The sequence below is a fragment of the Methanomicrobia archaeon genome (genome assembly GCA_011049045.1).
GTDB lineage: Archaea > Halobacteriota > Syntropharchaeia > Alkanophagales > Methanospirareceae > JACGMN01.
The window spans coordinates 1-57,671 of record DSCO01000028.1 but is presented as its reverse complement, the minus strand read 5'-3'; the positions used below and the strand labels follow the sequence as shown (position 1 = coordinate 57,671).

The following is a 57,671-nucleotide window of genomic DNA, read 5'->3' as shown; positions in this document are numbered from 1 at the left end:
TTCAATACTAATAAAGCGTTTAAAAGGTAGTTTTCTTACCAACTCATATTTAAAATCGTAGATTACTGGATACATGAGCAATTCCCCCTCCTCTTTCAACGCTATATCGGTTATGGCAGTCAAATTAAAAGGGATACCGGCAACCGCAGCACCAACAGCGGCACTTGTTTTGACAAATCGACGCCTGGTGAGCGCACGCTTTCCGATTCCAAAATCACTTTTGTACGCTTCTTCGTCATCGTTTCCGCCATCCCCTTCCCTTTCCCCCTCCTCAAATCTTCCCTGCATTCTCTTTGCCTCCACCAATCTTGATCCCTCTGCAAAGCCTATACGTCCATGCATCATAAAAATCTTTCTATTTATATTCTTTATTGAGTAATTATTGACATAATAATATCACGATATGCGCCATTTTTATTAAGATTGCTCACATATTATATGATCGTGGGGAGGGCACTATGATGTTGGGTATAGATGTGGGGGGCGCGAATACGAAAGCAGCGACTTCCGATGGGTCGTTTGTACGGCTGATTTGTGCTCCTCTCTATAGAAACAAGGCAATGCTCCCCGGCGTGTTGGCGGATGTGAAAAGGGGATTGGAGGCAGAAGGGAACGAGATAAAAGTAGTAGGGGCAGTGATGACGGGTGAGCTATGTGGCGGTTTCAATACAAAAAGAGCCGGTGTTCTCTACATAGCAAAGGCAGTCTCCGATATTTTCGAGACCCCTCTGTTTTTCAACAATGATTGCGCTTTTAAGAGCAGTTCATCCGTGGCTAAAGGCCCTTTCTCCTTCGCAGCGACCAACTGGCTGGCGTCTGCGCAGTTCCTGTCCGAAGAATACAAAAATGCGATATTCGTTGACATCGGGAGTACCACTACCGACGTGATACCAATCGTAGGGGGAAAAATAAAAGCGAAAAGGACCGATTTTGAGCGATTAAAATCAGGAGAGTTGATATATTCAGGTGTGTTAAGAACCAGTGTTGCTGCGTTGCTTACTAGAATTGCGATAGGGGGAGTGGAATATAGATTGTCATCCGAATATTTTGCTACCACTGCCGATGTTTACATCGTGCTCGGTTATACAGGAAATGATATTTACTCCCATCAAATAACCGCTGGCTATTCCCCTTCTATTCGTGTGATTAGAGGAACGCATGAGGAGAAAGGAGAAGACCTGAGGATAAATGCGATGCGAAGGTTGGCAAGAGTTGTGTGCTGTGATCTCGAAGAGATAGGGGCGGAAGGTGCCGTTACTATCGCGAAGCAGGTGTATGAGAAACAGGTGGAGGAGTTGGTTGACTCTCTGAAGAGAGTAAAAGAAAAGTATGGGTTGGAAACAGTGGTTTCGGGAGGAATAGGGGATTTCATCGTGAAAAAAGCCGTGGAATTTTTAAGAGCCTCTTTAATACCGCTTTCTTCCAGCTACGGGGTCGATATATCTGCCGTGTTTCCGGCGTACGCCGTGGCCAAGCTGCTGGAAGCTTCTTCTTCAACTTAAGCCTCATCATTTTTCTTCCCGCGTGCTCACTGTTCTCCTAACAGATGAACGAGAAGACGAAGCACTTCGTGGCGCGCAGGTTCAAGGCGTACTATATCGCGGCCGCGGCAAAGATCAGGCCGCCACGGGAGTTCTGGCAGCGCGAGTGGGGCTTCGTGCTCTTCGATCAGCACTATCCTGATAAGATGGTGATGCGCCGGCATACTGCGCTCGCCACTGAGACCGATTTCCAGAGCTATCTCCGCGAGTACGCGCCCGCGCACGCCTATTACTCGACCGCGGTGTACAACGATCCCACGGCAGAGATGGCGAAGAAGGGCTGGCTCGGCGCTGACCTCATCTTCGATCTCGATGCTGACCATATCGTGAGCGAGGCAGACCTTTCGCACTATACCTACGAGGAACTCCTCGCGCTCGTGAAGGCAGAGACGATGAAGCTGCTCGACTTCTTAACGAACGATTTCGGATTCGCCGATACAGAACTAGAGCTGGCCTTCTCCGGCTCGCGCGGCTATCATATCCATATCGCCACCGAATCAGTAAGAGGGCTTGGCAGTCGCGAGCGGCGCGAGATCGTGGATTACGTGATGGCCACCGGGCTTGAGATCAAGAGCTTCATGGTCGCGGATACGACGGAGCAGGAACACACTGCTGAGCAGCCGCGGAAGGCCGATATGAAACTGATACCCGAAGGCTGGGGCAGACGCGTTCATGACGGATTGCTCGACTTCCTCCACGAGCTTGCCGCAATGGAGGATGAGCAAGCGCTGCAAGAGATACGCACGGTCGGCGGACTGGACCGTAAGAAGGCGCAAACAATCCTCCGCATTGCGAATGATGAGACCGTGATGCACCGAATCGAGAAGGGTCAGATTCCACAGTTCGCCAAGCCGATCTGGACCGCCTTGACCGAGACGGTGGCGAAGGTTGTCAGGGTCAAATCGGCGGATCGCGTGGACGAGCCGGTGACGGCGGACATTAAGCGGCTCATTCGCCTGCCTGGCTCGCTCCATGGCAAATCCAGTCTGCGCGCGAATCCACTGACCGTCGAGACCTTCGAGGATTTCGATCCGCTCGCCGATGCCGTCGTCTTCACCAGCAAACCGGTGGAAATTTGCCCGCTGCGTGATTCCACAATCACCCTGCGCGGTGAGCGTTATACCATTGCGAAAGCCGAAATCGAGTCCTTCCCAGAGTTCGCGGCGATCTATTTCCTCTGCCGTGGCGCTGCGGAACTCGCGTGATCACCCGCAATCGAAACTGATATGTCTACGTACCTCGTCTCTTTTACCTGTAATAGGTGGCATGGACATCGAGCAGCTCTGGGGGATCCTGCATAAGGAAAGAAGCATGGCGACACTTCAGGAATTGCCCGATGGATTCTGCGAGGACGTCGGGCGCTACATCGGGCAGTTGGCGGCTGAGAAGTGCGCGGTGGACGAGCGTCGAGCTGAACTCGTGGAGGATGAGATTCGCAACGCGCGCATGAAGGTCGAGGATATCGTGCGGCGGCGCATCGGCAAGATCGTGAAGCTCGCCAGCTCCGGCTCCAGAACTCTTCCGCGGGGAATGCTGGCCGCGGAGGAGGAGATCTTCACGGGCGTCAAACGTCACGTGGATGAGGGTAAGGAGCGCTTGTTAGCCCTGATGCTCGATCAGCGAGGAAGCGCCGCGTCAGCAGCGCAGAGCGAGCTGAAACGGTCTGTTCAGGAAAACGTACCGAAAGCGCAGCATAGCGTGCGGAAGGCCGAGAGCGGATCGAATGAAGAAGAAAAAGAGCAGCCGCAGCATCCGGGAAAGCGAGAAGAGCAGCCAAAATCGTCCTGGAACCTTTTCAGGTCCACCAAGCCCACCCCGGCCAGGGAACGCGGCGAGGAGTTGCACATCGTTCGGATCCTGGATGATCTCCCGCCCTTCATGGGGATTGACGGGAGAATTTATAAACTCAAAAGAGAAGATGTTATACTGTTGCCGAAGACCAACGCTGAGATCCTTTGCAAGCGCGGTGTTGCAGAGCGTTTCGAAGGTGAAATCGCGCCTGGTGGAGGTGAGCACGACGAAAAATGAAAATGCCAAAGCAAATGCGGATCTACTGCCCGTTCTGCGACAAGCATACCGTTCACAGCGTGGAGAAGGTAAAGAAGGGACGTGCCTCTTCACTCAACTGGATCGTCCGCCAGAAGAAGCGCAGATCCGGTATTGGGAATATGGGTAAGTTCTCAAAGGTTCCCGGCGGCGATAAACCGACCAAGAAGGTCTTCCTCAGGTACCGCTGCTCAGAGTGTAAGAAAGCGCATCAACGGAGCGGCTTTCGCGTTGCTAAGCTTGAATTGGTGGAGTGAGTGGTCAAGATGGAGAAGCGAACAAAGAGCAAATTCCTGCGGGTTAAGTGTAACGACTGCGAGCATGAGCAGATCGTCTTTGATCATGCCGCGACGCGGGTGAAATGCGACGTCTGTGGCAGCACCCTGGTTGAGCCGGCAGGCGGCAAGGCGGAGATCAAAGGCAAGATCATCGAGGTCTTTACGTAATGGTACGTGACGAGTGGCCGGAGAAGGGTGACTTGGTCATTTGCACCGTGCAGCAGCTCGAGAGTTTTGGCGCCTTTGTCACCCTCGATGAGTACGGCAACAAAGAAGGGCTCATCCACATCGGTCAGGTTTCCTCCGGCTGGGTGAAGCATCTCCGGGATCATGTGCGAGAAGGGCAGAAGATCGTCTGCAAAGTACTCTTTGTGGATACGCGGCGCGGGCACATTGATCTCTCCTTAAAGGCGGTCAAAGACGCGCAGAAGCGGGAGCGGATAAAGGAGTGGAAGAACGAGAAGAAAGCCAAGAAGTGGCTTACCCTTGCGCTTACCACGCCCACCGCGGCCGTTAAAGCAGGAAAGGAGGAGCGGGAGGCGATCGAGGTAACGCTTCTGGATGCCTATGGCAGCTTGTACGACGCCTTTGAGGATGTCGTCCGCGAGGGTAAAAGCGTCCTCATCGAGCTCGGCATCGCCCCGGAGTATGTCGATGCGATCGATGAAGTCGCCCATGCGAACGTGAAACTACCCTCTGTTCAGATCAGCGGCTATCTTGAGCTCAAGTCACCATTACCGAACGGAGTGGAAGTGATCAAGGAAGCGTTGCTCACGGCTGAGGCGCTGATCAGGGCGCAGTTATCGGCAAAAGCTCCGGATGAGACCACTGAGGGCACCAGCGTTGAATGCTTCTACATTGGCGCCCCCCGGTACAGGATTCGGGTCACGGCGCCGAATTACAAGGAGGCAGAGAGCATCTTGAGCGAGGCGGCCACGACTGCTATCTCTTTTGTCAAGCAGCAGGGGGGGTCTGGTAAGTTCTTCCGCAACCTCACATAGCATACGCAGAGAAAAGAGGTAAAGCTTTTAATGGCCTCAAGAATAAGGAGATGTGCGGTGTGTGGCGAATATACCTTGCAGGAGGTCTGCCCGAAGTGTGGCAGTGGGACGAATCGAGCGAAACCTCCGCGGTTCTCGCCTCAAGATCCTTATGGCAAATACAGGCGGATGATGAAATATGGACGAGATAGAGCTACATGAGCTGAAAGAGGTAAAATTGAACGAGCCGGTGATGCTCGAAGGGCTTCCTGGCGTCGGTAACGTGGGTAAATTGGTCGCTGAGCATATCATTCACGAACTCAAGGCCGAGAAGATTCTCGAGCTCTACTCCTGGCATTTCCCGCCTCAGGTACTGGTCGAGAGCGATGGGACCGTTCGTTTGTGTAAGAATGAGCTCTATGCCTGCCACTCGAAGGAGCACGACCTGTTGATCCTCACCGGTGATCAACAGAGCGTTACTAACGAGGGGCATTATCTCATTGCAGAGACGCTGCTCGATATCGCAGAGCGGTTTGGGGTCTCCCGGATTTATACGCTCGGCGGCTACGGTATCGGGCACCTCGTGGAGCGGCAGAAGGTGCTGGGCGCTGCGAATACCGTTGCGCTCGTCGAGGAGATGAAGCAGTACGGCGTCGAGTTCAGGGAGGAAGAGCCCGGTGGTAGTATCGTCGGCGCCTCCGGTCTCCTGCTCGGGCTCGGTAAATTGCGCGAGATCCCCGCAGTCTGCTTGTTGGGTCTCACGTCTGGCTATCTCGTTGATCCGAAGAGCGCGCAGGCTGTCCTTGACATACTGGTGCGTGCGCTGCATCTTGAGCTGGACACGCAGGCCTTGAAAGATCGTGCCGAGGAGATGGAAAAGGTCGTCGATCGCTTGAAAGAGATGGAGCAAGCGCAGATGCCACGGGTGCGCGAGGAAGAGCTCGGCTACATCCGCTAACTGCTCTCTGCTCGGTGCACTTACTGTAACGGTCCGTAGAGCGGGAGAAAGGAGAAAGAAAGAAACCGGGGTGCTCTGCCCGCGGTCCTGACTGGCTGCGGATTTTATCGCTCTAGGCGGATTCTGAGGTGATCACCTTCAGGGACGTCGGCATTTTGACCACATCGCCGATCTTGAGGCCCACCACGTACTCCAGTTCCTTCTCCTTCGCGATATCTACTATCCGCTGCGTGATCACGCCGTCGAAGACCACGCTGTTCGTATCATCGCTCGTCTCCTTCAATTCCTTCGCGAGATCTCGTACCGTGGTCTCCTTGAGCACGTTCTTGTCCTTATCCAAAAGTCGAGCCTTAAAGGTGCCTTCAAGCTCGTCGAGATGTGATTGGAACGGGTTTGGCAGCTTTTCGCGCTCCTCTTTCAGCTCTTTCGGGCGCTTTCGCGGAATGACGCGCTGTGCCTCCCGTTCCGACTCCTTCTTACCGTACTCCTGCTGCTCGACCGGCGTTTTGTTGTGCAGGGCTTTCGTTATCTCCTTGTAGCTCATGTCCTCGACGCTTCGCCCCTCGGGCGTTGCGGCGATATAATCCACGTCAGCGACCTGTAAAAGCTCCTTCAAGATGAGGTCGCCGCCGCGATCACCGTCAACGAATGCGGTCACGGTCTTTCGCTTGCTCAACTTCGCGATCACCGGCGAGATGTTCGTGCCTTCCACCGCTATGGTGTTCTTGATCCCGTATTTCAGCAGATTCAGAACGTCCGCTCGCCCTTCTACAATAAGAATAGCATCTGAGCTTTCCACATTCGGGCCCGCCGGCAATCCCTTGTAGTTCGTGATCTCCTCCATTCGTACGGCCTGCTTCACCTCGCTCACCATCAATTCGCTCTCAATACCCTTCTCGACCGCCTCGTGCAGGAGCTGCTTCGCGCGCTCCGTTATTCTCTTCCGCTTCGTTGCTCGAATGTCCTCGATCTTCTGTACGGCCACCTTCGCTATACACGGCCCGACACGATCGATCGTCTCCAGAGACGCAGCCAGAATCGCGGTCTCCACTTTATCGAGACCTGAAGGGATGAGGATCTCGCCACTGGACTTTCCACCTTTCGACTCCACATTCACCTCGATGCGCCCGATTCGGCTGCTCTTCTGCAGGTCACGCAGATCCAGCTCTTCACCTAATAAACCTTCCGTTTGACCAAATATTGCACCCACCACATCGGATTTCTCCACGAAACCCTCCGCTGTGATGTTAGCATGAATGACGTATTTCGTGGTATCTACATCATGCATTTTAGGCTCCTCCTTTGAAGTATCATCTATCTCCGTGAGTCTTTGACGTTGCCATCGCTCTTTCTTTTCTGGCAATCGGATTCTACTCACTATATATTCTTATCTCTGATAAATAATAAATCTTGGATAACACCTCAAACGCGGGTAAATAATCGATTTGACACCAATTCGGCCAGTTACGAACCGGTAACGAACGCCGGGCTCATCCTGATTTTTGTTTATCGTGCTTTTGCCGTCTCGTAGACACCCTCAGAGGCGACCACGAGGGGAAGCAGTGAGCGAGCGAGCGGCATACGGATTACCCCGTTGCCATCACCGTCCGAGCGTTCTCCTTTGTCAGCACGTCTTCGACGCGCCATGCCGCGATGGGCGCAGCTACCCACTGACCAGTAACTCCCCCGCCTCTCGCTCATACACGTCCCGCAGATAAGCCGTCGTTCCCCTGATGATCCGGGTGATCGCATAGATGAAAAAAATGGCGTACAAACTGCACGCAATGAAGAACAAAAGGAGAATAGAGCTCAGCTCGCTTTGCAAACGATCGAGATCCCCCGCTGTTTGCGTGTACAAAAACCGCTCGCCTGCTACCGTATATTTCTCGGACGCTTCAGCCAGATAACGCTCTGCGGTTTCATAGCTCGCTACAAACGTATCGTAGTTATACGGATTTACCAGAAGATACCAATCCCCAATTCTGGCCAGGTCGTTCTCTTTGCTCGTTGCTATGCTCGTTTCCACTCTAATGCGAAGATCGGTCGCATCACTCACCAGATCATCGTGCTTGTCCATGAGCAACGAGCTTTCATAAACGTTCGCCAGTCGCTTCTCTCTATCGTTGAGCAGCCCGTAAAGTACAGCCGCATATTGATACGAAAGCGCAGCATCGAGCACGTTTTCTTCATCGGTTAAACCTCCGATGTCATCGGTTGCCAGTGCATGCTCCACGGCTTTCTTTAAGGTCCACCCCCGCAATTCGAGCAGCTTCGCTTCATCACGCAACACCTCCTCGGTCGTCTTGCCCGCATCCGCTGCAAGAGTCGTTGCATAACCCGCTAGAGCTGCGTTGTTCAGATTTGAGTTCGATTCTATCGTAGCTGTTGCGACCGATGCTGCTGATAAGCTCTCCAGCGCGCTTCTATAGTTCGCCGCTTCGGTGAATACAATACCACTATTTAACGACGAGAGTAGCGAGAGCGTTCCTGTCATCAAAACGGGTATTTTACTCCAGTCCTCCGCACTTATCTCGTGGCGCTCCACATCCTCAAGCAGCTCTATCCCCTGTGCTATGATCGATTCAGAAGACGGATAAGCGAGATAGAGGGGGGTTCCGCGGAATGACTGAAGTCCTTCTATTATCTTGGTGGTATTGATTGGAACGATCTTTGCCGTTACCGCTATACGCTTTGCTGCGATCTCGTACGCACCGACACTATACGTCCATGCATAGTCCTCGGGCACAGCCTCTAATCCCGGCTCTATCGTGATGGTAACGGTTCTTGATTCACCGGGCGGGATTTCCAGGAAATCCAGCTCTTCTGTTAGCCAGTTCCCGTATGCACCGGTCTTCGAAAAGCGCACATTCCGCACCGGTTTGTAAAGATAGGTCTCGGTTAACGTGATGCTCGTGCTTTTCTGTCCATACCCACGCTCCTGTAACTCGATGGATCCGAAATCAATGGCGGTCGGTGTGATCGTGAAGTCAACAGGCCATGTTATCACTATGGTGATCTCTGCTGTTCCACGACCAGCAGCTCCCGCGTCTACGTACACGCGCCCCCGGTAGGTCCCTTCTGGGGCATCATACGGTGCACTAACACGGAGTCGAATGTTCTTACTGCTCTTTCCCGCTACCTCGTTCGGGGACTCGACGATGGTGATACTGATCCCGCCGCGGGGGGATTCTGTAATACTGCTGCTCACCCGCATGGTCTCGTCACCCTCATTTCGCACGCGTACATAGATATCCCGCTCGTATCTCGAAACAGTTCCCTTTGGCTTATCAAACGCTAGTGCCAGCTCTTCATCGTACAGTGTGCCAAGCCTCGCGGGCAATAGCATATACACCTTGAGGTAGATCGAGCTCGGACTTATGGTCGTATGGCGGGTGGGGGTAGACAGGGCGAAGGTCCATGAATAGTCGTTCCGAACCAGCGTTCCCGGTGTGAGCTGAAAGGTGACGTCAGCATATCCATCTTTTGGGACCGTTATGTTCGAAGGGCCTGTCACCGTCACCCAGTCATTTCCGCTCCGAACGAGGTTTACCGGAACGTCTTTGTACCCATAGAGTTCACGGAATCGAACGATCTCCACGGGTTTTTGGGTAGGACTAACCCGCCCAAAATCGATTGACGCGGGAGTAACTTCGATCCGCGCAGAGTAGGTTACTGTTATCCTGACGGTGACTTTTTTCCCCCCGATATCCAGTGTAACTGTGTGCGTCTCATCTTCACCAGATGGTGATGGTAATGCCACAATGGTGAACCGAACGGTGGTGGTTGAATCAGCATCACAGGTAAAAGACGAAGGCCCGGTGATGGTTATACGGGACGGTGGCGTAGGAGAGATATCTATAGTGCCACTTACTGTTGTATTTTCGTAATTAGTAATGGTTAAAGACAGCGTTGCAGTATTATCTGCGAACTGACCGAATGATAAGCCTACATCTCTATGAGTAGGACTCACTGCTATGTCTAAAGCACTGACTGGCTGCAGCAATAGCAACAAAAAGGTGCACGAAAAAGCCACCATTGTTGTCTTAATCAATAAGCGCTTCACCCAACCTCGTATCATGCACATCACCATCCCACCGTTCAAAATTACGCCATAAAAATACGGTGAATAAGGAGAGAATAAGAAGATATAGTGCTACACCTTTAAGTGTCTCGAGCATCAACCGCTGATAAACTGTTCTTATCTCCGATTCAATACCGCCAAGATTCTCCAGCTCCCTATCCCGGTGTTTCTCATAGAGTGTCTGCGCTTGCTCCAATGAATCCTTCGCCTTCAGTATCTCGATGAACGCAGCACCAAAGAAACCGGACGAAGGACTTTGTGCAAGGGCAAGATGCGACCGCGATGCATCGAGGTAGCCTGCAGCTCGCTCCATGTCGCGTTTGTATATCCATTCGTCTCTCCGTGACTCAAACTCCATCCTGCTCGCATCGCTTAGGGTATACACGCCGCCCTTTCTATATGCGCTCGCGCTGAGCTGTTCATACTCGATCTTCACCCGTGTCTCTTCTTCGATCCTTGAAAGCGCCTCAAAGAATTCCCCTTCGCCGCGATAAAAGCGCTCCAGCGCGAGCGCTGCAAGCAGGGATATCTCATATTCTTTTGCGCTTTCGTAACGGTCAAGCATGCTGATGGACGAATTTACTCGTTCCGCGAGCACAAGTGCAGCCCGGTGGTCTGACGGCTCTGCGCTTTTACTTGACTCGGTGAGCTCTTCAAAGTCCTCAATAATGCCGAGGAGGAGCTCCACCCACTCCCGGGTAATGGCTGTCACCGCCGCGCCTTCCATGCCCTGGAGCACCGCCTGGGTCTGGGTCTTTGCCAGATACAGCTCTTCATAAGCACTAAAAACGCCTGCGTCCGCATCCACTGCCAGGAGCTCTGCGAGCAGCTCTCGCTTCAGCGCGTCTGAGCCGGCTGCAGGTGTTGTGGTAAAAACGAGCACGGGGAAGGGAATCAGAATTAGTGCCAGGGTCAGCAAAATAACTACACGATGCGCATCCATCAATAAGTATAAAGGCGTAAAGTGCTATAAATGTTTAAAAAGACGTTATGACCATTCTCTTTATCGGGTTAGGGCCCGCCGGGGCGGCCATTCGTGATGCTTTGCTGGATTATAGAGCGGTGAAACGAGCCCGACCCCTGGTGCTCACGGCCGACCCGGAGAACGGTAATCGAACAGTAGAGGCCCTGAAGACCGTGAAGGGCATTGATTTCGCACTCCTCTTTTCCAGCCTCGGGGGGAGCGACCAGACGTCTCGTATCGCAGAGTTCTTGACCGGGCTCAACATACCGTGCTTTCTCGTGGGCATTGTCCCCGCGAAGCGGCGAGAAAAAAGCGAGAAATTAGCAGCCGCGTATCAATCGCTGGAACAGCTCGAAAAGCACGTGCGTACTGTTCTCATCGTTGATAATGAGCGGATTGCACACCTGCCAAATTACGAAGACTTCTACCCGGGCTACAACCGGTATATCGCCTCCTGCATCGCGGATCTCCTCGCAGGAATAGCAGCGCCGGGATCCGCTTCCGCATCAGAAAGCAGTTCAGCTTTGCAGTTGAGCGAGATGCCCAAGCTGTTATCATTTGATGATGAACCCGGCTATGTGGCCTTGTCACGAGCCTCGGAGCTGACCAAAGGGTTATGGGGCTATATCATCCCCGTTCTACGCCACAAACCGCTGGATCTCAGAACACTGCTTCGCGTCTCCCTCGAGAAGTTCAGCGTTTCTGATATGCCGTTAGGCTGCGAGAAGTGCCTGTCCATCCTGCAGGTCCCTGACTATTTTCTCAGCAGCCGGAGTGTGGATCGTGAGCAGGTAGAGGAAGTCCTGCAAACGCATGCGAAGGAGTATCGCCTGGCGGTATTTCCGGCAAAACGGAACATAGCTTCGATAACCAATTTATTCACCTTTAAGTTTGAGCAACTGGAACGATTACGCGAGATAAGGAGGCTTGCGCATGAGACGGTATAGGCTTATCGCTCCACTTGTATTTCTGGTATTAATTGCGCTCGGTATCTTCATTCTTTTCAATACCGGCTCTGATTTTGCTATAACAATTATACTCCTGTTCATCCCCGTAATGATTGCAGTCTCCTTTCTGGTACGATACCTCGTTACGGTACGCAAGAGAGGCATAACTGAGCGTGTAATGGAGCGCGATGTCATGCGAATCGCCGATCGCTATGGGGAAGAGCGGCGTATATTGTACGATTTTGAGCATAAATACGGGATAAGTAGCAGAGAATTCATGGAAGAGTTGGTTAAGGTAAAAGAAGCTCTGCTTGAGCTGGGATGCGAAGTGAACGGAAGAACAAAGATAGACCGCGTTAAGCTCAGAAAAGTCGTTTTCGCCGATATAGAATGGGTGAAAAAACTCTTCGAGGGTATAAAAGATCGGCACGAGGTGGTGCTGTATTCCCGCATGATGGATAAATGCTCGGAATACCTGAAACATCTAAAAGAGCTTGAAGCTGCAGGCTATCTGAATCTTCACGGTCAGATAGAGCGGCTGGAGTCAAAGCTGCGGCCCGGGGACCGTATCATCGTGGATTCGCTCGAGCTCTCTTTATTTATGAATGACGTTGGCTCGACCGTGGAAGAAGCGCTTCAAATCGCTCTGCAGGACGCACACCGCCTGGAGGCGGTAGGGCGAGAGATAGCAAAGGTGGACACCACCCGGATCAGAACGGATATCAAAATCGTCGAACACAGCATAGAGCATGGGAACTACGAAAATGCAGCACGAGTATTGAAAAGCATGATTGAGCGACTGATAGTTCTCTTGCAAGACGCGTTTGATCAGTACAAGGCAGAGGTTCTTGATCTGACGATCGCCGTTTCTGAGCTGCTCGATACGAGCGAAGATAAAGCGGAGTTGGATGCACTAAAAAGGGGCATAGAGGCCTGCATGTCCCCGTCGGAGATCGCAAAGCTGCGCGAGTATGGTGACGCGCTCATACGAAAATCTGTTGCCACGCTGGGGACGGTGTATCACCGGATTTTTGAGCTGGAGGCGGAAATAGCGGAAGCAAATCCCACAACAGAGGTCTACCCGGTGGAATATTGGTCCAAAAATAAGATGGACGAGGTTGAAGAGCTCAAATGGGGATCAACAACAGAGGTAAAAAGTTTCATTCGTCGATACCGGCTTTTAGCCGCCGATGCGTATTCTCGTCTGCTCTATGATGCTGAACGGCTGAAGCGTATCAAGGAAGAACCACATAGCGCTCCTTCTTACAAAACAACAGAAGACGATCCCCCCGGGGAATAGTTCTGTTCTCGTGCCCCGCCGCGTCGGCAAGACGGAACACCACTCTCTGCGGCGCTCCTCAAAGCAGCCTCCGTTCAGCTCGGGCAGCAGGCCCGCTGCAAAACCGGACGCCAAAATACGAACAAGTGGGGCAAGCCGCTCGTATGCGGGCAGAACGTGGAAAGCGGGAAGAGCTTTAAAGCGTGTCAAACGCGCGGATGATCCCGGGCTCCGGTGGGTGGTACATTAAAATACTCATACGCGCTATAGTAAAAGGGAAGAGGGATTGGATATGGACCCTACGAGCATAGGCATCCTGATTGTTGTTTTATTGCTCATCGTCGAGGTAGTGGTGATGCTTTTGAAGCTCAAGGTGGACAAAATGCTGCTGCTCATACCGCTCATCGGTGTTGTCTTCGCAGTTATCTCCTTTGCGTTGAACGAGTACCGGGATCAGGCTCTTGCTTCGCTATCCGGCTATGCGTCGAATATCGTGATTTATAGCATATTAGCGGTGGGCGTTATCTTTGGCTTATTCGGCGTTGCTGTATGGTTCAAAGGCGAGAAGGAGGCAAGAAAGCTCAGCTCGGCTGCGAAGAGCATTGATAGCGCGGTCGCGGGGATTGAAAGTGACATACGGGGGAGCGGGATGGAGATAGAGCATTTCGAGGAGGAGATGGGCTCCATCAAAGCAAAAGTGGAAGAATACGAAAAGAAAGAGAAGGGGGTATGAGCAGGATAGATGGAAAAGGGAGAAGATACGGTTAATAGGATCGTCATTGGAATTGGCGGACAGGGTAGCGCCATCGTCAATAATATCCTGCGCATGCTGAAGTCCAAAGCTGGGAAAGTGCCCAAGAATGAAGAGTTCCTGATCATCGATACCGACCAGGCTTCTGCAAGTGCGTGCACTGAAGTCGAGGAGCGGAAGAAGATAATCCTCAGTAGACCGGATACCATCTTGATGAAGAACGCCAATCGTTGGCTTCCTGACCCATATCTCTCGGCTGCCGGTGCCGGTTGTGGCCAGCATCGGATCTACGGACGAGCGATGTATAATGTACACCGGGAGCGGATATTCAGTGCGATCGGCACGGCGGCATCGGAATTGAGAAACAGAACGGGTGGCAAGGACTTTTTTATCGTCATGGTGTGCGCATTCGGTGGTGGAACGGGCTCGAGCATGCTGCTCGATGTCGCGATCGATATCCGGGATTGGATTTCAAAACAGTTCGGGTCCGAGCCCGTGATCTTTGGCATGGGTATTCTCCCATCTAGCAAGGAATCCGCGCTCCCGACCGCGAATGCCCTTGGTACCCTGAAAGAGCTTCATTTCCTCATGTCACATACCGAGGACATCGTGGTCGAGGATAAGAATTATTCTAACCCCTTCAAATTGTTCTTCCTTCTGGGCAGGGACCTTCAAGGGCAGAATCGTGATGAAGAGCTGGAACGGGCAATACCGCGCTTCCTCCTCGACCTCGGGTTCCTCCCCGGAGGGGCAGTGGAGACGAAGGGTAAGTGGCTCGACCTCAATGACCTCCAGAACAGAGCACGCGGCTATGAAAACAGATTTGATTCCCTGGGTTACTACGAGTGTGTATTCCCTACCGAGAAATTGTTCTTGCTGTACGACATTGAGGATGAGATACCGGGTGTCCGGCAGCGATTGGTGGAGATAGAGGCGAAGATATCGGACATCCGTGGCAAGATAGATACTGAACGGGGCGAATTGGAGCGATTTGAAGGGCGGATACGGGAGATACAGCGCGAGATCGATAGCCATGAATCGGCGTCGGGGCTCTTTGCTCACCGGAATGCCGGTGCGATGTCGGACGCCCGGGAGAAGCTGGAAAGAGCACGTAAGAAAATAGCCGGCTTGAAGGAGGAGGTCTTCGACCTGGAGCTGCGGGCAAGCGATGCAGAAGAGGAGAAGCGGCTTACCGAGCGGAATTTAGAACGCTTGGAGGCGCTTAAGAGCAAACTACTCAGGGATATCACATCACCGCTGAATACCAGAAGCTACCATCAGATCGAATTATCGGACGAGGAGATACGGAGTTTGAAGAAGAGCAGGGAAGACCTCAAGAATCTCTCGTTCTTCGCGATCATGAAGAAACTCGGCAGAGAGGAGGAGTTCTTCCGGTGGACACATGCGCCCATCAACGAGGGCGATGTCATCTTCAACCCGATGGTGAACTACCGGCATTCTATCGAGAGCACCATGACGTCGCGCTATATAGATATTCTGCACGATTACGGCTTCCTCACCCTCGATGCGCTGGGTAACGTGGTGAACGAGGAGGAGAAGTTCGGGCACTTCATCGCGGTGTTGAGCACCCGGGCGGACAATTTTGATGATGCGCGGCTCGGCGGAGGAGCGTTTAAGACCATGGTGACGGAACGATTTGCAAAGGATGCAGATGTGCTGAAATTGGATACACCTGCACGGTCGCACAGCTTTGCTATCTACACGCTGATGATCGGACTGCAACCCTGGGCGCCGGGACCCGGGCTGCCGCCACGATTGCGAGAACTGGAATGGCTTGAGAAAGCGTACAGTGAAAGTGATTTCATTCGCTTGCAGCGGCATCATTCGCTCTTCTACGGCACCCCGAAACCCTTCTCTATTATCTCCGGATTATCCTATACGCCGGGCGCAGACGATAAAAACAGGGATACGGTAACGACGTACTGGAAGAATTACGAGATACTGGAGAAGGGTGCTATCTGGAATAACGTTCCGATCGTGCTTGCCCGGTGCTTGAAGATCTTCGACGATTTGCTTACCGGCTTGAATACGGCCGAGGACATCAAAAACATGCGCGTCCCTGATCCCGAGAGCTACTCGCTCGCGAATCTCACGATGCTGGTGCACGGGCTTGAAACCGCCAGTAAGAGCATGGAGAACGTGAAGCGATGGACGAAAGAGGCGGAACGCGGGTTTGTTGTCCTGAAGAGCGAGCTTGACGAGTTGATCGTGAGCTTGAAAGGCATGAACGCCGGTGCGCCTCCGGAAGATAAAGCCGGGCGGATGCAGAGGATGATCGATGACGCAGCACGAAATATGGAGATATTACTCGATCGGATCGACGACCTCTCGAACCGGTTCAGTACCGATGTAAAAACAGTCATTGACAACTCGATGGTGTTTCTCGGTAAGATACCTTCTGAGGATACCACGTCGAGCGTCATACGTCAGATCTCAAAAGCGGAAGCGGAGATCGCGAGGATACGGGAGGATAGCCTGCGGGTAGCAAAGGGGATCAAAGAGATGGGTGGCCCACTTGCACTGCTGTTGTCCTCGTTAAAAGACTTGAAAAAGCTAACCGAATCGGGTGAACTGCGTGCAGGGGGTGCATTTGGTGAAGCGCGGAAGGCGAACAACCAGAAGAGTGTGGAGCTTCCCGACCTCTCGCTTGATATGCGGAGGAAAGAAAAATGAGTAAGAACGGATTAGCTATCACAGCACTCGCCGTTTTGTCCTGCATACTTCTGGTTTTGGCTGGTGGAATCGTATCAGCGCAGCAGGACGTGCTGAGGCTGGACGGGGATGCATCGTATGTCCTTAATTTGGAAACGGGAAGTAAGCAGACCTACGTTGATTTTTTGAGGAGCAAACAATACGAAGGTGTCCGGCTGGAATTCAACATCCGCGTGAGCAAGACCGGGAATCCGATTCTCGATACCTATGTTCTGGAATTGCGGACAAATCTCGATAACCCGGAATGGAAGTTTGGTGATGATATTTACCATGCAGCGAATGTGCTCGTGTGGAAGGGTGCGGAAGCGCATGAAGCCCTTGTTCCGACGATTGTGCTCTCCGGCGATGTTCCCAAGCCGATAAAGAAGATCGCCGAGCCCGGGTTCGAGGCCTACGATATTTACGGCATTGGCGAAGGGGAAGTATACGTCGAGCTAACGGTGGGAACGACGCGAGACGGAGCGACGTTAGCGACCATTATACAGAAATTGGAGCCCTCGATGACGTTCTACTCAACAACCGAAAAAATCCAGGATGCTCAGAGCGCGATCGAGCGGAATCTGGAAGAGGCACGAGGTAAGATCGGCGAAACCGCTCTGGAAGCGGATATCCGGCGATTAGCGGAACAGGGGCATCCCGGTTGGGCATCCATCCTCTCTGAACATTATACTGACCTTTCAGTCCAGGCAGAGCCACCGCCGCTCATGCTCTATGCCCTGCTCTCAATGCTCCTCGGGCTGATAGTGGGTGCCGCATTTGTGTATATCTATGTCTCGCGAGGCGCGGGTAAAGGCGTGGACGTGAGTCAGATTTCCGCGGCGTTGAACGATACCTCCGGGCGACTCGAAGAAAAATCCAGCACACTGAATACGTTATCAGTAAAATTCGCGAGGAGCGAAGACGAGGAGAAGCGGAGTGTTGCCCGGGAATTGATCAAGATACGGGCAGGACTGAGTGAGATCTCGAACGAGATACGGACGATCGCTGATAAGATCAAAGGCTCCCGATAACGTTCGCACGGCGTTCTGAGGTCATACTGGGATAGGTGTCTTGTTGCCTCGCGGATAGCGGTGGGTGAGCGCTTGGTCGTGCATACGTTCGTTTGGTCTCGCCGAGCGCGTGAATCTAGCTCACTCAGCGTTGGGCCGCCGCTATTAAACGTCATGTCTGCATGCCTCGCGAGCGGTTCATGGGTTGCCAGCGAATGAGCTAGATAAACCTATAAAACGAATGCAGAACAAATAACAGACGTAAGAGTTGGTAACTAAGGCCATGATGAAACGAATTGCCGTTTTAACCACCGGCGGAGATGCCCCGGGCATGAATGCCGCCATACGGGCGGTAGTTCGGACTGCAGCATATCGTAGCGTGGAGGTACTGGGCGTTTTCCGCGGCTGGAGTGGTTTGATCAACGAGGAGTTAGAACTTATGGACCGTCGCACAGTTTCTGGTATCATCAATCAGGGTGGGACGATATTAAAGACCGCGCGCTGCCGGGAGTTTCACACAGAAGCTGGGCAGAAGCGGGCGTTTGAGACGGTTAAAAAACATGCTATTGACGGTATGGTCATCATCGGTGGAAACGGCAGTTTTGCCGGGGCACACGATTTTTTTAACAGATACAACGTGCGGTGCATCGGTGTCCCTGCGTCCATTGATAATGATATAAACGGCATCGACTTGACCTTTGGTGCTGATACTGCAGTAAATACCGCTTTGCGTGCCATTGACAATATCCGCGATACATCCACCAGCATGGAGCGGATTTTTGTGATAGAAGTAATGGGCAGGAATACCGGTTATATCGCGCTCACTGTAGCTCTGGCGGGCGGTTGCGAGGAGGTCATTATTCCTGAGCGGCCGTACGATCTCGAAGCCATCTGCCGGGACATTGCCCGGGGGAATGCACGCGGCAAAGCCAGCTGGATCATCGTGGTTGCCGAGGGTGCCGCGTCCGCAGCAGAGATTGCCCGTAAAATTACCGAGATGACAGGACGGGAAACGCGGCCGGTAGTTTTAGGGCATATCCAGCGGGGCGGCAGGCCAACGGCATACAGCCGTGATTTGGCCTTGCGGTTGGGCGGTGAAGCAGTAAATCGCCTCTTAGCGGGAGAGTACGATAAGGTCGTAGGGATCAGTGATAATAAGATTGTTACGGTAGATTTTGAGGTAGCCATTCAGCAAAAAGAGCTGGATGTGGAAAGTATCCACAATCTGATTCGTATTCTAACCTAGGGGGAGAGAAAAGGCATGGATGGAAAACCGCGAGAGATCGAGCAGTGGGTTAGGGGCATTATCCTGGCTGATACGGTTGAAACAAAGCAGCGGCTGGCCAAACGGATATTTGATATCGCGTATGAGCGCGGGATTTTTCCCGCCAGTATTAACGAGCTCTATATGGCACGGGGTCGAGGCGAACTGAGCGGTTTTACCGTGCCCGCAATAAATCTGAGGAGCATGACGTATGATCTGGCGTGTGCCCTATTCAGAGTGGCCGGGAGGAATGATTGCGGGGCATTCATCTTCGAGATTGCCCGGTCGGAGATTGGTTATACTGCCCAGCCGCCAATTGAATATGCCGCGGTGGTTCTGGCAGCGGCGATAACCGAAGATTACTCAGGCCCGGTTTTTATTCAGGGTGACCATTTCCAGGTAAAGACGAATATTTTTAAGGAGAACCCCGACAGAGAAGTAACAGGTCTGCAGGCCTTGATCGTCGAAGCGATAGGCGCAGGGTTCTACAATATCGACATCGATTCGTCGACACTGGTGGATTTATCCAAACCGGATGTACAGCACCAGCAGAAGGATAATTATGAAGTATGCGCGAAACTCACACAGTTTATCAGAAGCGTGGAGCCGCGCGGAGTTACCGTTTCTGTTGGCGGAGAAATAGGCGAGGTGGGCCGTCAGAATTCCACGCCTGAAGAGCTTCGTGCATTTATGGCCGGTTATACCGAAAGAATGAACCAGGGCTTAACCGGTATCAGCAAGATCTCGGTGCAAACGGGAACCTCCCATGGCGGGGTGGTCTTACCGGACGGATCGATCGCTCAGGTAAAACTCGATTTTGATACCTTGGAGATCTTAGCCGAGATTGCACGCGAAGAATACGGCCTGGCCGGCGCAGTACAGCACGGCGCATCAACGTTACCGGCAGAGGCATTTCATAAATTCCCGGAATGCGAAACTGCCGAAGTACATTTGGCCACGGAATTCCAGAATATGCTGTATGAATCCAAGCATTTTCCGACTGAACTCAAGGCGAAAATGTACGAATGGCTCAGAACTAATGCGGCACATGAAGCAAAGGTCGGTGAGACAGAGGAGCAGTTTTTGTATAGGACACGTAAAAAAGCATTCGGGCCATTCAAAAAAGAGATTATGAGCTTGCCCAGAGATGTACGTGATGCCATTGCAGCAGAAATAGAGGTTAAATTCGAGTTCATATTTAAGCAGCTCAATGCCGTCAATAATAAAGATTTTGTCAATGAATACGTAACTTTTAAACGGGTTTAATATGATAACATATACCGCAAATATTGTGGTAAACTATTTTTGCTGTCTCTTTATTTAACGCGGTATGGTCGGATGAAGCATAAGCTCGGGACGAAGCGAGCATATAAGCGAGCAAATAAAGCCGTTGGGACTGTAAAACCTGTAGAAATAATCAAGAAAACAATCGAGGATTTTTCATTTCCTTAACTTCAAATAATACTTTCTCTGCGTAGCAATTTCATCCAATTTGGAATGGAGTAATTTTGATTTATTTTTAATTGTTAGTCCTTCAGAATCATTTCTTGCTTTGGCTAATAACTCTTTTATTTCATCGATCTCTAAAACAGTAGCTGCAATACAGTAGTAACTTTTTGAACGTCCTTCATTAAATTCTTGTATCATCTCTCTTAATATTTGTTCTCTTATTTTTTGTGATTCTACAAATTGAGGCACTCCATTTTTTTGAATAAAGGCAATGTCCTCTTCGAGTTTTTGGTAACATTTGAACGAATCAACCCTTTTCCCTGCTGCTCTATGCTTCCTCCATTTTTCACACGTTTTGCTCTCTTCACAATCCCAACAAAATTCAACCTCTTTCTTCTTTATTGCACAAGTGATAAAAGGGCAACCAACGGCCATTCTGCTCTCACTTTTGCAGCCTAAACATCGACTTTTCGTGTTCATGAGATAATTAGGACAAACTCTGCAAGAAAGTCCGCATATTCCAATTTCCGGATATCTAATTTTTATAACCATCTAGGTCGTAGCCTGCGGCACGGGTAAGCAAGGCCTTGAGTCTTATCTATCTAGTGATTACGTGCTTCTCGATCTTCATCGCATAACTCCTTCCGGAGTTCCTGAATTTCGTGTCATTGGTGTGCAGCAGAAACTCGTAGCGCGGTATAGTAAGGGCGCCTTATATCCTGATACCGCTGATTATCTCCTTCAGCGCCTGCGCGGATCGGCGGAGTTGCTCCTGCTCGGTCGGGGGAGAGATCGAGCCGTAGAATTCCTTCCACGCCGCTGCGGTTCACGATTGCCGGAACACCCAGGCAGACATCATGTATGCCATAATAATCGTGGATAAGCGTGGAGACGGGGAGCACGGAATTCTCGTCTCTCAGGATGGCCGCCACGATCCGCACCAGAGCCAGAGCTATCGCGTAATAGGTGGCGCCTTTTGTCTCGATGATCTTATAGCCCGCGTTCTTCACCTCCTCGAACAGGGCACCCAATTCCGTCTTGTAATCGCATTGCATCTCACACTGGGGGCAGTACCGGGGGAAGAGCATCCCGCCTATATTCGCATGGCTCCACACCGGCAGCTCGGTGTCGCCATGCTCGCCGATAATATACGCGTGCACGTTTCGCGGGTCCACGCGGCAGTGCTGGCTGATGAGGAACCGGAACCGTGAGCTGTCCAGGACCGTTCCGGAGCCGATAACCCGCTGCGGTGGAAAACCTGACAGGTTTATCGTGAGATACGTCAGCACATCCATGGGATTGGAAACCACGAGCAGAATGGCATCTCCCTCCTGCTCCACAATGCTGGGGATAATCTGCTTGAAAATCGCTGCGTTTCGCTGCGTCAGGTCTATCCGCGATTCGCCCGGCTTTTGTTTGGCCCCTGCGGTGATCACCACGATGTCCGCATCCTTACAACCTTCGTAGCCCGCGGCATAGATGCGCACCGGCTGCACAAAGCTGGCACCGTGGTTGAGATCCATGCATTCCCCTTCGGCCTTGTTTATATCCCGCCCGATGAGCACGATCTCACGCGCAAGCCCGCTGATCATCAAGGCGAACGCGAAGGTGCTGCCGACGTTTCCCGGGCCCACGATCGCCACTTTCGAACGCGTTGCCTGCATTGTTACCTCGCTCTCTTTCAGAGGTGTGATATCGCCCTAGGAAGGCTTATAGACCTCTGTCTTGCTTTCCCAGCTCTCTCGCCACTCGATCTTCTCAATGCGTATCTTGAAGAGGCAGAAATCCGGAGATCCGGGGCCCTCAGGAAAGAACTTCGACAGATCGAAGGGTGCGATCTCCCACACCCGCTTCTTCTGATCATGATCGCCGATTGGGTGTGCCTCGCCGGTGACGATCGCCACCTTGTCGCCGCCGGGGTGCTCCACAAAGGAGAGGGCGATCCGGGGGTTCGCCCTGATCTGCTCAACCTTATGTGAGCTGCAGTGGGTCGCGACCCAGAGGGCGAGGTCGTCCTCCACGATGGGCGCCACCGGTCGAACCCGCGGCTGGGTGCCGTCACAGGTGGCAAGATGCGCGCCAAAGAAGTTCTTCTTCATGATCTCCACTATCTTTGACTTTTCTGCTTGGTTCATTTTTACTCACCTTCCTCCAAATGGGGGGTTATGAGCGAAAAAGTTCCCGGTAAAACCGCGCCCCCCGTTACTCTCTCTAAAGATCCTCAGATACATAAGCTTTTCACCTTCCTCGCAGCCATCCCTCCACCGGTGCAGAAAAGCGCCGGCGGTCGGATCCATCGGAAAGAATAGATAACAACAGAAGCCGGTTCGCAAAATAAGAATGGGCTCGATGCGATTCGAACGCATGGCCTCCGCCTCGTGAAGGCGGTGTCATAACCAACTAGACCACGAGCCCTACCCCTCTCGCTTCTTTACGTGTAGATACATCAGGAGACAACTTTAAATAATTTTTCTTTTGTGTGTATGCTCTATGGGTATGATAAGGGTGAAGTGGAGCAGGAATCGCGGGGCAGGGCTTTGAGCAAAACATGAAGTTCGAGATGATCAAGGGCGGCATTTGCGCGGTCAAAGGCGTCAGAGCATATGGGCGCAAAGACGGGAAGTTCGGCTTGACACTGATAGCGGGCAAAGGCACCGTTGCAGGCGCATTCACAATCAATAAGCTGCGAGCGGCGCCGACTGAGTTCACTGTGAAGCAGGTCGCTCGCGGTCAGTTGAGCGCGATCATAGCGAATAGCGGCTGTGCCAACTGCTTCACCGGCGAGCAGGGAATGCGGAACGCAGAGAAGATGGCAGAGCTTGCGGCAACGGCATTGCAGGTACCGAAAGCTGAGGTCGCGGTGCTTTCAACCGGCTCGATAGGCACGCAACTCGACATGGCGCTGATCGAGCGGCAGCTCGGAGCGGTCCTCGAAGGTGTGACCGTCGAACCAAACGGGAGCATGGCCGCAGCGCGAGGCATCATGACCACCGACACCTTTCCCAAAGAGGTGGCGGTGCGCATCGAGGATGAGAGCGGCGGATCGGTGGTCATTGGCGGCATTGCCAAAGGTTCGGGTATGATTGCGCCGCACTTGAACACGGCCACTATGCTCGCGGTCCTTTACACCGACGCCGCTGTAGCGACTGAAACGCTGCGGAGCTGTCTCCAGGACGCGGTTGACGATTCGTTCAATATGGTCCTTGTGGACGGCGATATGAGCACGAACGATTCCGTGCTGGTCGTTGCCACCGGCCAGCGCGGGGCGATCGGTATAGAAACCTTCAAAGAGGGGTTAACGGTGGTCTGTCAGGCGCTGGCGAAGCTGATGGCGCGGGACGGTGAGGGCGCGACAAAGTTCGTCGAGGTGACGGTACGTGACGCGCAGTCCGTTGCGGATGCCCGTGAAGCTGCACGAGCGATCCTCAGGTCACCGCTGGTGAAGAGTGCTATCTTTGGCGAACGGCTCGACCTCGTTTGCGGCCGTACCATTGCCGCGCTTGGGGCGGCGTGCCTCACCGGTGAACTTGACCAGCGCAAGCTTACCATCAGTATACAGAGTAACAGCACCGAGGTACTCGCCGTGCAGAACGGCCTGTTCCTGAAGCTCTCGGAGTCCGAAAGATCGATCATGACGGCAAAAGAGCTCTTCCTGACCGTGGATCTCGGAACGGGCGGCGGCGCCGAAGCCACTGCATGGGGCTGCGATTTGTCCTATGACTACGTGAAGATCAACGCCGCGTATTAGGTTACCCGCTCGATGGTGCTGTCCCGGCGCGGAGATTTCGCCGGGCCGCTTCGGCGATCTCCTCATAAAGGCTGTTACCGTGCGCATCCATGCTCACCACGAGCGGCCCGAAGTCTTCCACTCGGAGTTGCCAGACCGCCTCGGCCAGCCCCAGATCTTCCCAGTAGACCGCTTCTACTTCTTTGACTTGCGTAGCAGCTAACACAGCCGCACCGCCGGTCAGGGCGAAGTACACGCAGCCATAGCGCGCCAGTGCCGCTTTCGTCGCGCTGCCCATGCCACCTTTTCCGATGAGCCCGCGGATCTGAAGCTGTTCGACGACCTCGGGCGTAAACGCCTCCATGCGCGTGCTCGTGGTCGGGCCCGCAGCAATGATCTCCCACACGCCACCGCGCAGTCTCACCACCGGCCCGCAGTGGTACAGTATCGCGCCGCGGGGTATCGGGATCTCTGCGTCAGCGCCGCGGCGGGCAAGCGCGATAATGCGCTCGTGCGCCCTGTCGCGTGCCGTGTAGACCTCGCCACTGAGCTGCACGATATCACCGACCCGCAGTCGTTTCACCTCACCGGCATCCACCGGCGTGATCACGCGCTTCATGCACTCGTTCCTCTGTAACGAAAGCGCCATCTACTTCAACCTTTAATAGATTTCGCGCTTCTTAACACTAACCTACCACGAGCGAGCCTCAGATAGCTAGATACATGAACGAGCACGAGAACGCAGCGGCGAACGAGCAGTTGCAGGCGGCGAACAAGCCGAACGAGCTTGCTCTGGAGTACCATACGCGTTACGCCGGCAAGATAGAAATCGGGCTGAAGGCGCCCGTTACCAGTTACGACGAGTTCGCGATCTGGTACACGCCCGGCGTTGCGGTTCCCAGTCGTGCAATCCATGAGCACCGTGAGTATGTGTACGAGTACACGAACAAGGGTAACTTCGTGGCCATCGTTACGGATGGCACGCGCGTGCTGGGCCTGGGCGATGTGGGCCCAGAAGCGGCGCTGCCCGTGATGGAGGGCAAAGCTATGCTCTTCAAATATCTCGGCGGTGTTGATGCGTTCCCCATCTGCCTGGCCACGAGGGACGAAGAAACGATTATCACCGTTGTAAAGGCGCTCGCACCCACCTTTGGCGGTATTAATTTAGAAGATATCGAGAGCCCAAAATGCTATCAACTGCTCGAGCGGTTACAGGAGGAGCTCACGATGCCGGTCTGGCATGATGACCAGCAGGGCACCGCGCTCGTGATCCTCGCGGGTTTGATCAACGCCCTGAAGCTCGTGGGCAAGCGGCGCGACGAGGTGACCATCTCGCTCATCGGCGCGGGCGCGGCGAATATCACGGTCGCGAAGTATCTGCATCTTGCCGGCGCGCGCTGGGAGCATATGATCATGGTGGATAGCAAAGGGATCCTGAACCCGGCGAGAACGGACGTGCGGGCCAATGCGCGGAAGTGGGCGATCTGCCAGCAGACGAACCGCGAGGGGCGAAGCGGCGGCATTCCCGAAGCGATGCGTGACACCGACGTGTGCATCGCGCTCTCGACACCCGGGCCAGGGGTGATCCGGAAGGAGTGGGTCGCGCAGATGGCCGATGAGGCGATCCTCTTCGCCGCCGCGAATCCGGTCCCCGAGATCTGGCCCTGGGAGGCGGAAGAAGCGGGCGCGCGGATCGTCGCCACCGGGCGGTCAGATTTCAAGAACCAGATCAACAATTCGCTGGGGTTTCCCGCGGTCTTCCGGGGCGCTTTGGACGTGCGTGCAACGTGCATCACGGATGAGATGTGCATCGCGGCTGCCGGTGCGATCGCGCGCTATGCGGAAGAGCAGGGGTTGCAGGAGGATGCGATTATTCCGAGCATGGAGGAGCGCGAGATGTACGTTCGTGAGGCCTGTGCGGTCGGGCTGAAGGCGATCGCGCAGGGCGTTGCAGACCGGCAGCTGAGCGCGGCCGCGGTGGAATCAGCGGTACGGGCGCACCTGTATCCCGGGCTGGCGAAAACTTTATAAGATCACATACCTATCTCTAATTGTAGCACCGGCGTCGACTTCGATTACGGGGATACCCAGCAGATGAGAAGTTGACTTCCGCTACACTTCAGAAGAAGGTGATGGGGACACGAACCAAAGGATTGTCGTGTCCGACTGGGAAGCAAAAAACCCAATCTGGCGAGCCAGTAGATCTGATTGGTAACGTCAGGTGTGTGCCATAAAAGTAACCCTGCCAGTAACACTGGTTGATCCTGCCAGAGGCTACTGCTATCAGAGTTCGATTAAGCCATGTTAGTCGAGGGTGCCCCTCCCTCCTCGGAGGGTGGAGTAACCCGGCGGACGGCTCAGTAACACGTGGACAACTTGTCCTGCGGTCCGGGATAACCCCTGGGAAACTGGGGCTAATACCGGATAGAGCACCGATCGCTGGAATGCGCGATGCTCCAAGGCTCCGGCGCCACAGGGTAGGTCTGCGGCCGATTAGGTTGTTGTTAATGTAACGGATTAACAAGCCTACGATCGGTATGGGTTGTGAGAGCAAAAGCCCAGAGATGGGTTCTGAGAGAAGAACCCAGGTCCTACGGGACGCATCAGGCGCGAAAACTTTACACTGTGCGCAAGCACGATAAGGGAACTCTGAGTGCCTCCACAGGAGGCTGTTCAGGTGTCTAAAACGCATCTGAAGGAAGGGCTGGGTAAGACCGGTGCCAGCCGCCGCGGTAACACCGGCAGCCCAAGTGGTGGCCATTATTACTGGGTCTAAAGCGTCCGTAGCCGGCCTGGTAAGTTCCTTGGGAAATTTGACCGCTCAACGATCAAGCTTCCAGGGAATACTGCCGGGCTTGGGACCGGGAGAGGTCAGAGGTACCTCAAGGGTAGGGGTGAAATCCGTTAATCCTTGAGGGACCGCCAGTAGCGAAGGCGTCTGACCAGACCGGATCCGACGGTGAGGGACGAAGGCTAGGGGAGCGAACCGGATTAGATACCCGGGTAGTCCTAGCTGTAAACGATGCGGGCTAGGTGTTGGCATTACTGCGAGTGATGCCAGTGCCGAAGGGAAGCCGTTAAGCCCGCCATCTGGGGAGTACGGTCGCAAGGCTGAAACTTAAAGGAATTGGCGGGGGAGCACTACAACGGGTGGAGCCTGCGGTTCAATTGGATTCAACGCCGGAAATCTCACCGGAGGCGACAGCAAGATGAAGGCCAGGCTGAAGACCTTGCCCGATTAGCTGAGAGGTGGCGCATGGCCGTCGGCAGTTCGTGTCGTGAAACATCCTGTTAAGTCAGGCAACGGGCGAGACCCGTGCCCACAGTTGCCAGCATCTCTTCCGAGAGGATGGGCACTCTGTGGGGACTGCCGCCGCTAAGGTGGAGGAAGAAGCGGGCCACGGTAGGTCAGTATGCCCCGAATCCTCCGGGCTACACGCGTGCTACAATGGATGGTACAATGAGTATCGACCCCGAAAGGGGGAGATAATCTCCTAAAGCCATCCCTAGTTGGGATCGAGGGCTGCAACTCGCCCTCGTGAACATGGAATCCGTAGTAATCGCCCCTCAAAACGGGGCGGTGAATATGTCCCTGCTCCTTGCACACACCGCCCGTCAAGCCAGCCGAGTGGGATTTAGGTGAGGCCATCCTTCTTGGGGTGTTCGAACCTAGGTCTCGTAAGGGGGGCTAAGTCGTAACAAGGTAGCCGTAGAGGAATCTGCGGCTGGATCACCTCCTAATCAATTCATCCTCTCCAATCAGAGCTGAAAGTATCGCCGGATTGTGGGTGAGCTTCTCATAACTTTACTTTATCACATGGTGTATAGCTAGCTGGGAGATGGGCCGGGCTCGTAGATCAGTGGAAGATCGTCGCCTTTGCGAGGCGAAGGCCCTGGGTTCAAATCCCAGCGAGTCCATACATTTACATGTGTGTGGAACTGACGGTGAGGAAATAAATGCACCTAGCAACCTCGGGTGTTGCTAGGGAAGTACCGATGGCGGGGCACGGTCTCCGCCAGATGAGGTGTGTAAACGCACTTGACAACTCTGACATCCAATGGGCTTAGTGAGACTGGTGATCATGCCATTTAGCGGATGGCTCGGCTCAAGCGCTGAAGAAGGGCGTGCCAAGTTGCGATATGCCTCGGGTAGGCACAGGGAGCCTTTGATCCGAGGATGCCCTAATGGGAACTCTTGACTCTTTGAGTCGATCCGTTGGGATCGGGAACGCTCTGAATTGAAACATCTCAGTAGGAGCAGGAAAAGAAATCAATTGAGATGCCGTGAGTAACGGCGAGTAAAAGCGGCAGAGTTCAAACCGAATCCCTTCTTGAAAGAGGAGGGAGATGTGGTGTGGTAAGTACGGGTTAAGAGCCCGCCCTATTGAAGCTGAAGTCCTCTGGAATGAGGCGCCAGAGAGAGTGAGAGCCTCGTAAGCGCAAGATAGAGGGCTTGACCCGTCACTTGAGTACCGTAGGTCGGAATTCCTGCGGGAAGCTGGGGGCTACCAACCTCCAAAACTAAATACGTCTTGAGACCGATAGCGGAGTAGTACCGTGAGGGAAAGCTGAAAAGTACCCCAAGTAAGGAGGTAAAAAGAGCCTGAAACTAAATGGTGACAGAGTGATACGGCTCGGAAGTGATGACGCGATCCGAAGGAGCATCTCGCGAGGGATTAGTACGAGGATCGCTGAACAGGGTCGTATCTTACGTTCTGGAGAACGGGCCAGGGAGTATATCTCAGTGGTGAGGCTAACCGGAAATCGGGAAGCCGTAGGGTAACCAATAGGTTCGCATTCGCAAGAAGAGGAACAGCGTATGAACTGCGCGGAATCACTGGGATATGACCCGAAGCCGGGTGATCTAAGCGTGGGCAGGCTGAAATTCTTCGAAAGGAGAATGGAGGGCCGAACCGGTGATGATTTGCAAATCTCTCGGATGACCTGCGTTTAGTGGTGAAAGGCCAATCAAACCCGGCAATAGCTGGTTCCCCTCGAAACATACCGTAGTATGACCCGATCGGAGATGGATGGCGCTGTAGAGCAACCGATTGGGGGATACGGGGTCGAAAGACCTCGCCCCCCTGTCAAACTCCGAAGGTGCCATCGTCGTAGAGGATCGGAGTCCGGGCTAGGGGGTAAGCTCCTAGTCCGTGAGGGAATGAACCCAGACTGGGGTTAAGGTCCCTAAGCGTCGGCTAAGTGTTAACACTAAAGGGCGTTGCAGACCACAAACAGCTGGGAGGTTAGCTTAGAAGCAGCTATCCTCTAAGGAGTGCGTAACAGCTCACCAGCCGAGGTTTGCAGCACCGAAAATGGATGGGGCTGAAGCCGACCACCGATACCCCAGGGCTCCGCAAGGAGATCCGGTAGAGGGGCGTTCTGTCTGGGTAGAAGCATCTCTGTGAAGGGGTGTGGACCGGGCAGAAACGAGAATCCTGGCATGAGTAGCAGCATAGTTGGGTGTGAATCCCAACCGCCGAAGGGGCTAGGTTTCCTTGGCAATGTTCGTCAACCAAGGGTTAGCCGGTCCTAAGATATGTCCCAATTGGAGCATGTCAAAAGGGAAACAGGTTAATATTCCTGTGCCGTCCAGCCTATGTACTTCGAGTACACCTGACGCTTCTGGGTAGATTGAGCGGTGTCGTCGCACCGTCCAAGCATCGAAGCCCATGGAGAGCCGTAATGGCGAGAAGTGGGTGAATATGTGATGGCGGAAGTCAGTTGAGCCCAGGGGCCCGTGAAAAAGGCGGCTGGATGTCCGTACCGAGAACCGACACAGGTGCCCCTAGCTGAGAAGGCTTAGGCGTGTCGGGTTACTCCAGCTAAGGGAAATCGGCAAAATAGCCCTGTAACTTCGGGATAAGGGGTGCCTGCTTCGTGAGCAGCAGGTCGCAGTGACAAGGGAAGGCTAACTGTCTAATAACAACATAAGCGACCGCAAGTCCGTAAGGATGTGTACGGTCGCTGACTCCTGCCCAGTGTGGGTATCTGAAAGCCCTTTTCAAGGGGACGAAGGACCTATAAACGGCGGGGGTAACTCTGACCCTCTTAAGGTAGCGTAGTACCTAGCCGCTTAATTGGCGGCTTGCACGAAAGAAGGAATGAGCCTTCTACTGTCCCTAGCTGGAACCCGGTGAAAATTCTATCCTGGTGAAAAGGCCAGGGACCCCCAAGGGGAAGCGAAGACCCCGTGGAGTTTTACAGCAGCCTGCCGTTGAGCCACGACTTCGGATGTAGAGCGTAGGTAGGAGGCGCTGAAGTGCTTTCGCTAGGAAGCATGGAGCCACCAATGGAACACTACCCTTTCGGAGTTGTGTCCCTCACTCGCAAGAGAACACCGGTAGGTGGGCTGTTCAGGTGGGGCGCCATACCCTTGAAAAGATATCGAGGGTGCTCTAAAGTTGACTCAGGTGGGTCAGAACTCCACCGTAGAGTGTAAGAGTAAAAGTCAGCCTGACGTGACCTCGCATAGCAGGAGGTCACGAGACGAAAGTCGGATCTAGCGAACTTTTAAGGCTCATTGGTGGGGCCTAAAAACATCAGAAAAACTACCCCGGGGATAACGGAGTTGTCTCCAGCGAGAGTTCACATCGACCTGGAGGTTTGCTACTTCGATGTCGGCTTTCTCCATCCTGGCTGTGCATCTGCAGCCAAGGGTAAGACTGTTCGTCTATTAAAGGAGATCGTGAGCTGGGTTTAGACCGTCGTGAGACAGGTCGGTTGCTATCTACTGGGGGTGCATTGAGGTCTGAGGAGAAGCTGCTTTTAGTACGAGAGGAACAAGGCAGCGGCGCCACTGGTCTACCGGTTGTCCGACCGGGCATTGCCGGGCAGCTACGCGCTCATGGATAAGAGCTGAAAGCATCTAAGCTCGAAGCCATCCCCAAAAAGAGACCTCTTAAGGACACCGCTAGAAGAGCGGTTTGATAGGGCTGGGGTGTGAGACTCGAGGTGAAAACCGAGATTTTTAGCCCGCAGCTACTAACGTCCGCACCGGACTCTCTCGCTGAGCTCAGATGAAATCAGAGTTGCAAGTGCGTTTGCCCTTCCTTTTCCTCACCTTCTCCTTCTTTTTGCACGAGCACGTGACCACGGTTAGTGAAACCCAGGCACACAACCTATTTTAGCTCTCAGCGCTATCAACAAGAGAGAGGTGGGCCAGGGTGGCGGAGCGGCTACGCGGCTGACTGCAGATCAGCTACACCCCAGTTCGAATCTGGGCCCTGGCTTCCCGGCATTCCCACCGTGGTATGGTATCCGTGGGTCGTGGCGCCGGTCCGCATACTGCTCGGGGCACTGCTGCTTTTGCTCAAATACGGCTCTTAACAGCTAGTAACGCTCAGAGTAGCGTGCAATCGAGGGTTTTAATAGGGCGGAGCGAGAGTGCGTGCGCGCGTTGGAGTGGAAGAGGCGGTTATTAAAGTTTACGCAACGAAGCCCGGTCAGAATTTGACCTGCTATACGTCCTCAGAACTGGATGCGACCGAGGGTTTTAATAGGGTGGAGCGACAATGGATCTGCAAGAGTCTTCAGCTTTTTTTGTGGTCGCGCAGTGGAGTGGAAGAAGATGGGTATAAAGGTTTACACAACGAACGTTTGTCCGAATTGTAAGCTCGTCAGGGAGTTCCTGGCAGCCGAGGGCGAGCAGGTTGAAGAGGTGGATATCACGACAGCGGAGGCGCTGACCGAGCTGCGGATGACGGGCGTCTTCACGATGATCACCCCCGTCGTGCAGATCGGGTCGCGGTTTCTCACCGCAGAGGTCTTGTTTGACGGTGAGGTATTACGGAAGGATATGCTGAAAGCAGCGTTAAAGAATGAGGGATGAGCATGAACCGACTTTTTGGTATCGAGAATGGCTCGGTCCAGACCACGCTGGACGGGATGCGATTACGTTTTCCCAAGGTACGAACCAGCGATGGACATATTGTTGAGTGGGATCGGGAAGCGATCGTGAAGCAGCTTCTCCGTGAGACCACGTTGGGTGCGAAATTCTACGGTAAGCCCTCGATAGACGAGGAGACGGCGCGTGGAATCGCGAGGGAGGCGGAGCTACGGATCAAGGTGATGGGCATCGCGCAGCTCTCTGGCGCGCTCGTGCGCGAGATCGTGAACCAGATCTTGCTGGAAGAGTACAAGGAGCAGGAATGGCGAAACGTCTGCACCCGGGTTGGTACGCCGGTCTACGACGCGCATTTGATCGACGTTGGCGAGGGCTTCGAGGCAAACGAGAACGCTAATCTGCAGGAGAACGCGGAGACCTCGCACAAGAAGAAGGCGGACAAGATCTGCAAGGAGCAGTATCTCTTGTTGTTGCCGCCGAAGCTCGCTGATCTGCACCTCAGCGGCGATCTGCACATCCACGATCTCGAATATTTCGGCACGCGCGGGTTCTGTCAGGACTGGGACCTGCGGTACTTCTTCTATTACGGCCTGATGCCGGATGGCTCGGGCACGAAGGCATCGGTCGCCGGCCCCGCGAAGAAGCCTGAAGTGGCGATCCTGCACGCGGTCAAGATATTAGGGAGCGCGCAGACGAACTTCGCGGGCGGCCAGGGCTTCTTCAATTTCCTCACCTTCATCGCGCCCTACCTGGAGGGCTTATCGTACGATGAGATCGAGCAGTTGATGCAGATGTTCGTCTACGAGATGACGCAGATGCAGGTGGCACGCGGCGGGCAGCTGGTCTTCTCATCGGTACAGCTCACACCCGGTGTGCCGAAGATCTGGAAAGATAAGCCCGTGGTGTACAAGGGTAACGTCTGGGACGGCGAACGGGCGCCGTTGCGAACCTACGGTGAATACGAGCGCGAGGTGCGGCTGGCCTTCGAGGCGCTGATGAACGTGATGCTGCAGGGCGATTACTGGGGCAAGCCGTTCAACTTCCCGAAGCCCGAGATCGCGATCGAGCCGTTCTTCCTGACCGAGGACGAGCCGTTCAATACCGCGCATCCGGAGTTGCCCACGTATTCGGAGCTCTATGACCTGGCGTTCCAGCTGACCGCGAAGTACGGGTCACCGTATTTCGATAATAAGATCCCGGAGTATCGCGGCGCGGGCGAAGGCGTGTCCTGTTACCAGTGCTGCGCGTACAGCTTCAAGACCTCGCCGGACGATGTGGACTTCAAGGACAAGATGTACTTCAGGAACGGCGCGCACTTCACCATGGGCGGCTGGCAGGTGATCACGCTTAACTGCCCACGGGCCGCTTATCGGGCTGATCACGACGACGAGCGGCTGTTTGCGGAGCTGAAGCGCCTGATGGACCGCGCGGTCGAGGTGCTGAAGATCAAGAAGCGGTGGATGCAACAGATCATCGAGAGCGGACGGATGCCGTTCGCAACGCAGCGGCCGAAGGATCCGCACACGGGCGAGAAGGGCACGATGGCCGTTCATCTCGACGAGCTCGTGTATATCATCGGTGTGGCGGGCATCAACGAGATGGTGCAGTACCATTACGGGAAGCAGCTCCACGAGGACGAAGGCGCGTTACGGCTCGCCGTGCACGCGATGACCGTGATGGAGTTGTACGCGAAGGCGCTCTCGCAGCGCGAGGGCATGACGATCAGCTTCTCACGCACGCCCGCGGAGACCGTAGTGCAGCGGTTCGCCGTGGCCGATCTCTTGAACCAGGAGTTCAGGGAGAACGCGTTGAGCGTGGTGAAAGGCGACAGCGAGACCGCACTGGCGCGGATCCACGAGACGCGTGATCTGCCTATTTACTACACCAACGGGACGCACGTACCCCCCGCCGCGAAGATCTCACTGGCTGAGCGGATCGAAATCGAGCACCGGTTCTTCCCCATCGTGGACGGCGGGAACATCATGCACATCTTCCTCGGCGAAGGGTATCCCGATCCACGCGGCGTTAAGAGTCTGGCGATGAAGATCGCAAAGAACACGCAGACGGGCTACTTCGCCTTCACCAAGGATCTGACGGTCTGTAAGGCCTGCGCGCATGTCTCGATGGGGCTGCGAGAGCTGTGTGAGCACTGCAACTCGGACAACCTCGATTACATATCAAGGATAACGGGCTACCTGCAGGCGGTGAGCGGCTGGAACGCGGGCAAGCGCCAGGAATTAAAGGATCGGATGCGCTACGGCGGGGACGAGGTGCGGTAACCGGGGTTGTAGACACGTAAAGCCCGCTGTACAGTCCGAACGTGCGTAAAGCGAGAAGAACGTGCGTGCAGGTTACGACTAGACGGCGGGTCTCAGCCATTGCGATTACCGCTTGATACGCCTTCCAAATGGTGAACGATTCTCTTAAAAAGACTCGTTACTTTAAGTATGCGACGTCGCAATCTGTAACTAGTTTCCGTTTATTCTCTAGCACAATCAAATTATTGAGGCCGCATAATGACCGCCAAAGAGGGATGCTTCATCGTTATCGAAGGCCTGGACGGCGCGGGCCTGTCCACGCAGTCCGTACTCCTGGCGGCGTATCTGCGGAGTACCGGCAACGACGTTCTGCTTACCAAGGAGCCCACGGCCGCGCCGATCGGCAAGCTTATCAAGGCGGCGTTAAATCGCAACCCCGAGTTGTCCTTGTTCACGCTGCAGCTGCTCTTCGCTGCGGACCGTGCGGAGCATTTGAAGCGGGAGATCGAGCCCGCGCTTGAAGCCCATAAAATCGTCATCTCCGATCGCTATATACTCTCATCGCTCGCCTTCGGCTCCGTGGACAACGACCTCGAATTCTTGCTCGCGCTCAACGCGCGGTTCAGACGGCCGGATCTCACGGTGATTATCGACACGCCGCCCGCAGTATGTCTAGACCGGATCGAGCGGAACCGGGAGAATATCGAGCTCTTTGAGGAGGAGCAGCGGCTGGTGCAGGTCAGAGCGCGTTATCTTGAGCTGCGAGAGTGCTTTGAACACACCGTCATCGTAAACGGCGATCATCCGAAGGACGAGGTTGCGAAGGAGATCCAAACGGTGGTTAAGCATACGCTCTTTCACGCCTGAATAGGCACCCTACGGTTTTATTAGGTGGGCAGTAGCAGAATTATCTATCGCTCGGGAGCGCACAGAAGCGCAAAGGAGGAACGCAGAGACGGCAATGCGCACCTCGGTGCACGCCTTCCACTCGTACGCGGCTACGTGGATCATCCTCTCTATCGTGAAATACCGGGTTGTTGGCTGAGGCGAGCACTATCTTACGGCTTATCTATCGTTACAGCCCGAGCTGTTCCATCCACCACAATAGCGCGGTCAAAGCTGCAGCCACGGGAATCACGAGGATCCAGGGGTTTACCTTGAAGAGTGTTGGCAGGGTGAGCTCGCCGAAGTCGCCTTTGCGCAAAATCGTCTGCTGCAGTTTTGGATAGAGCGCGGCAAAGACGCCCGCGCCGATCAGCATCCCGATGACGCCGCCAAAGAGCGCGTCGAGCGCGCCCTGGCCGACCGCACCCGCGACCGTCCCCGGGCAGTAGCCAAGGATCCCGAAGCCGATGCCGAAGAGCAGACCCCCGATGACCGAAGCACCAAACGATCCCGGCTTGGGATGGAGCTGGGCCAGGCCCAGGCTGCGGAGCAGGTGCACACCCAGCATCCCGGTGATCGAGGCCGCGAGCATGATCTTGACCACGGTGAAATCGGTGAGCAACAACTGCCCGATGATCACATTATAGTCCGTCACGCCACCTTTCTGGAGCAGGAAGCCGAATATGACCCCGATGAGCAGTCCAAGCACCAGTTGCAGGTTCTTCTGCTCATGCACTCGTGTTAACATGCGTTCGCCCTCCTAACCGATGACCTGAAAGATGAGCATCGCCGCGGCGATACCGCCGATGAAGAAGCAGATCGCCGCGAGCCAACTACTGACCGCTAACTGGAGTGTGCCGCTGATCCCGTGGCCGCTGGTGCAGCCACCCGCCCAGCGCGCGCCGAGCCCCATGAAGAACCCACCGATGAGCGCCACGAGCCACCGGAGTGCCGGACTGGTACCAAAGGCAGCGGCCCATGTGCTCGGCACCCAGAGCAGTTGAAAGGTGCCCGAGAGCTGCGCGGAGATGAATGCGCCGATCACAACACCCACAACGAGCATCCACTCCCAATCCACGACGGGCGCGAACTTCTGGTAATACGGCTTCTCCAGCACCTTCTTGCCGCGGATGACCCGCTCAAGCATCCCGCTCGTGCGTGCATATGCGGTTGAGCAGCCGATCGGCCGGTCGGAGAGCACGAAGGCGAACCAGCTCAGGACACCGATGCCGATACCCGCCATATAGGGCGACCAGCGTGCCATCGTGAGCCAATCCATAGCTCATCCCTCCCCCTTATCTTGTGGTTTGGGGCTGAAGGATCGCGGCCCGTGAGGCACGGAGCAGACCGGGCATTCGAGGCCGTAGCCTGCCGCGTTGTAGCCGGTCATGCCGCCGGCAACGTTGAAAACCTCCGTGAACCCATGCTGCTTCAGAATGCTCACGCCCAGACTCGAGCGATGGCCGGTATTGCAGATGACGATCGTTGGCGCATTCGGATCAAGTTCGGTGTACCGGGTTCGGAGATCAGCAAAGGGGATGTTGAGCGCACCGTTAATATGATACGCCGCGAACTCGCTCGGCGACCGCACGTCAACAAGTACCATCTTCTGATCGCCGGTGATCGCTTGACGGAACGCTTCTATCGATAGCTGCCGGACGTAACTCGTCGGTAAGCCCGCCTTCGCCCATTCGAACATCCCGCCGTCAAGATGGCCGATGACCTTGTCGAGCCCAACGCGTCTCAGCCAGACCGTGGCCGCTTCGGCCTGCTCGCTGCTGTCCGTCACCAGGAGAATATCCGCGTCCGGTGGTAGCACCCAGCCCGCGAAGGTGGCGAAATTGCCCGCGAAGTCGATGTGAAACGCTCCGGGCACATGCTGGCATCCAAAGGAATCATAACCACGTACACCAACAACGATGGTGTCGTCCCGTTTCGACCGCTCATAGAATGATTTCGGGTCTAAAGCCGCCAGCGTCGGCAGGGTCCGCACCAGGGTAGGCCCGCGGCGGTTGATCTCGCTGCAGCGACTGAAATGATCGGGGGCCGGAGGCATGTCTGTGGTCAACGAGCTGATAAACTCCTCACGATCCGCGATCTGCAGTTCTGGATTAAACTTCCGTTCATACCCGATGGTGCTCGTCCGCTTCGAGCCGAGCATACGACCGCAGAGCGAGCCGGCACCGTGCGCAGGATAGACCTCACAGAAGTCCGGCAGGTGGAGCAGTTTCTCCTGCAGGCTCTCGTACAACTTCGATGCCAGTTCTCGCGCTCTGCCCGGGAAGAGATCCGGTCGTCCCACGTCGCCGACGAAGAGTGTATCGCCACAGAAGACACTCACCGGCTCCTCACCCCGCGTGCTGTCTGAGACAACGTAACTGATATGCTCGGGCGTATGTCCCGGCGTTTCCAGTACGCGTAGTCGCATATTCTCGATCTCGAACGTGTCACCTTCGGCGACGTCAACATGCTCGAAGGCGCAGTTTGCGGATTTCGGCGCATAAATCTGCGCGGCCGTTCGATCCGCCAGCTCGAGATGTCCGGAGACGAAGTCGGCATGGAGATGCGTCTCCAGGATATGCGTGATGTCCAATTCCATGCCTTTGGCTGCCTCAAGATAGAGCTCAACATCACGCCGGGGATCGATGATCGCGCAGGTCTTGGTTCCGCCAAGCAAATAGGAACTGTGCGCAAGTCCCTTAACAAAAAACTGCTGAATAATCATCTTTATCTAATACCTCCAGTAGGGTTGCTAATGCGCCCGTGCGATAAATAAGTTACGGAGTGCGTGAGCGGCTAAGGATGCTGAGGAACTGATGTTGGCGAATGGTTAAGCCTCCTCACGGGTACGCTCCACGCACGGGTAGGACGCAGCCAGCTCATGGTCTAGGAAATAGCTGAGCACCGTTCTGATGAGCACGATCCCGCCCAGGATAGCCATCTCTTCCAGTGTTGGATCGGTGATGGTCCGAATGATATCCGCGGCGATGAGGAACTCCAACCCGAGCAGAAGATACGACCCGAGCTGATGACGGAGTGCTTCGCGCTCCCTGCAGATCGCTCTGCCTCGCAACCGGGTAAATTCGAGCCGTAACACTCTGCTGAAGATGAGCAGAACGCCCCAGACGATGACCCCCATGCCAATGAGTCCGATACCCGTGTAGAGGAAATAGAAGATGTCCATGGCTGTCGCCCGCGGCTGCTCGCTTCACCGCATACGCTCGTAACTCGGTTGTTAGACATACAATAAATAAATGAGCCCGACGGCGATCACGATGAAGATGATCGTCAGTATCCCACCGGCCTTCAGGTAATCGGCGTTGTGATAGCCGCCGGGAGCCATTAATAACGCATTTACCTGATGCGTTGGCAGGACGAAGGAGTTGGCGGCACAGACAGCAACGAGTAACGCGAGCGCGCGTGGACTGATCTGAGTCATCTCGCCGATGATAAGGACGAGCGGCACCAGAACGACAGTGGCCGCAGCGTTGGACATGAAGAGGCTGAAGAGCGTCGCGAGCGCCGCGATGGCGACCAGAATGACGAGGGGATGGCCGCCCTGTAACGGTGAGATTATACGGGTGGCTACGAAACTTGCCGCGCCCGTCTTCTCCATCGCGATCCCCAGCGGGATCAAGCCAGCGAGCAGAAAGACGGTGCGCCAGTCCACGGCCTTATACGCTTCGTCGATCGGCACGATGCTCAGGATGATCATCGCCAGCGCACCGGAGAGGAGCCCGAGCGCGAGCGGCACACCCAATAAAATCAGCGTAATGGCGCCTAAAAAGCAGAGGCTCGCCGCGAGTGGTCGCGATGCCCCCGCTGACTCGGTCTCGATCGGTGTGACGAGTACGAAGGTGCGGTTATCAGCCATCGCTTTGATATTCTCCCAGCGGCCATGGACGATCATCGCGTCACCAGGCTCTAAAACACGATCCGAGAAATCTTCTCGCTCCTCGCGGGCGCCGCTCAGCAGCATTATCGGCTCCACGCCGTACGTCTTCCGGATCGCCAGTTGCCGCATCGTCTTTCCCGCTACGGGCGCGCGAGGCGGTATGATGAGCTCGGCGAATCCCGCGCCGTCGCCTCTCCGTAACGCCTCGAATTGCGTGCTCGCCGTCGTGACCTTCAACCGGAAATCGGCGATGAAGCGCTCGAGATCGCGCGGGGCACCGAGTATCGCGAGCTCCTGACCTACGATGAAGCGGGTGTAGCGCCAGGGCGCGTAAAGCAGCTCGTCGCCCTCCGCGAGCGCTAAGAGGTTGATGGTGTATCGCGCCCAGATCTGAGCTTCCTCGCGCGTCTTCCCGATGAGCGGGCTCTCAGGCGGAATGATACAGTGAAAAATGGTCGAGGGTAGATCCCAGGTCTCGATCAATTCCTGCTGCGGGCTGATGATCTCTCCTCCTTTGCCCGCGGGAAATACCCGTTTACCAACCGTCAGAAAATAGATGATGCCCATAGTTAAGAGCGCGATACCGATGGGTGTGACACCAAAGAGGCCAAAGGGCTCCTGACCGCCTTGCCGTAAGAGATCGTTGAGGAGAATCAGCGGTGCAGAGCCGACCAGGGTGAGCGTGCCGCCCAATATGCCCGCGAAGCCCATCGGCATCAAGAGCCGTGAGACGGGTATGCGCATCTTCTTGGCGATTCGCATCACCGCGGGCAGGAAAAGGGCGACCGCGCCGATATTCTGCATGAACGAGGAGAGCAGTCCGACCGCTACGGCCACGAGTCCGATCAGCCGTCTCTCGCTCGTGCCCGCCACGCTGATTATCGCGCGACTAAACCGGTTCATTACGCCCGAACGCCCTACACCATAGCTCAGGATCATCACCGCGATGACCGCCACCACGGCGTTGCTTGCAAGGCCTGAGAACGCTTCCAAAGGTGTAAGCAGCCCCAGCCAGGGCAGCGTGACCATGATCAAGATGGCGATGACATCGACGCGGAAGGCCTCGGTCACAAAGAGGATAATGGTGGCCACGAGCACCGCCAGCACGAGTATGATTTCAGGTGTCATAAACCTCTTCACAACCTCTTAGCACGGCGTATGCATGGTTCGCTCGCTCGCTTTCCCTGCTTCCGTCCCTACGATCATTGGCGGCATGGCATAAATAACTTGCTATAGCTCCGTTTCTTCGATCTGGTTACTTTCTGCTGCTTTATGCAAACCGCCGCTGCTTCGCGTCGAGCATGCCCAGGGTCGAGACGCGAACGCCGATTAGCCGTACCCGCTTCTCGCCTGCGCTCTCGCCGATAAAATCCCTGAGCAGTTCCTTCGCGGTCTTCGCGATCGTAGCACAATCGGTATGGAGCGCTCGGAACGTCTTTGCACGCGTATGTACCGAGAAATCGTCGAACTTGACCTTAATCGCGACCGTCTTGAAGCCAAACCCCTCTCGCACCAGGTGCTCATGAACGCGTTCTGCTAACGCATCAATGCAGCGATTGAGCAGCTCAGGATTGCTCGTATGCTCCTCAAGCGTCGTCTCACGGCTCAACGATTTGCGCGCCCGCTTCTCTTCCACGTCACGCTCGTCGATGCCGTGCGCCACCTGATGCAGCCGCCAGCCATACTTGCCGAATCGTGCCACAAGTTCTTGCACATCTCGTATCGCCAGCTCGTGAATCGTTGCGATCCCCATTTGGTTCAGCGTTGCGGCCGTTTTGGGGCCCACGCCCGGAATCTTCTTCACCGGCAGGGGCGCTAAGAACGTAGCTGCATTTCCCGAGTCCACAACCGTGAGCCCATCTGGCTTCTCGAAATCCGAGGCGATCTTTGCCACGATCTTGTTGGGCGCGATGCCGAGGGAGCAGCTGAGTCCCGCCTTATCCGCGATCTCTTGCTTGATCCGCTGTGCGTACGCGCGCGCCTCCTGCCAGTCGTGGACACGGGAGCTGATATCGAGATAGGCCTCGTCAATGCTCACCTGCTCGAATCTATCGGCGAAGGCCCGCAGAATACGCATGACCTGCTGTGACGCCGCATTATACAGCGCCATATTCACCGGCAGGAAGATCGCGTCGGGACAGAGCTGGTATGCCTGTGACAGCGGCATCGCCGAGTGGACACCGAATTCGCGTGCCTCGTACGAGCAGGTGCTCACGACGCCGCGTATTCGCCGCTTATCCACTGCTGCTCCAGTCTCGAGCTCGGCCTTTGGCGGGATTCGGCCACCCACGACGACCGGTTTACCTCGCAGCTCCGGCTGCTCACGCATCTCAACGGCCGAGAAGAAACTGTCCATGTCCACGTGCAATATGACCTTCATTTCATATGCGCTCTACAGCCGCTTATACCATTTCACGATCCGAAATATGAGCACGGTGATGATGAGCGTTGCGGTAATGCCGGCCACTTTCGTCTTCACCGAGCTTGACGGAGCATTTCCAATGGGCGTCGCTCCTGCACGTGAACCCGCGGCCGAGCCGTTTTTCACCGAGGCGTTCCAGTCGTGAAGGAAGACTGCCTCGTAGAAGGCTGCTATCGCTTCGCTATCCACAATGACGCCCACTTCACGGTTCTGCACCGAATTGCCGTTCCAGTTGAGCGAGGTGATAACGGCGGTCTGACCATCGACGATCAGCGCCTTCGTGTGTATCTTGACCAATCCGAGTTCCGGTAAATTCGCTAAGGTCGCCGCTAGATTCAGATCTTCGTCATGCGCCACCTGTTCCAGCCAGGCAACGACCTCGTCGTTATCATTTACCGATTCGAGATTGTAATCGTTGGCATCCAGCAGCACTTTCACCTCACAGCCGCGCCGGGCGGCCGCGATCAATGCTGTAATGAAGATGTTCTCATCGTTGCCCCAGAAGCGCTGGGCTGAGAACTGCTGCACGTAAATGCGCTTATCCGCGTTCCGGATGGTGCCCAGGATCGTCTCGTTGTCGAGTGCGGAGTCCGGGGCGATGACCGGGATCACGATGAACTCACCAACTACGGTTACTGGCTCGAATGAGGCACTGAAGCTGCCGTGCGGGATCCCTGGCTCTCTGCTGCTCGTCTCGGTCTCTGGTATGACTGCCGTCACTGCAGAGCCGCGGTAGAAGTCCTCGAAGAAGAGTGTAGTGAAGTAGCTCGCGATGTCTTTCTCTCGTATGATGATCCCCCAGCCGCGATTGCCGTACGAGTTGTCCACGGGTACGCCAGTCCGCTTCCAGTTCTCGGTCATTACGATGAGCGTGCGGTTGTCAATCACGGCGTACTTAGCATGGTTGATGCACGGATCCTCAGCGAGTCGTACTGCTATGCCGCGCTTCAGGGCCTCGTTCATACGGTACCGCTCGTCAGCCGTGACGCCGCCGACCGGGCTGCTTTCGAGCAGGAGCTTCACCGTCACGCCGCGATCTACCGCAGCACCGAGTGCGTCCATAAGGTGTGGATGCTCGAACTGATAGAGGTTGAGGTAGATCGTGGAGGTTGCCGCGTCAAGTTCGCGCTGCAAAGCGGAAAAACTGCAATCGGGCGAGACGAACGTGGTCACTTCGCCGGTGCAGTGGAAAAGTTCAGGCTCGTGATAGGACGCACCCAGTGGCAGCGCGAGCCAGTCGGTACTCCGGTCTGAGTCCCGGGCGCCTTTTCGTGTCAAGATCATACCTTCACGCGGCTTTTGTAACGGCGCGCCGTGCCATCCCTCACCTGTGTAACTGCACTCGCCGTAGATGACCGCATCAACCTCCTCTCCCGCATCGTTCACAAGGATCACTTCGTCGCCCGTATTGCGTAAGGCGAACGTCATACCGCGGGTTTCTAATTGCGGTACCGCTGGGTCAGAATCGGGCCCGTATTCGAACTCAGGCTTTCTGCACCCTTCTACGACCGCGCCGCGGTGCGCCATGTACGCCGATGCGTTGCGCGTGACGTACAGGGTTTGATGTGGCGCAAGCTCGAAGGCCGGGAAGATAAGCGTGCCTTCGGTATCCGTGAGGCTCCAGCCCGCGAGATTTACCGCACGGGCGCCAAAATTGGTGACGGCAACGTACTCGTCCAGCTCGTTCCGCATCGTGGTATCAGGATAGAGCTCGGTGATGAGCACCCGTGCCTCGCTTTCGCGATAATGGGCTGCGCTGATCGGCGTGAGGATCAGGAGAGCGAAGAGCACGAGTATGACTGCAAATGCGAAGCTCCGAATACCTTTCTCACTCATTTTTTCTACAAAAACTGCTCGAACAGGCTCGCAACGATCTCCTCGGTGACGTCAATCCCACAGGCCTGGTTAATGCCCCTGCCCGATGGTGTCCCGTTGACTTCGAGCACCAACAGCCCGTCTTCGCTCTCGATCAGGTCGACGCCCGCGAAGTTCGCGCCGACCGCTTTAGTCGCACGTACTGCGAGGTCACGCAGCTCTTCAGTTAGCTCACACAGTACGGGTCTTCCGCCCTGACTCAGGTTACTGATGACCGAGCCGTCGAGCGAGACACGATACATGGCGCCGAGCGCATCCTCGCCAACGACAAAGACACGAATATCGCGACCCGGGTTCGGGACGAACTCCTGAATGTAGAGCACACCGCGCTCTTTAAGCAATACTTCGAGGTTTGATGACACCTTCGGGTCTTCTTCTGAGAGCATGATAATGCCTTTGCCCTGGCTGCCGAAGATGGGCTTCACTATCGCGCTTCCCCATGCAGCGATGGCACTGAGCCCGACGTCCAGCTCAGCCGTTACCAGTGTGCGGGGGATGGGGAGATGCGCACGCTGGAACAGAACAAAGGAGTAGAATTTGTTCGCCGCGTTCTGGATCGCGGCAGAGGTGTTCATAACGGGGATGACCGCTTCAAACTGCCGGATAAGATCAAACTTGAAGGAGATCTGTTCAAGCGCGAAGCTGATGCCTACGTCCCTTACAATGAGGGCAGTGAGGTCTACGGTTTGCGAGCGCGCATCGGAGATCGAGCAGGTGGCCGGTGAGAGCGACGCACTGAGTTGAGCGAGATTCAGAGGCACCGCTTGTGCACCGGTCCTCTCAATAGTCTTGACAAATGCCGCGGCAGTCCAGTCCTCAGGGTCGGTGAGGGCAACACCAATTTTGAGCTCTTTGTCAGGTAGCATCGTCTGTATCTTAAACGGTGATCGTTACGGCGCAGTTACTCACGGATAGCCGGCAATCAAGGGCACCGTTCCCATCATCTTCCTCTTCGCCTTCCTGTTCTCGGCCAGGTGCGCCACATGATCACCGCAGATGAGCAGCACGCCTGCGCGCGCGCTCACAGCCGCCGCTATCTCTACCATATGCTTATTTGTTAAGTGCGCCGCGATATGTAAATCCTTATTCCGGTGCGCGAACCGGTCGATAGCGCGGAGGTGCGCGAAGATGAACCGCACCTCCTCCTTCTGCACCGTGGAAACGGTGTACGTGGTTATCAACGCGTCATACTCCGCTATATCTTCGCGATCGTCAACCGGACAGACATAGCTGATCCGGCCGACGAGCGGTCTTGTACCCGCAGTCTCGAGAATGGCCCCGGTGGGCTTGCCCCTATCATCAAGCAGCTCCAGAAGCGAGTTCACCGGTGAAGTACCGACCTCTTTGCTCGTGAGGATTCCGTGCTCTTCTGGCAGGAGCCCGGTGAGGATCGAGGCAATCGCCGGCGTGGTAGTATCCGTTACCGTTTCGCAATCGAATACTAAGCCCGCGGAAGCGAGTTCGTGCAGCACCTCAAGATCACTGGCAAGCGCGCAATAAAGGGGTGAATCAAGGCTGTCGATCACCACCAGTGTCACGACGGAAGGCTCGCGGGCCTGCAGGAATGCGAGCAGCTGCTCCACGGGGCGTTTTGAGGACTCCAGAGGCACCCCAAAGAACGCAGCGAGGGTCGGTGCGATATGCAAGAGCGAAATAAGTCGCATATGAACTTCTCGGTGCTCCGGCGATAAAAGGGAATGCATAACCTGGAAGAACGGAACTATACGACCATAAGGTGCAAGGAAAAGACCATACGGCATCGGTCCTTCTTGTCTGTTTTGTTTTTTTGGTTCTGGTTAGTTAGGTGGGTTAGGTTAATAAGGGGGGTGTGTCCCCTTACGTGTAGAGCTCCTTCCGCCGCGCTTCCAAGAGCTCGATCTCCCGACCGAGATACTCCGCAGCCGTCATCACCTTCACGTTATGCCGTGCCGCGCACTCATACACCTCCCTTATCCGCTCCCGGTACTTCAGGTCACGCATGAAATGGTGCTCTATCAAAATGTCCCGGACCGCGGTCTCTGTTATGATCCGGTTGATGTGCTCGATCGAGCGTGCCAGGCTCAGCTGCGAATAGCGGAACCCGAGCATATACGTCATCGGGCCGTCCAGTATGAGCATATCGGGCTTTTCTTGCAGGATGAATTCCGCCTGCTCCGCTATCGCGGGCCCTTCGACATCGCTCGTAAAGACCAGCTTCTTACCGCTGCAGGCTATGCTTACCTCCACCACGTAGCCGAGTTTGGCGTTCGTGCCATGGAAGACCGCCGGGGAGAATTTGATGGTGGTCGAGCCGTGTGTGAATTCGTTCCCATCCGCGATCTTGATGGTCTGCGGCAGATCAGCGAGCTGCGCCAAAAAGAACGCCGCACGCCCGCGTTGACTCCGGTTGATCTGCTCCTCAGGATGCTTGAGATACACGGCCTTGCCCTCATAGAGATCCGGCTCGTACGGGTCGTGATGGTCGTAATGATAATGGGTGACGATGATACTGTCGCTCATGGCGGCGTGCGCCGTGATCTCGTCCCAGCACGCGGCCATCCGCTGCTCCTCGATCGGATGCGGCGGCAACCCGTAGCGGCTTGGCGCTAAGGAAACGCCAGGGTCGATGAGCACCGCACGGTCGTCCGTCTCCACGAAGGTCGCCATGGAGCGAACGCCGAGGCTCTCAAACGCAAGGGGCTTGACGGTCAGCATCTCTATCTCCTGCTCACTGTACTGAAAGACGATCCTGTCCGCATAAAATTTATTAAGCGCGCAGCGCTTTTACGCTATACAGAACTATGAAGCCAAATCCTTCGCGCTCTCGCTGGATTTTGGTCTTTGCAGTTTTCTGCTCCCTATGTTTCAGCGGCTGCCTCGAGCCCGCACCGACAGAACCGGACGAGACCATGGCAACCTTACAAACAGCGGCGATTGAGCTATCAAGCGCGGAAACGACGGCAAAGACGCAATTCACCGTATATTATTCGTTATCTGCACTGAATATCAGCTTGCAGACCGCGCAATATCGCCTGCCGCTCGATAGTGACGAGATCCACAACTACCGCGAATTCTCACGCAAAATCGCACTGAACGAAGCTGCAGTACGGCTTCTGGAGGCAAACGGGTTTGTGGTCATCGCTAACCCGTTCGACACCCGCGAGGAGGATATTACCGCGCCCTATACCGCACTGAAGGACCGCGAAATACCGGTCTTTATCACCGCCGATTCGCTCTTGCATCTCTATCACATCCAGTTCGATGAAACGCTGCGAGAGATCGAGGAGCGCGAGTTTTACGAACTCATCTGGGAGATCAGCCGTGGGCTGCTGGAAGAGTCTGTAACAGATTATGGCCGGTACGATGGCGAGTTGAAGGAAGCTGCACGCAGGAACGCGGCCTACTTCGCGGTCGGCTTGAGCTTGTTGCAGCCACGGGAGGATCAACTCTGCACCGACGGCTGGGAATGCCGGGATCCCGGGTTGGCGAGCGCGTATTTCACCGCCGAGGAGTTGGCGACCTATCGATTCGAGGTACCGGATTTTGTGAAGGCTGAGGTTGACTCGGAATTAGCGCTGATAGAGGCCCATGCAGGCTTCGAGACATCCCCGATATTCAGGTATTCAGAGGATTACTCGCAGTACGTGCCGCGTGGGCATTACACGCGGAGCGAGAAGCTGAAGAATTATTTCAAAGCGTTCATCTGGTACGGCCGTCTGAGCTTCTTGCTCAAGGGCGGGCCGGAGGGATTGGTACCAGAAGAAGACGCCAGACTACAGACGATGGGCGCGGCACTCATTGCAGCGCACTTAGAGCAGCAGCCGGCGCTGCAGGCAACGTGGGATCGGATCTACGCCGTCACTGCGTTCTATGTCGGACTCTCCGACGACCTCGGTCCGTACGAGTATCAGGAAGCCTTGAATGCCGTGTTCACGGGAACGTTCGAGCCGAGTATGCTCACCGAAGAGCGCGTGGGGGACTTGAAAGTGAAGCTCGCTGCGTATCGCTCGCCCGAAATCTACGGTGGCACGGGCGATTGCGTGATTCCACCACCGTTCACACCGGAACAGGCCGATGCGTGCCTCGAGGCCACTAAAGGGTTCCGGTTGATGGGTCAGCGGTTCATCCCTGATTCCTATCTGTTCTCGAATCTGGTCGGTGCGTATACTGACGTTTATATGGGCGATCGAGAGCCGAAACCATTTACCTACGTGGTTTCAGGCGCAGGCAGGCCGATTCGGGGCTTCCCACGCGGCCTGGACATCATGGCGCTTCTGGGCTCCGCTCGCGCACGGGCGTTACTGGACGAGCTGGATGATTCCAACTATAAAGGGTACGATACGGCGTATAGCGAACTAGCGGTGGAATTCAAGAACTTCAGCGACGCCGACTGGAACCAGAATGTATACTGGAGCTGGCTCTTCACGCTCCAACCGCTCTTAAAAGCGTACGGCACCGGCTATCCGACCTTCATGCAGACCACCGCGTGGCAGGACAAAGCGCTCACCACCGCGCTCGCCTCGTGGACTGAGCTGCGGCACGATACCATTCTTTACGCGAAGCAGAGCTATACGATGGTGGAATCCGCGATGCCGATGCCAACCCCGGAGAAAGAGGTGGTCGGCTATATCGAGCCGGTGCCTGAGTTTTATAACCGGCTGCTTGCGTTAACCCGGATGACCGCGGACGGTCTGGCGAGCATGGACGTGCTGGATGAACCGGCAAGGTACCGGTTAGAGCGGTTAGAAACGATTCTGGAGCGTCTGGTGGTCTTATCTGAGCAGGAACTGGCGAACGAGGAATTGACCGCGGCGGATTACCAGTTCATCGAGCACTTCGGCGACGAGTTGAACGGCGTGATCGCGGAGGTCGATGAAAAAGCGAAGAAGACCACGATCGTCGCGGACGTCCACACCGAAGGGAACACCGGGCAGGTGCTCGAGGAAGGGGTCGGGTACGTTGATCTGATCGTCGTCGCCTACAAGGTTCCCGATGGGCGGATACTAATCGGTGCAGGCCCGGTTTTTTGCTATTACGAGTTCAAACAGCCGATGCAGAACCGGCTTACGGACGAGCAGTGGCGCGAGTTGCTCCAGGCTGAGCCACCTGCGCGGCCGGAATGGTATGCTCATTTCGGCGTGTAATGCGCAAACCGAGCGAGCGGAGTGGGCAGAAGGGCAGTATTTATCTTATTTGAAGACTGTATGAGTACAACAGGGAGAGTTCTACCACTCCAAAAGCTTCTGGAGCCACTAAACGGTGTGAGGATATCGTTAGCATGCCGCAGCTCATCACGAAACGATCGAAGAAGAGCGGGCTGCCACCGGGCACGCTCATTCATATCGGTGAGCGGAAGACCGAGAAGGTGCGCATTACGCTGATTGATTACGATGAGGCGCAGTTGGAGGAGCGGGAAGTAGCACGGGTCGAGGAAGTCTTCTCCTTCAAAGAGCGACCCACGGTCACCTGGATAAACATCGATGGTGTCCATGACGTGGAGCTGATAAGAGCTATCGGGCAGCACTTCGGCGTCCACCCACTCCTCCTTGAGGACATTCTGAACACCGAACAGCGTCCAAAGATGGATGATTACGAGTCGTATCTCTTTCTCGTCTTGAAGATGCTCTATTATAACGGTGAAGAGCGCGAGATCGAGGCCGAGCAGGTGAGCTTGATCATCGGCCCGAACTTCGTCATCTCATTCCAGGAATGCGAGGGTGACGTCTTCAATTCTGTGCGCGACCGGATCAGGAATAAGAAAGGGCGCATACGGAAGGCGGGCCCCGATTACCTCGCCTACGCACTGATCGATGCGATCGTGGATAACTATTTTGTGATCCTTGAGAAGATCGGGGAGGTGATCGAGGATACCGAAGAGGAACTGGTGTCCACTCCCTCGCCTGAGACCTTACGCACCATCCACGGCCTTAAACGGGGCATGATCTTCCTCAGAAAATCCATCTGGCCGCTTCGTGAGGTGCTCAGCGGCCTTGAACGTCTCGACTCACCGCTCATTCAGGAGTCCACCGACATTTACCTCCGCGATCTCTACGACCATACCATTCAGGTGATCGACACGGTCGAGAATTACCGTGATATGATCGCCGGGATGCTCGATATTTACCTCTCCAGCCTCAGCAACAAGATGAACGAGATAATGAAGGTGTTGACGATCATCGCCACGATCTTCATTCCGTTAACGTATATAGCGGGCGTCTACGGCATGAACTTCGAGTACATGCCCGAGCTCGGCTGGCGCTGGGGCTACCTCGCGGTGTGGCTCGTGATGGGTGCGATTCTCATCTCGATGGTCCTGTACTTCAGGCGGAGAGGGTGGTTATAGGAGGTAAATCAAACGTCTCCCGGGGCTCGTACAGGTGTAGTGTTCAGCCCTACGTCCTTTACCAAAATCACCAAAACGAATGCAACAGAACATCGCCACGATTTTACTATGCCCGCACACCGTGCACGGGCGTCCTAACGTCCTGCTTCTGCTTGCCCAAATATTTGTAGATCTCCGCTGCGATCACTACCGTGCTTGAAACAGCCAGTATAGCGATCCAGTCCTTCAGTCCCAGGAAGACGGTACCCAGATACGGCTGTATGAACGGCACATAAATAACGATGATCTGAAGGATTATCCCTATTCCAAGCCCTATCAAGAGCTTTTTGTTCGATAGCGGGTTCATGTTGAACAGCGACACGGTGAACGACCGTGCGTTCAGGCCGTTGAACCACTGGAAAACCACGAGGGTGGTGAATACTACCGCGCGGGCCAGCTCAGGAGTGCTTGTCGCCAGATAGTAATAAAACAGGGATAATGATCCTATTCCCATCACCAGGGACGCTACCAGTATTCTTGGTATCATCCAGTTTGTGATAAACGGCTCATCATGCGGTGAAGGTCGTCGCTTCATTATGTCCTTCTCTTTCGGCTCGGTGATGAGCGGCATGACCATCACACTGTCTGTGACCATATTAATCCAGAGGATCTGAGCTGCGGCAAGCGGCAGCGGCAGCCCGATCAGTATAGCGAAGATAAGGGTTGCTATTTCACCAAAATTCGTAGAGAGCAGGAAATAAATCGCTTTTTTAATGTTATCCTTTATCCCCCTTCCTTCTTCCACGCCGGCAACAATGCTCGCGAAATTGTCATCAGCAAGTACCAGATCAGAAACATCCTTTGCTGCATCTGTCCCTTTTATCCCCATTGCAATGCCGACATGTGAGTTCGCAAGTGCGGGCACGTCATTGACACCATCGCCCGTCATTGCAACAATCTGCTTGTTTGCCTTCAACGCGTTCACTATTCTTAATTTCTGCTCGGGCAGCACACGTGCAAACACATTGGTTTCCTTGATGCTCGCCTGCAACTCGTCATCGGACAGGGACTCAATATCTTTGACGGTCGTGGGGTCTCGCATGCCCACCTTTTCAGCGACACCCATCGCGGTGGAGAGATGGTCACCGGTGATCATAATGGGTGTGATGCCCGCTTCGTAGCATGTTGTCATCGCCGCGACCACCTCCTCTCGCGGCGGGTCCATCATGCCCACGATACCGGCCAGAATAAGCGTTCCCTTGATCGAGTCCAGGCTGAGCACCGTGGTCTCGCTCTCAACCTCCTGATAAGCAAGAGCTAGCACGCGCAACGCTTGCTCGCCATATGCGCGCGCTGTGCTCTCCATGACTTTTCGGTCCTCCGAGGTGATCGCTCTCACCTCCCCGGCGGCAACGTAACCGCAGAGGGCGAGCACCTGTTCCAGCGCGCCTTTTACCCGCACAACGTTCTTATCCCCGGCGCGGTGCAGGGTGACCATGCACTTGGTGGAGGAATCGAAAGGGATCTCAAATATGCGTGGTTCGGTGTTATTGCGTGAATCAAGGTCAATACCTGCCTTGTATGCCAGTACCACCAGCGCGCCTTCTGTCGGGTCGCCAAAGAGCCGCCAGGTATCTTTCTCTTTGTAGAGCTTTGCATTATTGCAGAGTCCCCCGATGGTTACGGCCTGCATGAACGTCTCATCAGTAGCAGGATCCAGCTCTTCCCCGGCTTTCATGAAGTTGCCCTTGGGGACATAGCCGGCGCCGGTTATTCCATAGTCGGCAAAGCCGATGAACGCGCGGGTAACGGTCATTTCATTCCGGGTGAGCGTACCGGTCTTATCGGTGCATATCGCCGTTACTGACCCCAGCGTCTCTATGGCCGCAAGCCGTCGTATAAGAACGTTCCTCTTCGTCATACGGTACATGCCGATGGAAAGAGCAACGGTCAAGGCGACGGGCAGACCCTCAGGTATAGCAGAGACCAGCTGGCTGAGCAGCACCAAAAATATATCGTAGAGCGGATACGCACGGAGTACACCCACGATCAGCGTAAACCCTATTACACATACCACTGCTTTGATGATCCAGCGGCTGAAATGGGCCATTCTGCGCATGATCGGGATATCTTCCTCGGCCTCCTGAACCGTTCGAGCAATTTCACCCATCTGGGTATGTACGCCCGTGGCAACGACCACCGCCTCTCCATGACCCGCCACCACCTGCGTCCCGGAAAAGACCATGTTGTTCTGGTCAGTTACCTTTGCTTCCTGATTTACCGGTGCGATATATTTCTCAGAAGCAACCGACTCGCCGGTGAGCACAGCTTCGTTTAGTTTCAGATTGACCTGCTCAATCAAGCGCGCATCAGCCGATATCTTATCGCCCATCTCAAAGATAATCACCTCGCCCGGAACAACTTCGCGTGACGGTATCTCCTCGATTACGCCCTCTCTTTTTACTTTCACCACGGGTGCGGCAAGTTTTTGGAGCGAGGATATCGCCCGCTCCGCTCGGCCCTCCTGTATAGAGCCAATGATCGCATTTGCCGTCAAAATCACCGCTATTATTACCGCATCGTCATATTCGCCGACTAAAAAAGCCACAACCGCTGCAAAGATAAGCACATAAATTAGCGGGCTCTTGAATTGACGAAGGAATATGTGCACATATGATTCTTTCTTCTTCTCTTCAAGTTCGTTGTAACCATGCTGGGCAAGCCGCGCCTTTGCCTCTTCTTCTGTTAGCCCTCGAATGCGCGTATCGAGTTGCTCGAATACACGCTCTACCTTCAAGGCATGCCAGCGTTCTTGACGCATCTTCTCTCACCAGAACTGCTTGCCCAATGGTGTGGGGGGCCGGTCGCCCACCTCACTACAAGACACACAACGGTAACTTACTAGGAGTTAGGCGGTTAAGAATAATACAGGGCGGGGTCAAATAAACGACAGGATCCGTGCCCGCGCGAAAAGATGAGACGGGAAGGCTAACGTTCCCGGAGGGTAGCTGATATATCTATGCGAGAGAAATGGTCATCGAGCATCGGTTTTATCCTTGCCAGCATTGGCTCCGCAGTGGGTATCGGTAATATCTGGCGGTTCCCGTATATCGTGGGCGAAAATGGCGGCGGAGCATTCCTGATCCCGTACATCATCGCGGTTTTTCTCTTTGGCATGCCGCTCATGATGCTCGAGTTCGCTCTGGGAAGGCATTTCCAGACCTCGGTGGTGCCGACGTTCAGCGCCATAGGAAAAAGGTTCAGAATAGCGGGCATCTTCATCGTCCTCGGCATCAGTATGATCCTGAGCTATTATCTGGTAATTACCGGCTGGGTGCTCGCCTATTCACTCTTCTTCATCGCTGACATCTCCGTGCCTTTCTCGGTCTTCACCGCATCGTATTATCCGCTGCTCTTCTTCCTGTGCTCAGGCGGCATAACCTTCTTTGTGGTCATGGCAGGTGTGAAGGGGGGAATCGAACAAATGGCCAAAATACTTATTCCGCTCCTGTTCATCATGCTGCTGCTACTCCTTGCCTTTTCACTCTCGTTGCCCGGTGCTGGTCAGGGCATGCGGTTCTATCTCACCCCGGACTTCGAACGGCTTACTGACCCCTTTGTATGGACTGCAGCATTTGGTCAGGCATTTTTTTCGCTGAGCGTGGGTTTTGGTATCCTGCTCACCTACGGTAGCTATATGCGGGAGGAGCACATTGCGAAAAGCGCAGGTATCATAACGATATCCGATTTGTTTATCGCAATTCTATCAGGAATCGTGATATTCCCCCTGGTTTTCTCGTTCGGTCTCGACCCTGCATCAGGAGTGCAGCTTGCCTTTGTTGCTCTGCCACCCGTATTCCAGGAACTGCGTTTTGGGCTTTTCCTGGGCGCTGTATTCTTCTTACTGCTTTTCTTCGCTGCTATAACCTCTTCGGTTTCCATGCTCGAAGTGCCAGTAGCGACCCTTATTGATCAGTATGGATTCGAGCGTAAAAAGGCGGCTACTGTGGCTTCATTACTCATCATGCTTACCGGGCTCCCCGCAGCATTGAGCTACACCGCCCTCAAATTAGAACTGTTCGGTACGCCTCTTCTCGACCTCAAGGATTTCCTATTCGGCACGATCGGACTCATACTAGCAGGCCTGATCTTAAGCATAACTGCAGGCTGGTTTCTCGATTCGCGGATCATCTTCAAGGAGATTAGGGGCGGCAGAGTGGCGCAGAAGCTGTTCACGGGCATCATCAAATTTTTGATACCCACCATTCTTCTTATCAACCTTGTGGTGAGGCTGCTCTAGCGTGAGGGATTCGGGTAACTGCGGTGGGCGCTTCATCCGCGGTGCGGGATACCGACCGTTTCAGTTCAAACGCGATGAAACGGTCACAATGCACGTTGTTCAACGTGGAGAGCAGCGCATCTCGATTGATGCACCTCGCCGCCATCATGGCCTCAGACTTATCACAGCCCACGGTCAAAAGATCGTCTTCACGAGACTCACGAGAATCCGTGGATTCTTCATGATGAGCGTCTTCAAAAACGCGCGTTCACTGTACTCTTTCAGCTTGATCTCGCCGCCGAGGGGTTGGAAGAACTTTGTCAGCTCCTGCTCGTTCAGGTTCAGCACGATGTTCTTCGCCTTCAAGCCCACCTCGAGCACCCGCCCGAACTCGCGCTTCCACCGTTTCTCGTATTCCCGTAATCGCTTCTTCGAGACGTTCTGCTCTTTCACGGCCTTCGCAATCACGTCGCCCGCGATCCTGCCGCCCTGGACCGCCTGCAGAATTCCACCGCCCGTGATCGGCTGCACGTGCCGTGCCGCATCGCCCACTAAAACTACACCGTTCGCAACGGTCTCGTAAACGGGCCCGCTCAGGGGCACCACACCATAGATCTCCGCCAGCACCTTGCCGTCCGGGAACCGGTGCTTGACAAACGAGCGCAGATAATCGCGTGCGCGATGCCCCTCACCAGAGACGTCACCGCCTATTCCTAGTCCGACGTTCGCGCAGCGCTTGCCCTTCGGGAATATCCAGAGATAGCCCTTTGGCGCGATCTCACGGCCGAAGTATGTCTCCAAATAGTGCTCGTCTACAGTGATATCGCTCATAAGGAACTCCGCACAGGTGCATACGTCTGATAGGGGCAATCGCGTATCGATTCCCGCCCAGCGGCCCACCCGTGACTCTACACCGTCCGCACCGACCACAACATCCGCCAAAATGCGCCGCTCGTTAGCTTCTGGCGTCCGCACGTACACGCCCTTTGCGTACCCGTTCTCCTGCACCAGGTCATAGGCCTGCGTCTTCACCTGCACCTCGGCACCCGCACGCGCCGCCTGCTGCGCCAGATAGTTGTCAAAGAGCCGCCGCTCCAGCACGTAACCCGCAATGTCAGAGCCCTCAACCGAGAGCGTCACCGCCGTGCCGTCTGGGCCGTACGTGGATATGCCTTTCACCTCCGTGCAGATCCACCGCGGATCAAGCTCCACATACCGCTCGATCTCCCTGCTCACGCCTTCCGCGCACTTCACCGGCACACCGATCTCCGCGTTGCGCTCGATGAGCAGCACGTCCAGACCGTGCTCCGCAGCGGTCTTCGCCGTGTAACTGCCCGCAGGGCCTGCACCGACCACAACGACGTCATAAGACTCCGCGATCATTCGTTCTAAGAAGAGCACCGTCTGTGCTACCATCTTATGGTGTGTTTCAACATACTTAAAGCTATCTTGCCGCGACGCTTCTGTAAGAATGGGGAAACGGTCTCCATCCAGCAGGCGCACGGAACGAGAAATGACGCTCATCTTAGGCCTCGAAGGCACTGCATGGAACCTCAGTGCGGCACTCGTCGATGAGTCTGACGTACTAGCCGAGGCCGTCTCGACCTATCAGCCGAAATACGGCGGCATTCATCCCCGTGAGGCCGCGCAGCATCATGCCACGGAACTAAAAGCGGTCATCTCGCGCGTCTTCCGCAAAGCGCAGGAGACCTACCCTGAGTTCTCCTTGAGCCAGATCGACGGCGTCGCCTTCTCTCAGGGCCCGGGCATGGGTCCTTGTCTCCGTACCGTCGCAACCGCAGCACGGGCGCTCGCGCTCACGTTGAAACGGCCGTTACTGGGGGTGAATCACTGTATCGCGCATATTGAGGTGGGCCGCTGGCAGTGCAAGACGAACGATCCGGTGGTTTTGTACGTCAGCGGTGCAAACTCGCAGGTGCTCGCCTACCGTGCCGGCCACTACCGGATATTCGGGGAGACGCTCGATATCGGCATCGGCAATGCGCTCGACAAATTCGCCCGGCACCTCGGGCTCAGCCATCCCGGCGGCCCGAAGATCGAGGAGCTGGCCTTACAGGGTAGAAGCTATATCGAGCTGCCCTATGTCGTGAAGGGCATGGATCTCTCCTTCTCCGGGCTCACAACGGCGGCAAAGGAGACCTATGATAAACAGCCCGGGGCACGAGCTGATATCTGCTATTCCTTCCAGGAGACGGCATTCGCCATGCTCACGGAAGTCACGGAGCGCGCAATGGGGCATCTCGGTAAGGATGAGCTGCTGCTGGCCGGCGGCGTGGGTGCGAATCGGCGTTTGCAGCAGATGCTCCAGACGATGTCCGAGGATCGTGACGGACGGTTCTTCGTCCCCGCGAAGAAGTTCCTGGGCGATAACGGGATCATGATCGCTTATCTCGGGCTGCTCATGCTCACCTGCGGTTCGATAACGCCGATCGAGCAGTCGCAGGTGCGGCCCAATTACCGTCCCGATGATGTCGAGGTCACGTGGCGCGAGTAGTCTGCTCGTCCTCCCTCGACAAAAAGCTTTAAAGGGCTTTCGACCTCTTGTATTCTAGAACTAGACTAACGAGAAGCAGGCAGGCGCAATGAAACGAGAAGAGGTCCTGATCGAGGCGTTGCCGTATATTCGTGAGTTTTACGGCTCGAAGATCGTGATCAAGATGGGCGGGCATGCATTAGTCGATGAAAGTATCATGGACAAGATCACGCAGGATCTGGTGCTGCTCCGCTTCGTTGGCATCTGCCCCATCGTAGTGCACGGCGGCGGCCCTGAGATTACGCGGCTGATGGAGCGGCTGGGTAAGAAGCCCACCTTCGTCGGCGGGCTTCGTATTACGGACGACGAGACCATGGAGATCGCGCAGATGGTGCTCGTGGGTAACATGAACGAGCGCATCGTCTCCCTCATTGGCAAGCACGGCGGCAAAAGTATCGGGCTCTCGGGCAACGATGGCGCATTGATCGTGGCGAAGAAGAAGCGGAAGCAGAAGGTCGGCCGCGCGGGCGAGGAGCAGGAGGTCGACCTCGGGTGGGTCGGCGAGATCGAGGCGATCAACGCGGAGATCCTCACGCTCACGAGCGAGCAGGGCTATATTCCCGTGATCTCGCCCATCGCCGTCGATACCGCGGGCAATAGCCTCAACGTCAACGCCGATTCCGTCGCCGGCGAGATCGCGGTCACGATCAAGGCGAAGAAGCTGATACTGCTCACCGATGTCCCCGGCGTGCTGAGTGATCCCGACGACCTAACCACCTTAATAGCCCGGACAACGCCCCTCGAGCTCCAGGAGCTCATTGCCAAGAAAGTCATTGGTGCGGGCATGATCCCGAAGGTTGAGGCAGGCCTCCGTGCCGCTGAAGGCGGCGTCACCGCGCATATCATCGACGGCCGCAAGCCGCACTCGATCCTCCTCGAGCTCTTCACTGATGAAGGCATCGGGACGATGATCGGCTAAATACGGCGCGTTTACCCTCATCGCCCGTCGTGTTACCTGCTGCGGTTCTTAGCTATTTGGATAATACATGTGATCCATAATCTGGGGTATTTATACCCCGCGCGCCATGATTTGGTGAGAGGCGGTAGCAAATGAGAACACGAGTGGATTCTTTTGGCATGAAACGTATGCTGCTCTTTAGTATCTTTCTGTTTGTCGGGATTGCGGCACTGCCTGCGATGGCGAGCGCGCTTCCTGACGAGAGCTCCAGTGGTACCGTGAACAGGGAGCAGCAGGAGATTCTCTGGCGGGGTGACGTGAGCCTGACGAACGGAACGACGATCACCGTGACGGCGCACAATAGTGGCAACGAGCATGAGGTGAACGAAACGACGGCGCTCGGGGCACTGGACGCAGCCGCGACCGTGGGCGCGTTCAACTACACGGTGACGGATGAGTGGGGCTTCCTGT

The 57,671-nt window shown here is 55.1% G+C and carries 45 protein-coding genes, 3 tRNA genes, 2 rRNA genes and 1 pseudogene (1 of these 51 running past the window's edge); 30 read left to right on the top strand and 21 right to left on the bottom strand.

Annotated elements, in window-relative coordinates:
- On the bottom strand, positions 1-345 hold the 5' portion of the coding sequence (locus ENN68_03370) for a twin-arginine translocation signal domain-containing protein (protein HDS45124.1). The gene continues 750 nt to the left of window position 1, outside the view; the window shows 345 of its 1,095 coding nt (coding positions 1-345); the start codon lies at positions 343-345; its stop codon lies beyond the left edge, outside the window.
- 113 nt (positions 346-458) lie between these two features.
- Between ENN68_03370 and ENN68_03365 the strand changes: the two genes are divergently transcribed.
- The 8 genes from ENN68_03365 (at position 459) to ENN68_03330 (ending at position 5,803) form a co-directional block, all read left to right on the top strand.
- A complete protein-coding gene (locus tag ENN68_03365) occupies positions 459-1,502 on the top strand; it encodes a H4MPT-linked C1 transfer pathway protein (GenBank protein HDS45123.1) in 1,044 nt (347 codons plus the stop codon).
- Between the two features lie 44 nt (positions 1,503-1,546).
- Positions 1,547-2,746, top strand: a complete 1,200-nt coding sequence (priS, locus tag ENN68_03360) for a DNA primase catalytic subunit PriS (GenBank protein ID HDS45122.1) — start codon at positions 1,547-1,549, stop codon at positions 2,744-2,746.
- Between the two features lie 61 nt (positions 2,747-2,807).
- Positions 2,808-3,569, top strand: coding sequence for a DNA replication complex GINS family protein (locus ENN68_03355; protein HDS45121.1), 762 nt, complete (start codon positions 2,808-2,810; stop codon positions 3,567-3,569).
- A complete protein-coding gene (locus tag ENN68_03350; protein HDS45120.1) occupies positions 3,566-3,844 on the top strand; it encodes a 50S ribosomal protein L44e in 279 nt (92 codons plus the stop codon). Before ENN68_03355 ends, ENN68_03350 begins: the two co-directional genes overlap by 4 nt.
- Before the next feature lie 9 nt (positions 3,845-3,853).
- Positions 3,854-4,033 carry a 30S ribosomal protein S27e gene (locus ENN68_03345; protein HDS45119.1) on the top strand — a complete coding sequence of 60 codons (180 nt, stop codon included), beginning with the start codon at positions 3,854-3,856 and terminating at the stop codon, positions 4,031-4,033.
- Complete coding sequence (locus ENN68_03340; protein HDS45118.1) at positions 4,033-4,866, top strand: translation initiation factor IF-2 subunit alpha; 834 nt, start codon at positions 4,033-4,035, stop codon at positions 4,864-4,866. The genes ENN68_03345 and ENN68_03340 overlap by 1 nt, the downstream gene beginning before the upstream one ends.
- 30 nt (positions 4,867-4,896) lie before the next feature.
- A complete protein-coding gene (locus ENN68_03335) occupies positions 4,897-5,067 on the top strand; it encodes an RNA-protein complex protein Nop10 (protein HDS45117.1) in 171 nt (56 codons plus the stop codon).
- The gene (locus ENN68_03330; protein ID HDS45116.1) at positions 5,045-5,803 is read left to right on the top strand and encodes a proteasome assembly chaperone family protein; all 759 of its coding nucleotides are present in this window, start codon (positions 5,045-5,047) and stop codon (positions 5,801-5,803) included. Before ENN68_03335 ends, ENN68_03330 begins: the two co-directional genes overlap by 23 nt.
- Positions 5,804-5,915: 112 nt before the next feature.
- Here the strand turns inward: ENN68_03330 and ENN68_03325 are convergent, their stop codons facing one another.
- The 3 genes from ENN68_03325 to ENN68_03315 form a co-directional block, all read right to left on the bottom strand.
- Complete coding sequence (locus tag ENN68_03325; protein HDS45115.1) at positions 5,916-7,091, bottom strand: DNA primase; 1,176 nt, start codon at positions 7,089-7,091, stop codon at positions 5,916-5,918.
- A 375-nt stretch (positions 7,092-7,466) separates the two neighbouring features.
- Positions 7,467-9,563 carry a hypothetical protein gene (locus tag ENN68_03320; GenBank protein HDS45114.1) on the bottom strand — a complete coding sequence of 699 codons (2,097 nt, stop codon included), beginning with the start codon at positions 9,561-9,563 and terminating at the stop codon, positions 7,467-7,469.
- Between the two features lie 283 nt (positions 9,564-9,846).
- A complete protein-coding gene (locus ENN68_03315; GenBank protein HDS45113.1) occupies positions 9,847-10,827 on the bottom strand; it encodes a hypothetical protein in 981 nt (326 codons plus the stop codon).
- 47 nt (positions 10,828-10,874) lie between these two features.
- Between ENN68_03315 and ENN68_03310 the strand changes: the two genes are divergently transcribed.
- From ENN68_03310 to ENN68_03280, 7 genes are all read left to right on the top strand, one after another.
- Complete coding sequence (locus ENN68_03310) at positions 10,875-11,795, top strand: hypothetical protein (GenBank protein HDS45112.1); 921 nt, start codon at positions 10,875-10,877, stop codon at positions 11,793-11,795.
- On the top strand, positions 11,782-13,095 hold the full coding sequence (locus ENN68_03305; GenBank protein HDS45111.1) for a hypothetical protein: 1,314 nt from the start codon (positions 11,782-11,784) through the stop codon (positions 13,093-13,095). Before ENN68_03310 ends, ENN68_03305 begins: the two co-directional genes overlap by 14 nt.
- Before the next feature lie 271 nt (positions 13,096-13,366).
- The gene (locus ENN68_03300; GenBank protein ID HDS45110.1) at positions 13,367-13,807 is read left to right on the top strand and encodes a hypothetical protein; all 441 of its coding nucleotides are present in this window, start codon (positions 13,367-13,369) and stop codon (positions 13,805-13,807) included.
- A gap of 9 nt (positions 13,808-13,816) precedes the next feature.
- Positions 13,817-16,519: a hypothetical protein gene (locus ENN68_03295; GenBank protein HDS45109.1), complete on the top strand. Its 2,703-nt coding sequence runs from the start codon at positions 13,817-13,819 to the stop codon at positions 16,517-16,519.
- Entirely contained in the window at positions 16,516-17,568 is a 1,053-nt protein-coding gene (locus tag ENN68_03290; GenBank protein HDS45108.1) for a hypothetical protein, read from the top strand. Before ENN68_03295 ends, ENN68_03290 begins: the two co-directional genes overlap by 4 nt.
- 265 nt (positions 17,569-17,833) lie before the next feature.
- Positions 17,834-18,793, top strand: coding sequence for a 6-phosphofructokinase (gene pfkA / locus ENN68_03285; protein HDS45107.1), 960 nt, complete (start codon positions 17,834-17,836; stop codon positions 18,791-18,793).
- Positions 18,794-18,808: 15 nt separating this feature from the next.
- A complete protein-coding gene (locus tag ENN68_03280) occupies positions 18,809-20,077 on the top strand; it encodes an aldolase (protein ID HDS45106.1) in 1,269 nt (422 codons plus the stop codon).
- Positions 20,078-20,251: 174 nt separating this feature from the next.
- Here the strand turns inward: ENN68_03280 and ENN68_03275 are convergent, their stop codons facing one another.
- The 4 genes and pseudogenes from ENN68_03275 to ENN68_03260 form a co-directional block, all read right to left on the bottom strand.
- Positions 20,252-20,812, bottom strand: a complete 561-nt coding sequence (locus tag ENN68_03275; protein ID HDS45105.1) for a DUF3795 domain-containing protein — start codon at positions 20,810-20,812, stop codon at positions 20,252-20,254.
- A gap of 160 nt (positions 20,813-20,972) precedes the next feature.
- Positions 20,973-21,924, bottom strand: a pseudogene (locus ENN68_03270) (L-lactate dehydrogenase).
- A gap of 36 nt (positions 21,925-21,960) precedes the next feature.
- Positions 21,961-22,395, bottom strand: a complete 435-nt coding sequence (locus ENN68_03265; GenBank protein HDS45104.1) for a hypothetical protein — start codon at positions 22,393-22,395, stop codon at positions 21,961-21,963.
- A 206-nt stretch (positions 22,396-22,601) separates the two neighbouring features.
- Positions 22,602-22,675 (bottom strand) — tRNA-Val (locus tag ENN68_03260).
- A 133-nt stretch (positions 22,676-22,808) separates the two neighbouring features.
- Between ENN68_03260 and argJ the strand changes: the two genes are divergently transcribed.
- A complete protein-coding gene (gene argJ, locus ENN68_03255) occupies positions 22,809-24,008 on the top strand; it encodes a bifunctional ornithine acetyltransferase/N-acetylglutamate synthase (protein HDS45103.1) in 1,200 nt (399 codons plus the stop codon).
- A gap of 1 nt (position 24,009) precedes the next feature.
- Here the strand turns inward: argJ and ENN68_03250 are convergent, their stop codons facing one another.
- Positions 24,010-24,606: a fumarate hydratase gene (locus ENN68_03250; protein HDS45102.1), complete on the bottom strand. Its 597-nt coding sequence runs from the start codon at positions 24,604-24,606 to the stop codon at positions 24,010-24,012.
- Positions 24,607-24,710: 104 nt separating this feature from the next.
- Between ENN68_03250 and ENN68_03245 the strand changes: the two genes are divergently transcribed.
- The 8 genes from ENN68_03245 (at position 24,711) to tmk (ending at position 34,958) form a co-directional block, all read left to right on the top strand.
- On the top strand, positions 24,711-26,018 hold the full coding sequence (locus ENN68_03245) for an NADP-dependent malic enzyme (protein ID HDS45101.1): 1,308 nt from the start codon (positions 24,711-24,713) through the stop codon (positions 26,016-26,018).
- Between the two features lie 220 nt (positions 26,019-26,238).
- Positions 26,239-27,732 (top strand): 16S ribosomal RNA (locus ENN68_03240).
- A gap of 101 nt (positions 27,733-27,833) precedes the next feature.
- Positions 27,834-27,905 (top strand) — tRNA-Ala (locus ENN68_03235).
- 173 nt (positions 27,906-28,078) lie between these two features.
- Positions 28,079-30,934, top strand: a 23S ribosomal RNA gene (locus tag ENN68_03230).
- The 16S and 23S rRNA genes sit together here with 2 tRNA genes alongside, the layout of an rRNA operon.
- A 213-nt stretch (positions 30,935-31,147) precedes the next feature.
- Positions 31,148-31,219: transfer RNA gene (locus ENN68_03225), tRNA-Cys, on the top strand.
- A 338-nt stretch (positions 31,220-31,557) separates the two neighbouring features.
- A complete protein-coding gene (locus ENN68_03220; GenBank protein HDS45100.1) occupies positions 31,558-31,818 on the top strand; it encodes a glutaredoxin family protein in 261 nt (86 codons plus the stop codon).
- Complete coding sequence (gene nrdD / locus ENN68_03215; GenBank protein ID HDS45099.1) at positions 31,815-34,112, top strand: anaerobic ribonucleoside-triphosphate reductase; 2,298 nt, start codon at positions 31,815-31,817, stop codon at positions 34,110-34,112. Before ENN68_03220 ends, nrdD begins: the two co-directional genes overlap by 4 nt.
- Positions 34,113-34,349: 237 nt before the next feature.
- Positions 34,350-34,958, top strand: coding sequence for a dTMP kinase (gene tmk / locus ENN68_03210; protein ID HDS45098.1), 609 nt, complete (start codon positions 34,350-34,352; stop codon positions 34,956-34,958).
- Between the two features lie 208 nt (positions 34,959-35,166).
- On the opposite strand, the gene ENN68_03205 is transcribed toward tmk, so the two are convergent.
- The 10 genes from ENN68_03205 to ENN68_03160 all read right to left on the bottom strand — a co-directional run bounded on the left by ENN68_03205 (position 35,167) and on the right by ENN68_03160 (position 45,859).
- Entirely contained in the window at positions 35,167-35,724 is a 558-nt protein-coding gene (locus ENN68_03205; protein ID HDS45097.1) for a YeeE/YedE family protein, read from the bottom strand.
- Between the two features lie 12 nt (positions 35,725-35,736).
- Complete coding sequence (locus ENN68_03200; protein HDS45096.1) at positions 35,737-36,255, bottom strand: hypothetical protein; 519 nt, start codon at positions 36,253-36,255, stop codon at positions 35,737-35,739.
- A gap of 3 nt (positions 36,256-36,258) precedes the next feature.
- Positions 36,259-37,701, bottom strand: coding sequence for an MBL fold metallo-hydrolase (locus tag ENN68_03195; GenBank protein HDS45095.1), 1,443 nt, complete (start codon positions 37,699-37,701; stop codon positions 36,259-36,261).
- Between the two features lie 105 nt (positions 37,702-37,806).
- On the bottom strand, positions 37,807-38,160 hold the full coding sequence (locus ENN68_03190; GenBank protein ID HDS45094.1) for a DUF1622 domain-containing protein: 354 nt from the start codon (positions 38,158-38,160) through the stop codon (positions 37,807-37,809).
- Between the two features lie 51 nt (positions 38,161-38,211).
- Positions 38,212-39,999: an SLC13 family permease gene (locus ENN68_03185; protein ID HDS45093.1), complete on the bottom strand. Its 1,788-nt coding sequence runs from the start codon at positions 39,997-39,999 to the stop codon at positions 38,212-38,214.
- 142 nt (positions 40,000-40,141) lie between these two features.
- Complete coding sequence (locus ENN68_03180) at positions 40,142-41,251, bottom strand: DNA polymerase IV (GenBank protein ID HDS45092.1); 1,110 nt, start codon at positions 41,249-41,251, stop codon at positions 40,142-40,144.
- Positions 41,252-41,263: 12 nt separating this feature from the next.
- On the bottom strand, positions 41,264-43,129 hold the full coding sequence (locus ENN68_03175; GenBank protein HDS45091.1) for a hypothetical protein: 1,866 nt from the start codon (positions 43,127-43,129) through the stop codon (positions 41,264-41,266).
- 5 nt (positions 43,130-43,134) lie between these two features.
- Complete coding sequence (locus ENN68_03170; GenBank protein HDS45090.1) at positions 43,135-44,034, bottom strand: RimK family alpha-L-glutamate ligase; 900 nt, start codon at positions 44,032-44,034, stop codon at positions 43,135-43,137.
- 39 nt (positions 44,035-44,073) lie between these two features.
- A complete protein-coding gene (locus ENN68_03165) occupies positions 44,074-44,928 on the bottom strand; it encodes a hypothetical protein (protein ID HDS45089.1) in 855 nt (284 codons plus the stop codon).
- 76 nt (positions 44,929-45,004) lie between these two features.
- Positions 45,005-45,859: a hypothetical protein gene (locus ENN68_03160; GenBank protein HDS45088.1), complete on the bottom strand. Its 855-nt coding sequence runs from the start codon at positions 45,857-45,859 to the stop codon at positions 45,005-45,007.
- Between the two features lie 89 nt (positions 45,860-45,948).
- Here ENN68_03160 and ENN68_03155 point away from each other — a divergent pair, with 89 nt between their 5' ends.
- Entirely contained in the window at positions 45,949-48,291 is a 2,343-nt protein-coding gene (locus ENN68_03155) for a DUF3160 domain-containing protein (GenBank protein HDS45087.1), read from the top strand.
- A 134-nt stretch (positions 48,292-48,425) separates the two neighbouring features.
- On the top strand, positions 48,426-49,490 hold the full coding sequence (gene corA, locus ENN68_03150) for a magnesium/cobalt transporter CorA (protein HDS45086.1): 1,065 nt from the start codon (positions 48,426-48,428) through the stop codon (positions 49,488-49,490).
- A gap of 106 nt (positions 49,491-49,596) precedes the next feature.
- On the opposite strand, the gene ENN68_03145 is transcribed toward corA, so the two are convergent.
- On the bottom strand, positions 49,597-52,290 hold the full coding sequence (locus tag ENN68_03145; protein ID HDS45085.1) for an HAD family hydrolase: 2,694 nt from the start codon (positions 52,288-52,290) through the stop codon (positions 49,597-49,599).
- 198 nt (positions 52,291-52,488) lie between these two features.
- On the opposite strand from ENN68_03145, the gene ENN68_03140 reads away from it, so the two are divergent.
- Positions 52,489-53,769 carry a sodium-dependent transporter gene (locus tag ENN68_03140; GenBank protein HDS45084.1) on the top strand — a complete coding sequence of 427 codons (1,281 nt, stop codon included), beginning with the start codon at positions 52,489-52,491 and terminating at the stop codon, positions 53,767-53,769.
- Between the two features lie 174 nt (positions 53,770-53,943).
- On the opposite strand, the gene ENN68_03135 is transcribed toward ENN68_03140, so the two are convergent.
- Positions 53,944-55,131, bottom strand: coding sequence for an NAD(P)/FAD-dependent oxidoreductase (locus tag ENN68_03135; GenBank protein HDS45083.1), 1,188 nt, complete (start codon positions 55,129-55,131; stop codon positions 53,944-53,946).
- 130 nt (positions 55,132-55,261) lie between these two features.
- On the opposite strand from ENN68_03135, the gene ENN68_03130 reads away from it, so the two are divergent.
- The 3 genes from ENN68_03130 to ENN68_03120 form a co-directional block, all read left to right on the top strand.
- Positions 55,262-56,263 (top strand): bifunctional N(6)-L-threonylcarbamoyladenine synthase/serine/threonine protein kinase, encoded by a 1,002-nt coding sequence (locus ENN68_03130; GenBank protein HDS45082.1) that lies wholly within the window; start codon positions 55,262-55,264, stop codon positions 56,261-56,263.
- An 88-nt stretch (positions 56,264-56,351) separates the two neighbouring features.
- Complete coding sequence (gene argB, locus ENN68_03125) at positions 56,352-57,221, top strand: acetylglutamate kinase (GenBank protein ID HDS45081.1); 870 nt, start codon at positions 56,352-56,354, stop codon at positions 57,219-57,221.
- A gap of 131 nt (positions 57,222-57,352) precedes the next feature.
- Positions 57,353-57,671, top strand: a 319-nt coding sequence (locus ENN68_03120) for a hypothetical protein (GenBank protein ID HDS45080.1), incomplete at its 3' end; no start/stop codon positions are given.

Bases quoted from the DNA above. Each gene is read 5' to 3' on its own strand.
- ENN68_03135 (HDS45083.1), bottom strand. From the start codon at position 55,131: ATGATCGCGGAGTCTTATGACGTCGTTGTGGTCGGTGCAGGCCCTGCG.
- ENN68_03300 (HDS45110.1), top strand. From the start codon at position 13,367: ATGGACCCTACGAGCATAGGCATCCTGATTGTTGTTTTATTGCTCATC.
- ENN68_03220 (HDS45100.1), top strand. From the start codon at position 31,558: ATGGGTATAAAGGTTTACACAACGAACGTTTGTCCGAATTGTAAGCTC.
- ENN68_03175 (HDS45091.1), bottom strand. From the start codon at position 43,129: ATGAGTGAGAAAGGTATTCGGAGCTTCGCATTTGCAGTCATACTCGTG.
- ENN68_03170 (HDS45090.1), bottom strand. From the start codon at position 44,034: ATGCTACCTGACAAAGAGCTCAAAATTGGTGTTGCCCTCACCGACCCT.
- argJ (HDS45103.1), top strand. From the start codon at position 22,809: ATGAAGTTCGAGATGATCAAGGGCGGCATTTGCGCGGTCAAAGGCGTC.
- ENN68_03130 (HDS45082.1), top strand. From the start codon at position 55,262: ATGACGCTCATCTTAGGCCTCGAAGGCACTGCATGGAACCTCAGTGCG.
- ENN68_03245 (HDS45101.1), top strand. From the start codon at position 24,711: ATGAACGAGCACGAGAACGCAGCGGCGAACGAGCAGTTGCAGGCGGCG.
- ENN68_03165 (HDS45089.1), bottom strand. From the start codon at position 44,928: ATGCCGTATGGTCTTTTCCTTGCACCTTATGGTCGTATAGTTCCGTTC.
- ENN68_03180 (HDS45092.1), bottom strand. From the start codon at position 41,251: ATGAAGGTCATATTGCACGTGGACATGGACAGTTTCTTCTCGGCCGTT.
- ENN68_03330 (HDS45116.1), top strand. From the start codon at position 5,045: ATGGACGAGATAGAGCTACATGAGCTGAAAGAGGTAAAATTGAACGAG.
- ENN68_03155 (HDS45087.1), top strand. From the start codon at position 45,949: ATGAAGCCAAATCCTTCGCGCTCTCGCTGGATTTTGGTCTTTGCAGTT.
- ENN68_03190 (HDS45094.1), bottom strand. From the start codon at position 38,160: ATGGACATCTTCTATTTCCTCTACACGGGTATCGGACTCATTGGCATG.
- ENN68_03195 (HDS45095.1), bottom strand. From the start codon at position 37,701: ATGATTATTCAGCAGTTTTTTGTTAAGGGACTTGCGCACAGTTCCTAT.
- ENN68_03275 (HDS45105.1), bottom strand. From the start codon at position 20,812: ATGGTTATAAAAATTAGATATCCGGAAATTGGAATATGCGGACTTTCT.
- corA (HDS45086.1), top strand. From the start codon at position 48,426: ATGCCGCAGCTCATCACGAAACGATCGAAGAAGAGCGGGCTGCCACCG.
- ENN68_03345 (HDS45119.1), top strand. From the start codon at position 3,854: ATGGAGAAGCGAACAAAGAGCAAATTCCTGCGGGTTAAGTGTAACGAC.
- priS (HDS45122.1), top strand. From the start codon at position 1,547: ATGAACGAGAAGACGAAGCACTTCGTGGCGCGCAGGTTCAAGGCGTAC.
- ENN68_03250 (HDS45102.1), bottom strand. From the start codon at position 24,606: ATGAAGCGCGTGATCACGCCGGTGGATGCCGGTGAGGTGAAACGACTG.
- ENN68_03295 (HDS45109.1), top strand. From the start codon at position 13,817: ATGGAAAAGGGAGAAGATACGGTTAATAGGATCGTCATTGGAATTGGC.
- ENN68_03325 (HDS45115.1), bottom strand. From the start codon at position 7,091: ATGCATGATGTAGATACCACGAAATACGTCATTCATGCTAACATCACA.
- ENN68_03145 (HDS45085.1), bottom strand. From the start codon at position 52,290: ATGCGTCAAGAACGCTGGCATGCCTTGAAGGTAGAGCGTGTATTCGAG.
- ENN68_03280 (HDS45106.1), top strand. From the start codon at position 18,809: ATGGATGGAAAACCGCGAGAGATCGAGCAGTGGGTTAGGGGCATTATC.
- ENN68_03200 (HDS45096.1), bottom strand. From the start codon at position 36,255: ATGGATTGGCTCACGATGGCACGCTGGTCGCCCTATATGGCGGGTATC.
- ENN68_03290 (HDS45108.1), top strand. From the start codon at position 16,516: ATGAGTAAGAACGGATTAGCTATCACAGCACTCGCCGTTTTGTCCTGC.
- ENN68_03335 (HDS45117.1), top strand. From the start codon at position 4,897: ATGGCCTCAAGAATAAGGAGATGTGCGGTGTGTGGCGAATATACCTTG.
- ENN68_03205 (HDS45097.1), bottom strand. From the start codon at position 35,724: ATGTTAACACGAGTGCATGAGCAGAAGAACCTGCAACTGGTGCTTGGA.
- ENN68_03140 (HDS45084.1), top strand. From the start codon at position 52,489: ATGCGAGAGAAATGGTCATCGAGCATCGGTTTTATCCTTGCCAGCATT.
- ENN68_03365 (HDS45123.1), top strand. From the start codon at position 459: ATGATGTTGGGTATAGATGTGGGGGGCGCGAATACGAAAGCAGCGACT.
- tmk (HDS45098.1), top strand. From the start codon at position 34,350: ATGACCGCCAAAGAGGGATGCTTCATCGTTATCGAAGGCCTGGACGGC.
- pfkA (HDS45107.1), top strand. From the start codon at position 17,834: ATGAAACGAATTGCCGTTTTAACCACCGGCGGAGATGCCCCGGGCATG.
- ENN68_03350 (HDS45120.1), top strand. From the start codon at position 3,566: ATGAAAATGCCAAAGCAAATGCGGATCTACTGCCCGTTCTGCGACAAG.
- ENN68_03310 (HDS45112.1), top strand. From the start codon at position 10,875: ATGACCATTCTCTTTATCGGGTTAGGGCCCGCCGGGGCGGCCATTCGT.
- ENN68_03315 (HDS45113.1), bottom strand. From the start codon at position 10,827: ATGGATGCGCATCGTGTAGTTATTTTGCTGACCCTGGCACTAATTCTG.
- ENN68_03340 (HDS45118.1), top strand. From the start codon at position 4,033: ATGGTACGTGACGAGTGGCCGGAGAAGGGTGACTTGGTCATTTGCACC.
- ENN68_03355 (HDS45121.1), top strand. From the start codon at position 2,808: ATGGACATCGAGCAGCTCTGGGGGATCCTGCATAAGGAAAGAAGCATG.
- ENN68_03305 (HDS45111.1), top strand. From the start codon at position 11,782: ATGAGACGGTATAGGCTTATCGCTCCACTTGTATTTCTGGTATTAATT.
- nrdD (HDS45099.1), top strand. From the start codon at position 31,815: ATGAGCATGAACCGACTTTTTGGTATCGAGAATGGCTCGGTCCAGACC.
- argB (HDS45081.1), top strand. From the start codon at position 56,352: ATGAAACGAGAAGAGGTCCTGATCGAGGCGTTGCCGTATATTCGTGAG.
- ENN68_03265 (HDS45104.1), bottom strand. From the start codon at position 22,395: ATGAACCAAGCAGAAAAGTCAAAGATAGTGGAGATCATGAAGAAGAAC.
- ENN68_03185 (HDS45093.1), bottom strand. From the start codon at position 39,999: ATGACACCTGAAATCATACTCGTGCTGGCGGTGCTCGTGGCCACCATT.